Annotated in this window: 54 protein-coding genes and 1 tRNA gene (2 of these 55 only partly in view); 20 read left to right on the forward strand and 35 right to left on the reverse strand. The window is 63.9% G+C overall.

From position 1 onward, the window contains the following. Positions 1-140, forward strand: partial view of a DmpA family aminopeptidase gene (locus tag ACUXV1_RS05930; RefSeq protein WP_446015061.1) — the end only. It extends 982 nt beyond the left edge of the window; only the last 140 of its 1,122 coding nucleotides appear in the window; its start codon lies off the left edge, out of view; it ends in the stop codon at positions 138-140. A 214-nt stretch (positions 141-354) separates the two neighbouring features. Continuing rightward, the gene (locus ACUXV1_RS05935) at positions 355-1,314 is read left to right on the forward strand and encodes a diguanylate cyclase domain-containing protein (RefSeq protein ID WP_446015063.1); all 960 of its coding nucleotides are present in this window, start codon (positions 355-357) and stop codon (positions 1,312-1,314) included. 304 nt (positions 1,315-1,618) lie between these two features. On the opposite strand, the gene ACUXV1_RS05940 is transcribed toward ACUXV1_RS05935, so the two are convergent. The 11 genes from ACUXV1_RS05940 to ACUXV1_RS05990 form a co-directional block, all read right to left on the reverse strand. Beyond that, entirely contained in the window at positions 1,619-1,963 is a 345-nt protein-coding gene (locus ACUXV1_RS05940; protein ID WP_446015064.1) for a hypothetical protein, read from the reverse strand. A gap of 189 nt (positions 1,964-2,152) precedes the next feature. Then, positions 2,153-2,240: transfer RNA gene (locus ACUXV1_RS05945), tRNA-Ser, on the reverse strand. A 114-nt stretch (positions 2,241-2,354) separates the two neighbouring features. Continuing rightward, positions 2,355-4,025, reverse strand: a complete 1,671-nt coding sequence (recN, locus tag ACUXV1_RS05950) for a DNA repair protein RecN (RefSeq protein ID WP_446015066.1) — start codon at positions 4,023-4,025, stop codon at positions 2,355-2,357. Between the two features lie 18 nt (positions 4,026-4,043). Beyond that, the gene (locus ACUXV1_RS05955) at positions 4,044-4,919 is read right to left on the reverse strand and encodes an NAD kinase (RefSeq protein WP_019103054.1); all 876 of its coding nucleotides are present in this window, start codon (positions 4,917-4,919) and stop codon (positions 4,044-4,046) included. A gap of 9 nt (positions 4,920-4,928) precedes the next feature. Further along, entirely contained in the window at positions 4,929-5,597 is a 669-nt protein-coding gene (locus ACUXV1_RS05960) for a response regulator transcription factor (RefSeq protein WP_043641750.1), read from the reverse strand. A 21-nt stretch (positions 5,598-5,618) separates the two neighbouring features. Continuing rightward, positions 5,619-7,895 carry an ATP-binding protein gene (locus tag ACUXV1_RS05965; RefSeq protein WP_446015067.1) on the reverse strand — a complete coding sequence of 759 codons (2,277 nt, stop codon included), beginning with the start codon at positions 7,893-7,895 and terminating at the stop codon, positions 5,619-5,621. Positions 7,896-8,022: 127 nt separating this feature from the next. Then, positions 8,023-8,547: a peptide-methionine (S)-S-oxide reductase MsrA gene (gene msrA / locus ACUXV1_RS05970; protein WP_043641752.1), complete on the reverse strand. Its 525-nt coding sequence runs from the start codon at positions 8,545-8,547 to the stop codon at positions 8,023-8,025. Continuing rightward, on the reverse strand, positions 8,544-9,497 hold the full coding sequence (locus tag ACUXV1_RS05975; protein WP_446015068.1) for a histone deacetylase family protein: 954 nt from the start codon (positions 9,495-9,497) through the stop codon (positions 8,544-8,546). The genes msrA and ACUXV1_RS05975 overlap by 4 nt, the downstream gene beginning before the upstream one ends. 8 nt (positions 9,498-9,505) lie before the next feature. Continuing rightward, positions 9,506-9,721: a DUF1653 domain-containing protein gene (locus ACUXV1_RS05980; RefSeq protein WP_043593565.1), complete on the reverse strand. Its 216-nt coding sequence runs from the start codon at positions 9,719-9,721 to the stop codon at positions 9,506-9,508. 15 nt (positions 9,722-9,736) lie between these two features. Further along, positions 9,737-10,681, reverse strand: a complete 945-nt coding sequence (locus ACUXV1_RS05985) for a nucleoside hydrolase (RefSeq protein WP_203391556.1) — start codon at positions 10,679-10,681, stop codon at positions 9,737-9,739. Between the two features lie 61 nt (positions 10,682-10,742). Then, entirely contained in the window at positions 10,743-11,213 is a 471-nt protein-coding gene (locus ACUXV1_RS05990; RefSeq protein ID WP_446015070.1) for a GNAT family N-acetyltransferase, read from the reverse strand. Between the two features lie 58 nt (positions 11,214-11,271). Here ACUXV1_RS05990 and ACUXV1_RS05995 point away from each other — a divergent pair, with 58 nt between their 5' ends. Together ACUXV1_RS05995 and ACUXV1_RS06000 are read left to right on the forward strand one after the other, a co-directional pair. Continuing rightward, entirely contained in the window at positions 11,272-12,219 is a 948-nt protein-coding gene (locus ACUXV1_RS05995) for a tRNA dihydrouridine synthase (protein WP_446015071.1), read from the forward strand. Between the two features lie 270 nt (positions 12,220-12,489). After that, positions 12,490-14,025 carry a mechanosensitive ion channel family protein gene (locus ACUXV1_RS06000; RefSeq protein ID WP_043641760.1) on the forward strand — a complete coding sequence of 512 codons (1,536 nt, stop codon included), beginning with the start codon at positions 12,490-12,492 and terminating at the stop codon, positions 14,023-14,025. A gap of 229 nt (positions 14,026-14,254) precedes the next feature. Here ACUXV1_RS06000 and mmsB read toward each other — a convergent pair whose 3' ends face one another. From mmsB to ACUXV1_RS06030, 6 genes are all read right to left on the reverse strand, one after another. Then, positions 14,255-15,145, reverse strand: a complete 891-nt coding sequence (mmsB, locus tag ACUXV1_RS06005; RefSeq protein ID WP_194426450.1) for a 3-hydroxyisobutyrate dehydrogenase — start codon at positions 15,143-15,145, stop codon at positions 14,255-14,257. An 18-nt stretch (positions 15,146-15,163) separates the two neighbouring features. After that, on the reverse strand, positions 15,164-16,282 hold the full coding sequence (locus ACUXV1_RS06010; RefSeq protein WP_446015073.1) for an enoyl-CoA hydratase/isomerase family protein: 1,119 nt from the start codon (positions 16,280-16,282) through the stop codon (positions 15,164-15,166). A gap of 24 nt (positions 16,283-16,306) precedes the next feature. Beyond that, entirely contained in the window at positions 16,307-17,089 is a 783-nt protein-coding gene (locus ACUXV1_RS06015; RefSeq protein WP_019101371.1) for an enoyl-CoA hydratase, read from the reverse strand. 108 nt (positions 17,090-17,197) lie between these two features. Beyond that, positions 17,198-18,358 carry an acyl-CoA dehydrogenase family protein gene (locus ACUXV1_RS06020; protein WP_019101372.1) on the reverse strand — a complete coding sequence of 387 codons (1,161 nt, stop codon included), beginning with the start codon at positions 18,356-18,358 and terminating at the stop codon, positions 17,198-17,200. Between the two features lie 13 nt (positions 18,359-18,371). Continuing rightward, the gene (locus ACUXV1_RS06025; protein WP_446015074.1) at positions 18,372-19,874 is read right to left on the reverse strand and encodes a CoA-acylating methylmalonate-semialdehyde dehydrogenase; all 1,503 of its coding nucleotides are present in this window, start codon (positions 19,872-19,874) and stop codon (positions 18,372-18,374) included. A 51-nt stretch (positions 19,875-19,925) separates the two neighbouring features. Beyond that, entirely contained in the window at positions 19,926-20,774 is an 849-nt protein-coding gene (locus ACUXV1_RS06030) for a 3-hydroxybutyryl-CoA dehydrogenase (RefSeq protein ID WP_446015075.1), read from the reverse strand. Between the two features lie 137 nt (positions 20,775-20,911). Here ACUXV1_RS06030 and ACUXV1_RS06035 point away from each other — a divergent pair, with 137 nt between their 5' ends. Continuing rightward, positions 20,912-21,313, forward strand: a complete 402-nt coding sequence (locus tag ACUXV1_RS06035; RefSeq protein ID WP_114152795.1) for a MerR family transcriptional regulator — start codon at positions 20,912-20,914, stop codon at positions 21,311-21,313. A gap of 10 nt (positions 21,314-21,323) precedes the next feature. After that, positions 21,324-22,508: an acetyl-CoA C-acyltransferase gene (locus tag ACUXV1_RS06040; protein ID WP_446015076.1), complete on the forward strand. Its 1,185-nt coding sequence runs from the start codon at positions 21,324-21,326 to the stop codon at positions 22,506-22,508. A 236-nt stretch (positions 22,509-22,744) separates the two neighbouring features. Here the strand turns inward: ACUXV1_RS06040 and ACUXV1_RS06045 are convergent, their stop codons facing one another. After that, entirely contained in the window at positions 22,745-23,974 is a 1,230-nt protein-coding gene (locus tag ACUXV1_RS06045) for an amidohydrolase family protein (RefSeq protein WP_446015077.1), read from the reverse strand. A gap of 152 nt (positions 23,975-24,126) precedes the next feature. On the opposite strand from ACUXV1_RS06045, the gene ACUXV1_RS06050 reads away from it, so the two are divergent. Continuing rightward, positions 24,127-25,662 carry a thioredoxin family protein gene (locus tag ACUXV1_RS06050; protein WP_446015079.1) on the forward strand — a complete coding sequence of 512 codons (1,536 nt, stop codon included), beginning with the start codon at positions 24,127-24,129 and terminating at the stop codon, positions 25,660-25,662. A gap of 1 nt (position 25,663) precedes the next feature. Here ACUXV1_RS06050 and ACUXV1_RS06055 read toward each other — a convergent pair whose 3' ends face one another. After that, entirely contained in the window at positions 25,664-26,848 is a 1,185-nt protein-coding gene (locus ACUXV1_RS06055) for a GGDEF domain-containing protein (RefSeq protein WP_114152792.1), read from the reverse strand. Between the two features lie 167 nt (positions 26,849-27,015). On the opposite strand from ACUXV1_RS06055, the gene arfB reads away from it, so the two are divergent. The 4 genes from arfB to ACUXV1_RS06075 all read left to right on the forward strand — a co-directional run bounded on the left by arfB (position 27,016) and on the right by ACUXV1_RS06075 (position 30,019). Further along, positions 27,016-27,423 carry an alternative ribosome rescue aminoacyl-tRNA hydrolase ArfB gene (arfB, locus tag ACUXV1_RS06060; RefSeq protein ID WP_446015080.1) on the forward strand — a complete coding sequence of 136 codons (408 nt, stop codon included), beginning with the start codon at positions 27,016-27,018 and terminating at the stop codon, positions 27,421-27,423. Between the two features lie 83 nt (positions 27,424-27,506). Beyond that, entirely contained in the window at positions 27,507-29,129 is a 1,623-nt protein-coding gene (locus tag ACUXV1_RS06065; protein ID WP_114152791.1) for a methyl-accepting chemotaxis protein, read from the forward strand. A 75-nt stretch (positions 29,130-29,204) separates the two neighbouring features. Beyond that, on the forward strand, positions 29,205-29,411 hold the full coding sequence (locus tag ACUXV1_RS06070; RefSeq protein WP_019101381.1) for a hypothetical protein: 207 nt from the start codon (positions 29,205-29,207) through the stop codon (positions 29,409-29,411). Continuing rightward, the gene (locus tag ACUXV1_RS06075) at positions 29,408-30,019 is read left to right on the forward strand and encodes a 3'-5' exonuclease (protein ID WP_081554707.1); all 612 of its coding nucleotides are present in this window, start codon (positions 29,408-29,410) and stop codon (positions 30,017-30,019) included. The genes ACUXV1_RS06070 and ACUXV1_RS06075 overlap by 4 nt, the downstream gene beginning before the upstream one ends. Positions 30,020-30,087: 68 nt before the next feature. Here ACUXV1_RS06075 and ACUXV1_RS06080 read toward each other — a convergent pair whose 3' ends face one another. Next, positions 30,088-31,020, reverse strand: a complete 933-nt coding sequence (locus tag ACUXV1_RS06080; protein ID WP_446015081.1) for a LysR family transcriptional regulator — start codon at positions 31,018-31,020, stop codon at positions 30,088-30,090. Between the two features lie 230 nt (positions 31,021-31,250). Between ACUXV1_RS06080 and ACUXV1_RS06085 the strand changes: the two genes are divergently transcribed. Then, positions 31,251-32,060 carry a phytanoyl-CoA dioxygenase family protein gene (locus ACUXV1_RS06085; protein WP_081554708.1) on the forward strand — a complete coding sequence of 270 codons (810 nt, stop codon included), beginning with the start codon at positions 31,251-31,253 and terminating at the stop codon, positions 32,058-32,060. On the opposite strand, the gene ACUXV1_RS06090 is transcribed toward ACUXV1_RS06085, so the two are convergent. The 5 genes from ACUXV1_RS06090 to rpe form a co-directional block, all read right to left on the reverse strand. Next, entirely contained in the window at positions 32,057-32,401 is a 345-nt protein-coding gene (locus tag ACUXV1_RS06090) for a GNAT family N-acetyltransferase (RefSeq protein ID WP_446015082.1), read from the reverse strand. The genes ACUXV1_RS06085 and ACUXV1_RS06090 overlap by 4 nt on opposite strands. Before the next feature lie 189 nt (positions 32,402-32,590). Then, entirely contained in the window at positions 32,591-34,054 is a 1,464-nt protein-coding gene (trpE, locus tag ACUXV1_RS06095) for an anthranilate synthase component I (RefSeq protein WP_043641798.1), read from the reverse strand. 138 nt (positions 34,055-34,192) lie between these two features. Continuing rightward, on the reverse strand, positions 34,193-34,861 hold the full coding sequence (locus tag ACUXV1_RS06100; RefSeq protein WP_337881866.1) for a phosphoglycolate phosphatase: 669 nt from the start codon (positions 34,859-34,861) through the stop codon (positions 34,193-34,195). Between the two features lie 79 nt (positions 34,862-34,940). After that, positions 34,941-35,696, reverse strand: coding sequence for an SDR family oxidoreductase (locus ACUXV1_RS06105; RefSeq protein WP_446015083.1), 756 nt, complete (start codon positions 35,694-35,696; stop codon positions 34,941-34,943). 29 nt (positions 35,697-35,725) lie between these two features. Further along, positions 35,726-36,406 carry a ribulose-phosphate 3-epimerase gene (gene rpe / locus ACUXV1_RS06110; protein ID WP_043641803.1) on the reverse strand — a complete coding sequence of 227 codons (681 nt, stop codon included), beginning with the start codon at positions 36,404-36,406 and terminating at the stop codon, positions 35,726-35,728. A gap of 107 nt (positions 36,407-36,513) precedes the next feature. Here rpe and apaG point away from each other — a divergent pair, with 107 nt between their 5' ends. Both apaG and ACUXV1_RS06120 read left to right on the forward strand, forming a co-directional pair. Then, entirely contained in the window at positions 36,514-36,894 is a 381-nt protein-coding gene (gene apaG / locus ACUXV1_RS06115; protein ID WP_019101389.1) for a Co2+/Mg2+ efflux protein ApaG, read from the forward strand. 337 nt (positions 36,895-37,231) lie between these two features. Next, a complete protein-coding gene (locus tag ACUXV1_RS06120) occupies positions 37,232-39,025 on the forward strand; it encodes an ABCB family ABC transporter ATP-binding protein/permease (RefSeq protein ID WP_114152784.1) in 1,794 nt (597 codons plus the stop codon). A gap of 49 nt (positions 39,026-39,074) precedes the next feature. Here ACUXV1_RS06120 and ACUXV1_RS06125 read toward each other — a convergent pair whose 3' ends face one another. From ACUXV1_RS06125 to ACUXV1_RS06145, 5 genes are all read right to left on the reverse strand, one after another. Continuing rightward, entirely contained in the window at positions 39,075-39,470 is a 396-nt protein-coding gene (locus ACUXV1_RS06125; RefSeq protein WP_203391542.1) for a hypothetical protein, read from the reverse strand. 70 nt (positions 39,471-39,540) lie between these two features. After that, positions 39,541-40,266, reverse strand: coding sequence for a metallophosphoesterase (locus tag ACUXV1_RS06130; protein WP_446015084.1), 726 nt, complete (start codon positions 40,264-40,266; stop codon positions 39,541-39,543). Between the two features lie 130 nt (positions 40,267-40,396). Further along, on the reverse strand, positions 40,397-41,062 hold the full coding sequence (locus ACUXV1_RS06135; RefSeq protein WP_337881870.1) for an HD domain-containing protein: 666 nt from the start codon (positions 41,060-41,062) through the stop codon (positions 40,397-40,399). Between the two features lie 188 nt (positions 41,063-41,250). After that, positions 41,251-42,177 carry a pseudouridine-5'-phosphate glycosidase gene (locus tag ACUXV1_RS06140; protein WP_203391539.1) on the reverse strand — a complete coding sequence of 309 codons (927 nt, stop codon included), beginning with the start codon at positions 42,175-42,177 and terminating at the stop codon, positions 41,251-41,253. Between the two features lie 25 nt (positions 42,178-42,202). Then, positions 42,203-43,285, reverse strand: a complete 1,083-nt coding sequence (locus ACUXV1_RS06145) for a PfkB family carbohydrate kinase (RefSeq protein ID WP_194426437.1) — start codon at positions 43,283-43,285, stop codon at positions 42,203-42,205. 417 nt (positions 43,286-43,702) lie between these two features. On the opposite strand from ACUXV1_RS06145, the gene ACUXV1_RS06150 reads away from it, so the two are divergent. Next, the gene (locus ACUXV1_RS06150; protein ID WP_043641810.1) at positions 43,703-43,891 is read left to right on the forward strand and encodes a putative motility protein; all 189 of its coding nucleotides are present in this window, start codon (positions 43,703-43,705) and stop codon (positions 43,889-43,891) included. Between the two features lie 60 nt (positions 43,892-43,951). Here ACUXV1_RS06150 and ACUXV1_RS06155 read toward each other — a convergent pair whose 3' ends face one another. The 5 genes from ACUXV1_RS06155 to trxB all read right to left on the reverse strand — a co-directional run bounded on the left by ACUXV1_RS06155 (position 43,952) and on the right by trxB (position 48,375). Continuing rightward, positions 43,952-44,779, reverse strand: a complete 828-nt coding sequence (locus ACUXV1_RS06155) for an alpha/beta hydrolase (RefSeq protein ID WP_232060563.1) — start codon at positions 44,777-44,779, stop codon at positions 43,952-43,954. Continuing rightward, on the reverse strand, positions 44,779-46,182 hold the full coding sequence (locus tag ACUXV1_RS06160; RefSeq protein WP_043593601.1) for a PhoH family protein: 1,404 nt from the start codon (positions 46,180-46,182) through the stop codon (positions 44,779-44,781). The genes ACUXV1_RS06155 and ACUXV1_RS06160 overlap by 1 nt, the downstream gene beginning before the upstream one ends. A 57-nt stretch (positions 46,183-46,239) precedes the next feature. Beyond that, positions 46,240-46,692: a peroxiredoxin gene (locus tag ACUXV1_RS06165; protein ID WP_019101399.1), complete on the reverse strand. Its 453-nt coding sequence runs from the start codon at positions 46,690-46,692 to the stop codon at positions 46,240-46,242. Between the two features lie 98 nt (positions 46,693-46,790). Further along, positions 46,791-47,414 carry a Smr/MutS family protein gene (locus ACUXV1_RS06170; RefSeq protein ID WP_446015086.1) on the reverse strand — a complete coding sequence of 208 codons (624 nt, stop codon included), beginning with the start codon at positions 47,412-47,414 and terminating at the stop codon, positions 46,791-46,793. Positions 47,415-47,418: 4 nt separating this feature from the next. Next, positions 47,419-48,375 (reverse strand): thioredoxin-disulfide reductase, encoded by a 957-nt coding sequence (gene trxB, locus ACUXV1_RS06175; RefSeq protein ID WP_446015087.1) that lies wholly within the window; start codon positions 48,373-48,375, stop codon positions 47,419-47,421. A 579-nt stretch (positions 48,376-48,954) separates the two neighbouring features. On the opposite strand from trxB, the gene tig reads away from it, so the two are divergent. From tig to ACUXV1_RS06200, 5 genes are all read left to right on the forward strand, one after another. Then, positions 48,955-50,262, forward strand: coding sequence for a trigger factor (gene tig, locus ACUXV1_RS06180; protein ID WP_019101402.1), 1,308 nt, complete (start codon positions 48,955-48,957; stop codon positions 50,260-50,262). 18 nt (positions 50,263-50,280) lie between these two features. Beyond that, positions 50,281-50,913: an ATP-dependent Clp endopeptidase proteolytic subunit ClpP gene (gene clpP / locus ACUXV1_RS06185; protein ID WP_019101403.1), complete on the forward strand. Its 633-nt coding sequence runs from the start codon at positions 50,281-50,283 to the stop codon at positions 50,911-50,913. A gap of 19 nt (positions 50,914-50,932) precedes the next feature. After that, positions 50,933-52,207: an ATP-dependent Clp protease ATP-binding subunit ClpX gene (clpX, locus tag ACUXV1_RS06190; RefSeq protein ID WP_019101404.1), complete on the forward strand. Its 1,275-nt coding sequence runs from the start codon at positions 50,933-50,935 to the stop codon at positions 52,205-52,207. A 143-nt stretch (positions 52,208-52,350) separates the two neighbouring features. After that, the gene (gene lon, locus ACUXV1_RS06195; RefSeq protein WP_043641823.1) at positions 52,351-54,768 is read left to right on the forward strand and encodes an endopeptidase La; all 2,418 of its coding nucleotides are present in this window, start codon (positions 52,351-52,353) and stop codon (positions 54,766-54,768) included. A 174-nt stretch (positions 54,769-54,942) separates the two neighbouring features. Beyond that, on the forward strand, positions 54,943-55,002 hold the 5' end (the start) of the coding sequence (locus ACUXV1_RS06200; protein WP_019101406.1) for an HU family DNA-binding protein. It continues 210 nt past the right edge of the window; 60 of the gene's 270 nt are visible here — the first part of the coding sequence; it begins with the start codon at positions 54,943-54,945; its stop codon lies beyond the right edge, outside the window.

A 55,002-nucleotide genomic window follows, 5' to 3' on the forward strand; every position in this document is an offset into this window, starting at 1 on the left:
CGGAAGCGGTGGAAGAGGCCATCGTCAACGCCTTGCTGGCGGCGGGAGATCTGACGGGCAACCACGGTCACGCGGCGCATGGACTTAAGGCCGAGCGCTTGCTGAGCGCGCTGACGGAAAGCGGCTGGCGTCCGCGTTAAGACCCGCTAACCAAACCCCTGATCCTGCGTTGCGCCTCCTTGTCGTACTACTTGTACTGCCTGCGTCGGCGCGCCTTGGCTCAGGTTCTCTGCGAGGTTTTGTTAGCGGCTCTAAGCCGCAGGTCCGTCAGGCTCCGGCATTGGGTTTGCGCCATGTTATGCTATTATCATTGTGTGGCCGCCCCGGCGGCGAATCGACGTGCAGGAGGCGGGCATGAAGACACCGGACATTCCGGCGGACGAGCCGCAGCGTTTGGCGACCCTACGCGCATTGGGCGTGCTGGACACGGCGGCGGAGGAGCGTTTCGACCGGCTAACCCGCATGGCCAAGCGCTTGTTCCGGGTGCCTATCGCCTTGGTCAGCCTAGTGGACGAAAACCGCCAGTGGCTCAAGTCCTGCGTCGGCATGTCGACGGTGGAAACAGAGCGCGATATTTCCTTTTGCGGCCACGCCATTCTGGGCGATGACATCTTCTACATCCCGGACGCCTTGGCGGACGAACGTTTCGCCGACAATCCGCTGGTGACGGGCGCGCCGCATATCCGTTTCTACGCCGGTTGTCCGCTGCATGCCGCCAACGGCGCCAAGGTGGGTACTCTGTGTGTGATCGATGTCCACCCGCGGGAGTTCGATCACGACGACGCACAGGCGCTGCACGATCTGGCGCGCATGGTGGAGGCGGAACTGATTGCCTTCCAGGCCGCCACTACGGATGAACTGACAGGCCTTTCCAACCGGCGAGGTTTCCGGCTGCTGGCGCAGTACAGCCTCAATTTCTGCGCGCGGCAAAACCTGCCGGTCAGCCTGGCTTTTATGGACCTGGACAAGTTCAAGGCGATCAACGATTGCTTCGGTCACGCCGCCGGCGACCAGGCGCTGGCGGCCTTCGCTGAGCTGATGCGCGGCTCTTTTCGATCCGCGGACCTGCTGGCGCGGCTAGGCGGAGACGAGTTCGTGGTGTTGCTGTCCGATGTCGGGCAGGAGCGGGCGCAGGCGGCGATGGCCAAATTCGCACGCCATCTGGACGCTTACAACGCCAGCTCCGGGCAGCCATATCCGCTGGCGTTTTCCGTCGGCATCGTGGAGCTGGACGCGGAGCGCCATTTCTCCATCGAGGCCTTACTGGCGGAGGGCGATGAACTGATGTATTCGATCAAAGCCGCTAAAAGGTAGCCGCAACCAAGTTTTTCGTGGCTGTCCGTGTGGTTTTTGCGCCGGAACTTTCTCTTTTCATGCCCCTTTGGTCTGAAAACAGACTGCGCATTGCATGCGTTCCGAATAATATTCAAGAGTCCGTTCAAAGCCTCGCTCTTGCTCGCACGAGCGTAAACACGTTTTCAGAGTGGGCGCGCCGCCTGGAGCGCCGTCCCGACCTCTATGAGTACCGAGCGCACATATCTGGCGGGCAGCATAGGCCGGCACGTGCTGCACTGCTTCACCGCCGAAGCGGCGCGGGCGGCGCACTGATCGCGGCCGCTCAGTCCCGCTCCAGCCAGGCTTTGGCCGCGGCCAGATCGCGCGCCACCCAGTCGGCGTCGGCTTCGAATTGCGCGTCGTCGACGCCCGGCTGGCGGAACAGGGTCAACAGCAGCTCGCAACCCTCGTCCCGCGCCAGCAGGCGCAAGGGGACGTAGACTTCCGCCTGCCCGGGCGGCGACACCCAGTGATCGAGCACGCCGTAGTCGTTGGCCGGTGAAAAGCGCAAGGGCATCACGCCGTGAGGCGTGTCCGCCAGCCAGCCGTCGCCGTCGCGGCGCAGCGCGCCGGCCAGCAATTGCCCGAGGCGCTGCGCCGGGAGATATTCCGCCAGCCATCGCGTCAAACGCCGTTGGTCGTCGCGCTGTCTCCACAAGCTTTGTGGAGCTTGCTGGAGGCGATGTACAGCGTTGAATGCGCGAGAGAGGGGTTGCAGTTGTGGATTGCTTAGCGGTGGGATGGTTTAGTCAAGTAGACTGCCTGGAGACAAGGCGAAAAAGACAAAAGCCCGGACATATGTCCGGGCTTTTGATATTGGCGGAGGCTGTGGGATTCGAACCCACGGACGGTCGCCCGTCGGCAGTTTTCAAGACTGCTGGTTTAAACCACTCACCCAAACCTCCAGCGTCTGGTCATTACCGATACGAGTAGAGTGCAAGATCACGGCATGAGCCCGACCTGCCGCACTTCCCGATTCGGTAAGAGGGCGCAATTCTAGCGGGTCTTAGCCGCTTTGACTAGAGGGCCGGCGCATTTGACGCCAGCATTTCCGCCGCGTGCTCGCGCGTGGTCTGGGTCAGCTCCACGCCGCCCAGCATGCGGGCGATTTCCAGCACCCGCTGTTCGCTGTCCAGCGGTTCGATGTGGCTCTTGACCCGGCCTTTGTGCTCGCTCTTGCTGACCTGCCAGTGGTGGCTGCCGCAGGAGGCCACTTGCGGCAGGTGGGTGATGCACAGCACTTGGTAGCGCTGGCCCAGCTGGCGCAGCATGTGGCCGATGACTTCTGCGACGCGGCCGCCGATGCCGACGTCCACTTCGTCGAAGATCAACGTGGGCACGCTGGCCACTTGGCTGATCACCACTTGCATGGCCAGGCTGATGCGGGACAGTTCGCCGCCGGAGGCCACTTTGGCCAGCGGGCGCAGGCTGGTGCCGGCGTTGGCCGCCACCAGGTATTCGATGGATTCCAGGCCGTGGGCGCTGGGCTCGGACAGGGGCGCCAGCTCGATGGCGAAGCGCGCGCCGCTCATCGCCAGGTGCTGCATTTCCGAGCCGATGCGCGCGGACAGCTCGCTGGCGGCCTGGCGGCGTTTACCGGACAGCGCTTCGGCCTGCGTGCGGTAGCGCGCCAAGGTGGAGGTTTCCGCCAGGGACAGCGCTTCGATGTCGGCGGAGGCTTCCAGTGCTTGCAGCTGTTGCTGCCAGTCGTCCAGTTTTTCCTGCAGGTCTTGCGGCTGAACCCGGTATTTGCGCGCGATGCTCATCAGCGCGTCGAGCCGGCTTTCCACTTCGGCCAGCTGGCCGGGGTTTTCGTCGATGTCGCTGGCGTAGTCGCGCAGGCTGTAGACCACTTCGCGCAGTTCGGCGTCCACGGAGTCCAACAGCGACAGGGTGTCCGCCAGCCGCGGGTCCAGGTTGGCCAGCTTGCTGAGCCGGGTTTGCACCTGGGACAGCATGGTCAGGCAGCTGTTGTCCATCTCGGACAGGGTGTCCACCGCCAGCTGTGCGCTTTGCGCCAGTTCGGCGGCGTTGGCCAGCCGGGAGTGGCTTTGGTTCAACGCGCTCCATTCGTCCGGCTGTAGATTGAGTTCGCTCAGTTCGTTGATCTGCCAGTTCAGCCTTTCGCGCTCGACTTCGGATTCGCGCGACAGCCGTTCGGCATCGGCGCGGGCGCGGCGGGCGGCTTGCCAGTCCTGCCAGGCTTTGTGCACGTCGCGGGCCAGCGCGGTGGAGCCGGCGTAGGCATCCAGCAGCTGGCGCTGGGCGTCAGCTTTCATCAGCGACTGGTGGGCGTGCTGGCCGTGGATGTCGACCAAAAATTCGCCCAGCTGCTTGAGCTGGCTGAGGGTGGCGGCCTGGCCGTTGACGAAGCTGCGCGAGCGGCCGGATTTATCCAGCAGCCGGCGCAGCAGGAGCACGTCGTCGTCGCCGTTGAGGCCGTTTTCTTCCAGCCATGCGTCGATTTCCGGGCGGCCGCGGGTGTCGAATTCGGCGGTGATCTCGGCGCGTTCGGCGCCTTCGCGCACTTGGGCGCCTTCTGCGCGGTCGCCCAGCAGCAGGCTCAAGGCGTCCAGCAGTATGGACTTGCCGGCGCCGGTTTCGCCGGTGAGCACGGTGAAGCCGGCTTGGAAGTTCAGCGAGATGCTGTCGACGATGACGAAGTCTTTAACAGTCAGCGATAGGAGCATGGGTGTTCGCGTCAGGTGTCAGAGCAGGCGCTCGCCCCAGTGGAGCTTGTGGCGCAGCATGTCGTAGTAGTTGTAACCCACCGGATGCAGGATGCGCAGCGGGTTGCGGTAGCGGCGGATCAGCACGCGGTCCATTTCCATCAGGTCGCAATGGGATTGGCCGTCGAAGTGCACGCGCGCGTCCAGGCCGCGGGTGAGCATGAATTCCACTTCGCAGGAGTCATTGACCGCGATGGGGCGGTTGCTCAGCGATTGCGGGCAGATGGGCACCAAGGCGATGGCCTGCAGCGTGGGGTGCAGGATGGGGCCGCCGGAGGCCAGCGAGTAGGCGGTGGAGCCGGTGGGGGTGGAGACGATGAGGCCGTCCGAGCGCTGGCTGTAGACGAACTGGTTATCGATGAAGACTTCGAATTCTATCATCGAGCCCATCGCGCCGCGGCTGAACACCACGTCGTTGAACGCCAGCGCGTTGGCCACCTCGGCGTCTTCGCGTATCACCGCGGCTTGCAGCAGGATGCGGTCTTCCGGCACAAAATCGCCGCGCAGGATGGCGTCCACCGAGTCCAGCATCTCGTGCAGCGGGATGTCGGTCATGAAGCCCAGCCGCCCCTGGTTGATGCCGATCAGCGGCACCCGGTAGGGGGCCAGCAGGCGGGCGATGGACAGCATGGTGCCGTCGCCGCCCAGCACAATGACGATGTCGGCCAGCTTGCCCATGTCGTTGCGGTCTATCAGCGCGTGCGGGCCGGCTTCTTGTTGGGTGGCGCTGTCTTTGTCGATCAGCACGGTGGCGCCGGAGGCGGACAGGTGGTCGGCCAGCCGGCGCAGGGATTCGACGATGGCGGGCTTGCTGTGCCGCGCCACCAGGCAGACGTGTTTGAACAGTCGTTCCATGGCGTTGTTTCAGTAAGGGGTGGGCGTATCGTTCAAAAAACTGTCGTCGTTGGGTTTCTTGCCGGTGGCTTCCAGCGCTTTCAGGTAGAAGCGCACCAGGTCCGCCAGAGAGTCTACACCGAGTTTGTTGAACAGGTTGGCCCTATGTACTTCTATGGTGCGCGGAGATAGGTCCAGCACCCGGGCGATTTCCTTGCTGGACATGCCGTCCGCCACCAGTTCCAGCACTTCGCGCTCGCGGCCGCTGATGCGGGCGAGCAGGCCCATCACTTCCTGGGTTTCTTCTTCCTTGCGGTGTTGCAGGATGCTGAGGCGTATGCCCTTGCGCAGGCTTTCGATCAGCCGCGCTTGGTCTATCGGTTTGGTCAGAAAGTCGATGGCGCCGGTTTGGAAGGCGCGGCGGCATTGTTCGATGTCGCCGTGGCCGGTGATGAAAACGATGGGCAAGGTCACGTTTTTATTGATCAGTTGCTCCTGCAGCGCCAGGCCGTTGATTTGCGGCATGCGGATGTCCAGCACCAGGCAGGCGATGTCGTTGCCGCCGTAGTGGGCGAGAAATTCCATCGCGTTGGGGAAGGTGACGGTGCGCATGCCTTGCGCGGCGATGAGCATGGCCAGCGAATCCAGTACGGCCGGATCGTCGTCGACGATGTAGACGGTTGGCGTGGTGTTTTGCATTGTGTTTTTGACTCCTGCCGGTTACCCCGTTGACGGCGGCGCGTCCCTTTGCGGCAGTTCAATGATGAATTCCGCGCCGCCGGTTGATTTGTTGCGTGCGCTCAGCTTGCCGCCAAACGCTTCTATGGCGGTCTGGCAGATGGCCAGGCCCAATCCCATGCCGCTGGCTTTGGTGCTGAAGAAGGGCGCGAAGATGCGATCCAGCAATTCCGGCGCGATGCCGGCGCCGTTGTCGCCTATGCTGAGCCGGATCCAGCGGCCGTTCAGGCTAGTGGCGATGCTGAGCCGCCCCCAGGGGGCGACGGTTTCCATGGCGTCCAGCGCGTTGCGCATCAGGTTCAGCACCACTTGTTCCAGTTGTATGTTGTCAGCGTAGACCAAGGGCAGATCATGGCAAATATTCTGCTCAATATGAATATCGTGGGTTTTTAGTTCGTATTCCAGCAGGTTGAGCGCATTGTCCACCACCTGGTTCAGATCGATGGGGGTGAATTGCTGGGTTTTTTTGATCACGAATTCGCGCAGGCGCTGGATGATTTGACCGGCGCGGCTGGCTTGGGTGACGGAGGAATCCAGCGCGCGGCGCAGCATGGCCATGTCCGGCTCTTCGTCTTCCAGCAGGCTGAGGCCGGCCTGGCAGTAGCTCATGATGGCGGACAGCGGTTGGTTGATCTCGTGTGCGATGCCGGAGGCCATCTCGCCCATGGTGTTGATGCGGGCGACGCGGGCCAGCTCCATTTCGTGCTGGCGCAGGCGGGTTTCGCTGGCTTCCAGCGCGGCCAGCATGCGGCGGCGGATCGGCGCGGTATCGCGGAAGGTCAGCACCGCGCCCATCAGCCGGCCGTCGCGGCCGGGCAGCGGGGAAACCGAGCCTTCGATCAGCAGTTTTTCGCCGTCGCTGCGCATCAGATAGCAGTTTTGCGCCAGCAGCACGGTTTCGCGGCGCTGGATGGCCTTGTGCACCGGATCCTCCTCTACTTGGCGCGCAAACTCGTAGTTGAGCCTCACCACTTGATGCAGCTTGCGTTGCGCGGCGTCCCGGGCTTTGAGGCCAAGCAGGGTTTCCGCCGCCGGGTTGAGGTAGCGGATGCTCAGGTCGATGTCGATGCTGATCACAGCGTCGCTGATGCCGCTGAGCGCCACCATCGCGTATTCGCGCTCGCGGTGGAGCTTGTCTTGCGCCTGTTCCTGCGCCTGGCGGTTTTGCGCCCGCAGCGCCAGGATGACCAGCAACAGGTAGGCCGGCACCATGGAGAAGACGGCGCTGAGCAGGAGTTCCAGCGGAGCGGTGCGGTCGAAACTGAGCTGGCGGCGCACCGTCAGTTCATAGGGCAGGTAGGGCGTGTCCAGGCTCTTGCGGATTTCCAGGGCCGGCAGCAGCCATTGCGCCAGCCAGCCGGGCTGGTCCTGTTGCTGATGGCGGTAGATGAGCGGGTCGTAGCCGCTGGGCGCGCTGTCCTTGCGCTGTAAGGCCACGCTGTAGCGCGTCGCCATATTGGGGGTCAGGCTGACCAGCTTGTCCAGCGCCAGCACCTGCACCACCATGCCCGCGGTCTGCTCGCTGCGCACCAGCGGCACTGGCGAGGGGGCTTCGGTATTGTAGATGGCGGAGAAGAAAGCCAGGGCCTGCTTGCCGTTGTTGAGGCGCAGCACCGGGGATACCGCCTCGCCCTGACCCATCGCGCGGTGGACGGTGGGCGCCAGCACGGTGTCGGCCAGCAGGTCCAGGCCCATTTCGCGCCAATCGTCGGAGGCCAGGCCGGGCTCGGCCATGCTAAGCGGCAGGTAGCGTGGCCGTTTAGCCGCCAGCCGCCAGGCTTGTTGCTGGTCCCAGGCGTTGTCCTGCTGGTGCTGGTAGTCGCGGATGCGGTAGGGCTGGCCTTGCAGCTGGCTGCGCATGCGTTCGAATTCGCGGCGGTAAGCGTGGCTGACCAGCGGCTGGTAGCCGATGAAGTAGAGCTGAGGCTGTTCGCGCGCCAGAGACTCCACCAATAGGCGGATGCGCGCTTCACGCAGGCTGTTTTCCTGATCGACGATGTCGACCACGCTTTGTTGCAGCATCTCGCTTTCCTGCAGGCGGGTCTGCAGGCCGGAGAGAATCAGGCTGTGCACCTGTTGGTGTTCTTGATGCTGCTGATTGAGGTCCAGCGCCACCGATTGGCCCAGCAACAGGGCGAAGGTGAGCAGCCACAACACGGCGCAGGCCAGGCGTCCGCGGGGGGAGGCGGTGCGCAACAGGTCCAGGTGACGGGTGAAGGTGGTGCGGAATGCAGTGATGATGCTGTGCTTGTCTGCCATGGGGAGGTTGGGTTCGTCCGGCGCGCAGCCAATCTGGGCATCGCCGCTACTGTGCCGGATTATAGCGGCGATGCCCGGGGCGCGCGAACCAAGCCGGGAGCTGGGTTCGCCCCTGGCAGGGTGTGGCTTATTTCTTCAAGTAAACAGAAAAATGTTGCTGAAACTTGGCCAATTTTGGCGCTACAACCATCTGGCAATAGGGCTCGTGGCCATGTTGATCAAAGTATTGCTGGTGATAGTCTTCCGCCGGATAAAAAGGCGCCGCGGCCTCCAGCCGGGTGACGATGGGCGCCGGGTAGTCGCCGGCCAGGTCCGCCAGCTTTCGTTCCGCCGCCTGACGCTGTTCTTCGTCGTGGTAAAACAGCACCGACGCGTATTGCGGGCCGACGTCGTTGCCCTGGCGGTTGAGGGTGGTGGGGTCGTGCAACGCGAAGAAGGCGCGCAGCAGGGTGTCGTAATCGATCTGGGCCGGGTCGTAGCGGATCTGCACCGCTTCCACGTGGCCGCTGCGGCCGCCGCAGACTTCCTTGTAACTGGGGTTGGCGCCGGGGCCGCCGGTATAGCCGGAAATGGCGCTGTGGACGCCGGCCAAGCGGTTGTAGGCGCTTTCGATGCACCAGAAGCAGCCGCCTGCGAAGGTTGCGGTTTTCATGTTTGGCTCCATTGACGGGTGGGATGAGTATGAGTCGTGTCGGGGCGAGGGATCTGTCCCTCGGCGCCGAAAATTTGCCAAGCCAGGTGCACGGTTTCGGTCTGGATCGCCACGGTGTCCTCAATTGGCACCGCGTAGCCGCCGCCCATGACGACGGCGACAGCGGCCTTGGCCTGGCGACAGGCTTCCAGCACCATGCGGTCTCGTGCGGCCAGGCCGTCGAAGCTTAGCGCCAGCTTGCCCAGGCGGTCGCCGGCGTAGGGGTCGGCGCCGGCCAGGTAGAACACCAGGTCTGGGTCCGTGGCGAACAGGCGCGGCAGTTGCTCGGCCAGAATGGCGAGATAGGCTTCGTCGCTGGCGCCGTCCGGCAGTTCTATGTCCAGGTTGCTGGCTTCGCGGCGGAAGGGAAAGTTGCCGGCGCCGTGCATGGAGAAGGTGAAGATGCGGTCGTCGCCGCGCGTGATGGCGGCGGTGCCGTCGCCCTGGTGCACGTCCAGGTCTATTACCAGCGCACGTCGGGCCAGGCCTTCGTCCAGCATCAGCCGCGCGGCCACGGCGATGTCGTTGAACACGCAAAATCCGCTGCCCATCGCGCGGCCGGCGTGGTGGGTGCCGCCGGCCAGGTTGACGCCGCAGCCGCGCGCCAGCGCCCAGCGGGCGGCGGCAATGGTGGCGCCCACCGAGCGACGGCTGCGTTCCAGCAGTTGCGGGCTCCAGGGCAAGCCGATCTCGCGCTGCTCGGCGGCGCTGAGCGCGCCGTTGAACACCTTGTCCAGATAGGCGTCGTCGTGGGCCTGCGCCAACTCGTAGCGGCTGGCCGCCGGCGCGGCGTCCATTGCTTCGGCGGCGAACCTCGCCACCGCCTGCGCCAGCAGCGCGTATTTTTGCGCGGGGAAGCGATGGCCGGGCGGTAGCGGCAGCGGAAATTGATCGGTGCGGAAAATGCGCATCGCGGCGCTCAGAAGGCTTTGACCAAGGCGAAACGCGGCAGGGTCTGGCCCTCGTGAGCGACGCTTTCCTCGAACATGCCGGCCGGGCGCGCCCACAGGCCGAACTCGCCGTAAAGCGCGCGGTACATCACCAGCAGTTCACCGGTTTCGGAGTGGGTGGCGGTACCCAATACTTCGTAGAGCGGTCCTTTGTAATGGCGATAAATGCCGGGAGCGATTTTCATGGGGCCTCCTTGGGTTTACGGCAGATGGGCGAGGGCCTCGGCCATCAGTTGGAACAGGCCGTCGGCGTCCACCTCGGTCAGGTAGAGCGCGTTGGGCTCGCGGCCGGATTCTCCGTGCCAGTCCACCACGGTGGCTCCGGTGGTGTAGTGGCCGGCCAGTTCCACTACCACGTTGACGGTGCGGCCGCGGAACAGATCGGGGCGCAGCAAGTAGGCGATCACGCAGGGGTCGTGCACCGGCGCGCCGTCCTGACCCAGCTTTTGCACGTCGTAGCGCTCCAGAGACGTCAGCAGCGAGGCCGCCAGTGGCCCGCAGCGGTTGGGGAGGTCGCGCAGCAGCGCCACGCGCGCCGGAGTGGTGGTTGCCTGGTGGGTGACATCCAGCGGCAACATGACGATGGGCGCGCCGCTGCGCAACACAATGTCCGCCGCGTGCGGATCGGTATGAATGTTGAACTCCGCCGCTGGGGTCATATTGCCGCCGGCGAAATAGCCGCCGCCCATGAGTACGATGCGGCCAATGCGCGCGGCGATGTCCGGCGCCCGGCGCAGGGCCAGCGCGATATTGCTCAATGGCCCCACCGGGCAAAGGGTGACGCTGCCCGGAGGTTCGCGGCGCAGCGTGTCGATGATGAAGTCCACCGCATGCTCTGAGCGCACCGGCATCACGGGTTCGTGCAACGGCGCGCCGTCCAGGCCGCTGGCGCCATGCACATGTTCGGCGCCCTGGTAGGGCTGGACCAGCGGCCGGTCTGCGCCGGCGTAGACGGGCACATCGCCGCGTCCGGCCCATTCGCAGACGATGCGGGCGTTGCGGGTGGTCAGTTCCACGCCGACGTTGCCGGCCACCGTGGTCAGCCCCAAGAGCTCGATGTCAGCGCGCGCGCCCAGCAGGAACAGGATGGCGACCGCATCGTCCAGGCCGGGGTCCGTATCGAAAATGACGCGGTGCTGTTTCATGTCGGCTCCAATGGGCAATGTCATCAAGGGGGCGAAGGATGCCGCAGCGCTTGGCGGCGCGTCAAGGCGCGGCCGGCGCTGACGACGAGGGCTCGCTCCATTCATAGACTCTGAATTCGGTATCCAGTTTAAACCCTGATCGTTCATACAGCCGCTGCGCGTTCAGGTTGTCGTGCGCGGTTTGCAGCGTGACGCCGCCGCCCAGCGCGGCGACATGGCGCTGGCAATGTTCCAGCAATAATTGGCCGACGCCGCCTCCGCGAGAGGCCGGCGATATGAACAAGTCGTGCAGCAACCAGTGTGGACGCAAGCCTAGCGAGGAGAAACCAGGATAGAGCAGGGCGAAGCCTTGGACGCCGGCCGCGTCTTCGGCCAGGAAAACCACCGCTTCGCCCTTGCGCAGCCGCTGTTCCAGAAAGGCGGCGCAGGCCTCCGCCGGCTGCGTTGTCCGATAAAAATCGAGATAGGCCAGAAATAAGGGCAGCCATGAGCCGACGGACTCCGCGTCGGCCTGGCGAATAGCGATTTGCATTGAATGCCTTTCCCCGCTTTGCGGTACAATATTCGCCTTTTTTCCGGCGATGTTTGCAATGAAATTGGTTCTTGCCCCGATGGAGGGCCTGGTGGACGAGGCGATGCGCGATGTGCTGACCCGGGTGGGCGGCATTGATCTGTGCGTGACCGAGTTTGTCCGCGTCACCTCGGCGCTTTTGCCCACCCGCACCTTCATGCGGCTGGCGCCGGAGCTGGCGCGCGGCGGCAAGACCCGCGCCGGCGTTACGGTACGAGTGCAATTGCTGGGTTCGGACCCGGTTTGCCTGGCCGAGAACGCGGCCAAGGCCGCCGGCCTGGGCGCGCCGGGCATAGATCTGAATTTCGGCTGTCCGGCTCCCACTGTCAACCGCCATCGCGGCGGCGCCGTTTTGCTTAACGACCCTGAACTGCTGTTCCAGATCGTGCAAGCGGTGCGCGCGGCGGTGCCAGCCGAAATACCGGTTACCGCCAAGATGCGGCTGGGCTATGAAGACAAGAGCCGGGCGCTGGAGTGCGCGCGGGCGTTGGAGGCCGGCGGCGCGCAGGAACTGGCGGTGCATGGCCGCACCAAGGTGGAGGGCTACCGCCCGCCGGCGCACTGGGACTGGATCGCCCGCATCCGCGAGAGCGTGGCGGTGCCCGTGGTGGCCAACGGCGAAGTGTGGACGCTGGACGATTACCGCGCCATCCGCGAGCAAAGCGGCTGCGACACGGTGATGATAGGGCGGGGCTTGGTGGCCTGCCCGGACCTGGCTTTGCGTATCAAGCGCCAGGACGGCGCCGAGCCCATGCCCTGGAACGAGATGCAGCCCTGGGTGCTGGACTTGTTCCTGCAGTGCCGCGTCCAGTCCGAGGATGGACGCTACCCGGTGGCGCGCACCAAGCAATGGCTGGGGCAACTGAAGCGAACCTGGCCGGAGGCCGGCGCCTTGTTTGAGCGCATCCGCAGGCTGACCACGCCGGACGAAGTGGAGCCTGTACTACGAGACATGCTTGCTAAGTAAATGTACTCATATCTAAATGCTATGGGAATGTGTAGCATTCAATTGCGCGCTGCACTGGTATAGCAGGGCGCTGTGATTCCGGCGGCTCCCCAGCTCCGGCGATTACACTTCCCCGATACCTTGCAGCCCTCCCTATACGGGAGGGATTTTTTTTATCCGCCGCGATGGACTATCAATGAAAAGCGGCCGGTCTGTTGTTTCCTCTTTGTTCCCAGCCGCAGCGGCGCCGCCATCGGCGGTTTCCCATCAAGACTTCATCGCGGAGGCGGCATGGATACGGCCCCGACGGTTAGCTGGCTGGAAAAGCTGATCCCTCAGGCGTGGCACGACAGCTTGACGCTGTTTGTGGCGTTGACCGCCGCCTGCGCCGCCTTGCTCTATCTGCTGCGGCCGGAAACCCGCAAATCGACGCTGCGCTCCTTGTTGGCCGCCGCCCTCGCCTTGGTGGCGATCAATCTGGGGCCTCAGGACGGCCAGGCGGTGGCGGAGTGGATCAAGCAGGTGGCCGTCATCGTGCTGGGACTGGCCTTGATCCGGCTATGGGCGATGATGTTGATGCGGCTGTTCCTGCCCTTGCTCCGCCTGCATCCGCCGCGCATTCTGGAGGACATCCTGCTGGTGCTGGGCTGCGTGGGCTGGGGGTTGGCGCTGCTGCGTCTGGCTGGCCTGGATCTGAGCCACATCGTCACCACTTCGGCGGTGATCACCGGCGTGCTGGCGTTCTCCATGCAGGATACGCTGGGCAATATTCTGGCCGGCCTGTCGCTGCAACTGGACAATTCGGTGGAGGTGGGGGATTGGATCAAGTCCGGCGAGCTGTCCGGGCGGGTGGTGGAAATCAACTGGCGCGCCACCTTGGTGGAAACCCGCAACTGGGAAACCGTGGTGATTCCCAACAGCCAGCTGATGAAGGGGCAGTTCGCCATCCTGGGCAAGCACCAGGGCGCGCCGTTGCAATGGCGGCGCTGGGTGTGGTTCAACATTAACTGGGATACCTTGCCCAATCAGATCATCACCGTGGTGGAACGCTCCTTGCGTGAGGCCCAGTTGCCCGGCGTGGCCTTGTCGCCGGAGCCCAACTGCATTCTGATGGGCTTCGAGAACGGCTATAGCAAGTACGCAGTGCGTTACTGGCTGACCGATCTCGCCGCCGACGATCTGACTGATTCCGTGGTGCGCACCCATATCGACGCCGCCTTGCGCCGCCATAATCTGAAAATGTCCTCGCCGCACTACAATGTGCTGACCATCAAGGACAATGAAAAGTACATGGAAGCGCGTATGAAGAAGCATCTGGAAGAACGGGTGCAGGCGTTGCGCAAGGTGGAGCTTCTGTCCAGCCTCAACGACGAGGAGCTGGTGGTGCTGGCCGATCAACTCAAGTTCACCCCCTTCGTCACCGGCGACATCATCATGCACCAGGGCGCGGTCGCGCACTGGCTCTACATCATGCTCAACGGCGAGGTGGAAGTGTGGGTGAATCTGCCGGACGGCAGCCGAAAGCTGGTGGACGTGCTGGAGGGCGGCAACTTCTTCGGCGAAATGGGCTTGATGACCGGAGAGGCGCGCAGCGGCACCGTGATCGCGCGTTCCAATGTGGAGTGCCTGCGGCTGGATAAAGAAGCCTTTCAGGCGATTCTGAGCTCGCGCAAGGAATTGGCGGAGGCGATTTCGTCGATTCTGGCGGAGCGGCTGGCGGAGCGCACTCGCAAGCTGCCGCAGGATTGGCAAGAGGGCAACGGCTTGCCGCAACGGGCGGAACTGGTGGACAAGATCAGACGCTTCTTTGGCTTGGCCAAGCACTGACCCATTACGGCCTTGGGCCAAGTTTTCCAGAACCTGTTTACGATCTGCTGCGCATTGTGCAGCGCTATCCAGTGAGTACGTCTTCGAAATGCTCATGTACCCCGTGTGCATTCCGCTTTCTCAGCCGTTTTCGCCTTGCCTCGCTCTAGCTCGCGAGATCGTAAACAGGTTCTCAGGACATTAAGCGTGGTCCACGGCGGCCACCAGCTTAGGGGCCGCGCGGTCTAACTCAATCCAGCGGGTGGAAGTGCTTGAGGATGCTGGAGAAATCCAGTTTGCCGAAGCCGGCTTGCGCGTGCTCCTCGTACAGATTGCGCGCCAAGGAGCCCAGCGGATTGGCCGCGTGGCTGTGTAGCGCGGTTTCCTCGGCCAGTCCCAGGTCTTTCAGCATCAGTTCGGTCATGAAGCCGCCGCTGTAGCCTCTGCTGGCCGGTGCGTTCTCCATCACGCCGGGCCAGGGGTTGTATAGCTCGGTGGCCCAATTGCGGCCGGAGCTCTGGCTGATGATATCGGACAACACTTTGGGGTCCAGCCCGTTTTTCACGCCCAGCGCCAGCGCCTCGGCGGTGCCGGCCATCAGGATTCCCAAGAGCATATTGTTGCAGATCTTGGCGGTTTGGCCGGCGCCGGCGGCGCCGGCGTGGAAGATGTTCTTGCCCATGGCTTGCAGCAAGGGCCGCGCCCGTTCCAGCTCGGCGGCGGCGCCGCCGACGATGAAGGTGAGCGTGCCGGCCGCGGCGCCGGCGGTGCCGCCGGACACCGGCGCGTCCAGCATTTTGAGGCCGGCGGCGTCGGCCGCGGCGGCCACTTTGCGCGCGGTGGCGGCGTCTATGGTGCTGCAGTCCACCACCAGGGTGCCGGCCGGCAGTTGCGAGAACAGGCCGGACTCGCCCAGGTACAAGCCTTCCACGTGGCGGCCGGCCGGGAGCATGGAAATCACCGCGTCGGCGCCGCGAACGGCGTCGGCGGCGGAGGAGGCCGAGCGCGCGCCGGCGGCGGCCAACTTGGCCAGCGCGTCGGCGGACAGGTCGAACACGTTCAGCTTATAACCGTGTTTCAGCAGATTGGCGGCCATCGGTCCGCCCATATTGCCCAGGCCAATGAAGGCGATGGTTTGCATATTCTGTCTCCTCTATTGTTATTGGAGCGCGGCCAGCGGGTGTTCGGCCGCCGTCCACGGCGAATCGAAATGGCTGTCCACCCAGCTTGGCGGGATGTCGGCCAGCTCGCGGTAGTGCCATTGAGGCGCCCGGTCCTTGTCCACCAGCAGCGCGCGCACGCCTTCGCGGAAGTCCGGCTTGGCGCAGAAGTTGACCGACAGCGCCAGTTCCATGCGCAGGACCTCGGCCAAGGACAGGTGTTTGGCGCGCTGGAAGATTTCCCAACACACCGCAGCGGAGCTGGGGCAGCCGTGGGCAAAGCTCTTGGCGGCCGCGGCCAGCCACGGGTCTTCGAAGGCGGTGTCGTGCAGCGCGGCGGCCACCGCGTCCAGGCTGCCGCGGTTCATCAGTTGGTGAACCGCCAGCAGGTTGCGGCCGGCGTTGGCTTCCGGCAACGCCACGCCGCGTTCCATCTCGTTAAGCAAGGCGCTGACCAGGCCGTGGTGGCGTTCCGCCGGTTGTTCCCAGGCCAGTTCGCGCAGCGCCGTCAGCAAGGCCGGCTGGCCGTCGGCAGGCAGCACGTGGTCGGCCAGATTGCACAGCAGCGCGTCGCCGGCGTTCAGCGGCGCGCCGGTCAGGCCGAGGAACAGGCCGAGCTTGGCCGGCATCCGTTGCAGGAACCAGCTGCCGGCCACGTCCGGGTATAGGCCGATGGTGATTTCCGGCATGGCGATGCGGGTGGCCGGGGTGGCCACGCGGTGGCTGGCGCCGGCCATCAGGCCCAGGCCGCCGCCCATCACGATGCCGCCGCCCCAGACGATCAGCGGCTTGCGGTAGCGGTGGATGTGATAATCGAGCCGATATTCCTCGCTGAAGAAGGCGACGGCGTGCGGGTTGGGATAGACGTCGCCGTCTTCCAGCAGCGCGGCGCGCAGAGAGCGCACGTCGCCGCCGGCGCAGAAGGCCTTGTCGCCGGCGCCGCGCAACAGCACGGCCACCACGGCGTCGTCGTTCTCCCAGGCGTTCAAGCGTGCGTCCAGCAGCCGTATCATCTCCAGCGTCAGCGCGTTCAGCGATTTTTCCGCGTTCAGCGTGGCGATGGCGATGCGCTGGCCGCCGCGGACCGGCAGTTCTTCAAACAGTACCAGGTGGGACATGGCGGATTCGTCCTTGGGTGAAGGTCAGGCGTTCTTCCACTGAGGCGCGCGTTTTTCCAGGAAGGCGCGGGTGCCTTCGCCCTGATCCTGCGTGTCGAACAGCTTGATGAAGCCTTCGCGTTCGTGGATCAGATTGTGAGCCGGCGGCTGCAGCCGCGCGCGTTGCACCAGCTGCTTGCACACCGCCACCGACGATGGCGATTGGCGGTCGACTTTTGCCGCCAGCGTGAGCGCGGCGTCCAGCGCCTGGCCTTTGGCCACCACTTCTTCCACCAGGCCGATGCGCTCGGCGGTGCGCGCGTCGATGCGCTCGCCGCACAGAATCATGCGTTTGGCCCAGCCTTCGCCCACCAGCCAGGGCAGGTTCTGGGTGCCGCCGGCGCAGGGCAGCAGGCCGACCCCGGCTTCAGGGAGCGCCATTTGCGCCTGCTCCTCGGCGATGCGGATGTCGCAGGCCAGCGCGCACTCCAGGCCGCCGCCCATCGCATAACCGTTGACGGCGGCGATGCTGACGCCGCGGAAGGCGGACAGCGCCTCGAAGGCCTCGCCGAATAGCATGGTCATTTCCGTGGCCACCTTTTTGTCGCCGTCCGCGAACAGATTGAGATCGGCGCCGGCGGAGAAGAATTTTTCGCCCTGGCCGGTGATCACCAGCGCGTAGATGTCGCGGTCGGCGTTCAGGTCCGCCACCAGTCGTTTCAGCGCGCTCAGGCTATCTCGGTTCCAGGTGTTGGCCGGCGGATTGTCTATGGTGACCACGACGGTGTGGCCGCGTTTTTCCACGTTCAGGTGGGCGTAGTTGTTCATGGCGTTTGCCTTTATGGATTCGGTTTTGATTGAGCGAGGCCGGGAAAATCCAGCGAAGCGGCTGAGGCAAGGCGGCGCAAGGCCGCATCTTGGATTTTCCGGCTTCGATCAGCGCAGTGTTTCCAGCGCGCCGTCTTGCAATAGTTTGCGCGCCACGATCATCCGCATCACTTCATTGGTGCCTTCCAGGATCTGGTGCACGCGCAGATCGCGCACGTGGCGTTCCAGCGGGAAGTCCTTCAGATAGCCGTAGCCGCCGAACAGTTGCAGCGCGTTGTTGGCCACATTGAAACTCAAATCGGTGGCCAGCCGCTTTGCCATGGCGCAATAAGCGCTGGCGTCCGGGCTGGCCTGGTCCAGTTTCCATGCCGCCAGCCGCACCATCTGCCGCGCGGCCACCAGTTCGGTCAGCATGTCCGCCAGCCGGAACTGCACGCTTTGCAGCTCGGCCAGCGGCTGGCCGAATTGCTGGCGCTCCTGCACATAGCGCTGGGCGGCGGCCAGCGCGGCTTGAGCGGTGCCCACCGCGCAGGTGGCGATGTTGATGCGGCCGCCGTCCAGTCCCTTCATCGCGAAAGCGAAGCCTTGGCCTTCCTCGCCCAGCCGGTTGGATGCGGGGATTTCCACATTGTCGAAGGTGATGGCGCGGGTGGGCTGGCTGTTCCAGCCCATTTTTTTCTCTTTCTTGCCGTATTGCACCCCGGCCGCGTCCGCCGGCACCACGAAGGCGGACACGCCTTTGGGTCCGGGGCCGCCGGTGCGCGCCATCACCACCAGCACCTGGGTGCTGCCGGCGCCGGAGATGAACATCTTGGAGCCGTTGAGCACGTAATGGTCGCCCTTGCGCTCGGCGCGGGTCTTCAGCGAGGCGGCGTCGGAGCCGGCGCCGGGCTCGGTCAGACAGTAGCTGCCCAGCAGTTCGCCGCTGACCATGCGCGGCACCCAGCGCTGAGCCAGCTCCGGGCTGCCGAAGCTGGCTATCATCCAGGCCACCATATTGTGGATGGTCAGATAGGCGGCGGTGGAAGTGCAGCCGGCGGCCAGCTCTTCAAAGATGATGGCGGAGTCCAGCCGCGGCAGGCCCAGACCGCCGTAGGCTTCGGGGGTGTACAGGCCGAGAAAGCCCATCTCGCCGCTGCGGCGGATCACCTCCAGCGGAAAGATTTCCTCTTCGTCCCATTCGGCGGCGCGCGGCGCGAGTTCGCTGGCGGCGAAGTCGCGGGCGCTGTCCTGAAAAGCGATCTGTTCTTCAGTCAGTGCGAAATCCATGGCGGGCTCCCGGTCAGCGCAGCGAAATGGTGGTGTTGACCTTGCCGCCGCTGGCGGCGTCGTCGAACCAGCGGCTGGTGACGGTTTTGGTCTGGGTGTAGAACAGCACAACTTGCTTGCCGTAAGGGCCGAGGTCGCCCAGCTTGGAGCCGCGCGAACCGGTGAAGCTGAACAGCGGCACCGGAACGGGGATGGGCACGTTGATGCCCACCTGGCCGACGTCGATCTCCTCCTGGAATTTGCGCGCCGCCGCGCCGCTCTGAGTGAACACCGCGGTGCCGTTGCCGTTGGGGTTGGCGTTGACGATGGCGATGGCGTCGTCCAGCGAGTCCGCCGCCATCAGGCACAGCACCGGGCCGAAGATTTCCTGGTGGTAGATGCTCATTTCCGGTTTGACGCCGGAGAAGATGGTGGGGCCGACGAAGTTGCCGCGCTCGTAGCCGGCCACCTGGATGTCGCGGCCGTCCAGCTCCAGACGCGCGCCTTCTTCCACGCCGCGGGCGATCAGGCCGGCCACGCGCTCGCGGGCGGCGCAGGAGATCAGCGGGCCCAGGTCTGGGTTGTCCTTGCCGGCGCCCACGCTCAGGCCGCGCGCCTTGGCCACCAGTTCCGGAATCCACTGTTGGGCCTCGCCTACCAGCACCGCCACCGACAGCGCCATGCAGCGCTGGCCGGCGGCGCCGAAAGCGGCCCCGGCCAACTGGTTCAGCGCCTGTTCCTTATTGGCGTCCGGCAACACGATGGCGTGGTTCTTGGCGCCCATCATGCATTGGGTGCGCTTGCCGTTGAGGCTGGCGCGATGGTGCACATGGGTACCCACCTTGGTGGAGCCGACGAAGGACACCGCCTTGATGTCGCGGTGGTCGCACAGGGCGTTGACCACATGTTCGCCGCCGTGCACCACATTGAGCACGCCGGGCGGGATGCCGGCTTCCAGCGCCAGCTCCACCAGGCGCATGGTCACCATAGGGTCTTGTTCCGAGGGTTTGAGCACAAAGGTGTTGCCGGTGGCGATGGCCATCGGGAACATCCACAACGGAATCATCGCCGGGAAGTTGAACGGGGTGATGCCTGCGCAGACGCCCAGCGGTTGCCGCATGGTGTAGGTGTCCACGCCGCCGGCGACGTTCTCCGCGTATTCGCCCAGTTGCAGATTGCCGATGGCGGACGCGTGCTCCACCACTTCCAGGCCGCGGAAGATGTCGCCCTCGGCGTCGGCCAGGGTCTTGCCTTGCTCGGCGGTCAGCAGCGCTGCCAGTTCCTTCATGTGCTCGCGGATCAACTGTTGATACTTCAGGAAAATGCGCGCGCGCGCGCCGATGGCGGTTTTCTTCCAACTGGCGAAGGCCGTCTTGGCGGCGCTGACGGCGGCGTCGACTTCGTCCTGGGTGGCCATCGGCACCCGCGCCAGTACCTCCTGGGTGGCCGGGTTGACGACGTTCCGCCATTCGGCGCTGCGGGATTCGACGAATTCGCCGCCTATCAGCAATTTGATGGTGGGGACTGCCTGGGTCATGTTGCTGCCTCCGTCTAATCTTGATGAAAGCCCGTTGCCGACGGCGCCGGCTCAGGCGTAGCTGTAAAAACCCTTGCCGCTCTTGCGGCCGAGGTGACCGGCCTGCACCAACTGGGCCAGCAGCGGGCAGGCGCGGTATTTGCTGTCGCGGAATTCGGTGTAGAGGATGTCCATGATGGACAAGCAGGTATCCAGGCCGATCAGGTCCGCCAAGGCCAGCGGGCCGATGGGGTGGTTCATGCCCAGCTTCATCACAGTATCGATGTCCTCGGCGCTGGCCAGGTTTTCGTATAGCGTGAAAGCGGCCTCGTTGATCATTGGCATCAGCACCCGGTTGGAGACGAAGCCGGCGGCGTCCTTGACCGTGACCGGGGTTTTGCCCAAGGCCTGGCTCAATTCATAGACCAGCCGGTAAGCGGCGTCGCCGGTTTGCAGCGCGCGGATGATCTCCACCAACTGCATCACGGGCACCGGGTTCATGAAGTGCATGCCCACCACGCGCTCCGGCCGGCTGACCCAACTGGCGATGCGGGTTAGCGAAATCGAAGAGGTGTTGGACGCCAGCACCGCGTCCGGGCGCACCACGGCGGCCAGCTCGCGGAAGATGCTTTCCTTGACGGCGGCGTTTTCGGTGGCGGCTTCCACCACCAGATCGCGGTCGGCCAGGTCGGCAAGGCGGGTCGTGGTCTGGATGCGGGCGAGAATGGCGGGGACATCGGCTTCGGCCAACTGGCCTTTCTTCACCAGCCGCGACAGGCTGGAGGCGACGGCGGCCAGGCCCTTGTCCAGGGCGGCCTGGCTGACGTCGGCCAGACGCACTTCGTAACCATGGGCGGCGAAGACCTGGGCGATGCCGTTGCCCATGGTGCCGGCGCCCACCACTGCGATTTTGGCTTGCATGTTGTTTCCTCGACTATTTGCTCTATGCTGTATTCAAGATAGCTTGACGTTTACGTTAACGTCAATCAACAATGACAAGCGCAACGGCGAATGTTGCGCGAATGGTCCGGCGGCGCCGGGGAGGGCGGGAGAGGGAGATGGCGGAGCAGACTTACAGCATTACCGAGTTGGCGCAGGAGTTCGACGTGACCACGCGCGCCATCCGCTTTTACGAAGATCAGCAACTGCTGGAACCGCTGCGGGCGGGGCAGCGCCGCATCTACAGCCGGCGCGACCGGGTGCGGCTGATGCTGATCCTGCGCGGCAAGCGCATCGGCCTGTCCCTGCAGGAAATCCGCGAGCTCTTCGCGCTGTACGACGCGGCCAGCGACGACGCGCCTCAGCTGCACGAATTCATCCGCATCCTGCAGCGCAAGGAACAGCAGTTGCTGGAGCAGATGGAAGACATCAAGGTGGTATTGAGCGAAATTTCCCAATTACGGCATCAGTGCGAGAAAACGCTGGACAGGCGCGGCACGGATGCCCGGCAATCGACATGAGGAGTAAGCAATGCAACAGCAAGACATCGTGATCGTGGGCATGGCGCGCACCGCCATGGGCGGCTTCCAGGGCGCTTTGGCGGCCAAGACGGCGGCGGAGCTGGGCGCGGCGGCGATCCAGGCCGCGGTGGAGCGCGCGGGCGTGCCTGCGGCGGACATCGACGAAGCCATCGTCGGTTGCGTGTTGCCGGCCGGCCAGGGCCAGGCGCCGGCGCGCCAGGCGGCGCTGGGCGCCGGCCTGCCGCTGGCGGTGAACTGCACCACGGTCAACAAAATGTGCGGTTCCGGCATGAAGGCGGCCATGCTGGCCCATGATCTGCTGCGCGCAGGCAGCGCGCGGGTGATGGTGGCCGGCGGCATGGAGAGCATGAGCAACGCGCCCTATCTGATGACCAAGGCGCGGGCCGGCTTGCGGCTGGGCCATGGCGAGATCAAGGACCACATGTTCCTGGACGGCTTGGAGGACGCTTACGACAAGGGCAAGTTGATGGGGGTGTTCGCCGAATGGTGCGCCGAGAAGTACGGCTTCAGCCGCGAGGCCCAGGACGCTTTCGCCATCGCCTCGCTGAATCGTGCTCAGGCGGCGATCCGCGACGGCCTGTTCCGCGATGAAATCACCCCGGTGACAGTGAGCGGCCGCGGGGGAGAGCAGGTGGTGGATACCGACGAGCAGCCCTTGAAGGCCAACGTCGACAAGATCCCGACGCTGAAGCCGGCGTTCAAGAAGGACGGCACGGTGACGCCGGCCAACGCCAGCTCCATTTCCGACGGCGCCGCCGCACTGGTGTTGATGACGGCGGAGGAGGCGGCGCGCCGCGGCTTGCGGCCGCTGGCTCGCATCGTGGGTCACGCCACCCACGCTCAGGAACCAGGCTGGTTCACCACCGCGCCGGTGGAAGCGATCCGCAAGCTGCTGGCCCAGGCGGGCTGGAGCGCCGGCGATGTGGATCTCTACGAGATCAACGAAGCCTTTGCCGTAGTGACGATGGCGGCGATGCACGACTTGGGCCTGCCGCACGACAAGGTCAACGTGTATGGCGGTGCCTGCGCGCTGGGCCATCCCATCGGCGCCTCCGGCGCGCGCATCATCATCACCCTGCTGTCGGCGTTGCGCCAGCGCGGCGGCAAGCGCGGCGTGGCCAGTTTGTGCATAGGCGGCGGCGAGGCCACCGCGATGGCGCTGGAGTTGCTGTAAGAGCCTGTTCACGATCTTTTCGAGAGGGGTCATGACCCAAGGCTGAATCCGCCGTCAAATCGCTCAAACAGGGTAGCCGCTTAAGACCTCGGGCCTGCCACCCGACGGCAGGCTTGAAGGGGCCTGGGGCGCGTCGGATACGTGGCTTCCTGTGTATCAAGCCGTGTTTCAAAGCACGGACGAAGGGTCGTACACAGGTTCTAACCGCTTTTTCAGGCGGCAAAGCTAGGCCGGGCCTAGCCCTCGCCCCACCAGCCCGGCAGACCGCCGCGCAGCACCCCGCGCACCGGTTTGCGGCGGGCGATCAGCTCGGCGGAGCAACAGGCGTCCACCAGCGTCAGGTTGGCGGCGTCGCCGACCTGCGGCCATACGCGGCGGCCGGCGTCGTCCAGCGGCGACAGTCCGCGGGTGATATGGCGCAACGCGCGGCTCAGCGCGTATTCGTCGTTCCATCCGTGGCGTTCGCCCAAGCGGCTGGCGCGCTCGACGATGCTGCCGCTGTTGTACGGCGTCCAGTGGTCGTTGATGTTGTCGTTGCCCAGGCTTAGCGGAATGCTGTGCGCGGCCAGGGCTTGCGGCGGCGGCATGGGCACATCGATGGGCGCGGCCGACACGATGGCGATGCCGCTGGTGGCCAGCGCCGCGCACACCTGATCCAGCCGGCTCGGCTCCAGTTCTCCCAGGCAGTAGGCGTGGCTGACGCTGACTCGGCCGGCCAGGCCGGCGGATTCGCTCAGCCGCGCCAGGCGTTCCAGCGTGTAGGCACCCAGTTCGCCGCGATCATGCAGATGCAAGTCCACCGGCGCGCCGTGTTTGACCGCCAGCTCCAGCGTGGCGTTGAGCGAGCGTTCGATGTCGCCGTCCACGCTGGCCGGGTCCACTCCGCCGACCACGTCGAAGCCGGAGGCCAGCGCTTGGTCCATCAGTTTGATCGTGTCGCCGGCCAGCAGGCCGTGTTGCGGAAAGGCCACCAGTTCGTAATCCAGCCAATGCCGGCGGCTGTCCAGCGCCAGGCGAACTTGCTCCATGGTGGCGAGGCCGGCCACCGGGTCCACATTGCAGTGCACGCGGGCGAAGGCGACGCCGCTGGCTGCAATCAGGTCCAGCAGTGCTTCGGCGCGGCGCCGGGTGTCCGGCAGGAAATCGAGCAGAAAGCCCTGTTCCTCGCGGATGCGCTCAGCCACGCTGATGAAGGGGGTCGCGGCGCGCCAGGGGCCGCCGTAATGACCTTTGTCCAGGTGGATGTGCATGTCGGCGAAGGCCGGCAGCGCCAGCCAGCCGCATGCGTCGCGTCGCGGCCGGCCGTCGTCGGGAGGGGAGTCGAAGCGCATTTCGGCGATGCGGCCGTCGGCGATCAGCAGATGGGCGCGGCGGGCGGCGGTGGAGACGACTTGGCCGGCGGCGTCGCGTTCGAAGCCGTTTTCCAGCAATAGAGGGCCAAGCCAGTAAGCGGGGGGAGTAGTCATGCGTGGTGTCCTTGCGGCGAAAGGGGCGGTGTCGCGCAGTGGAAACGCGACATTGGATTTTTTATCGCTAAGCACAGAAGCGATCGCACTTTATTACGTTCGAATAATTGCGTTAGCATGGTTCGACAACCCAACCATAAGAGAATTCTGCGATGAAGCTTACCTTGATCTCGCTGGCCTTTGTCGCCGCCAGCCTGGCGCTGCCGGCAGAAGCCGCTTCCGCCCCTGCGGACGGCCACGCGCTGCCGCCCGGCATTGCCTGGCTGCAGGGCGACGTTCCGGCCGCTTTTGCCAAGGCCAAATCGGAAAACAAGCCGTTGTTCCTGTACTGGGGCGCGGTATGGTGCCCGCCATGCAACCAGGTCAAGGCCACCATTTTCAACCGCCAGGATTTCATCGCCCGCACTCGCCAGTTCGTGCCGGTTTACCTGGACGGCGACAGCCCGGACGCGCAAAAACTGGGCAGCGAGTTCAAAGTACGCGGCTATCCAACCATGATTCTGTTTCGGCCGGACGGCGCGGAGATCACCCGCCTGCCGGGCGAGGTGGACCCGGAGCGTTATCTGCGCACGCTGGAACTGGGCCTGGCGGCGGCGCGGCCGGTGAAAGTCTTGCTGCAGTCTGCCCTGGCCGGCGATGCGTTGGCGGATGGGGACTGGCAATTGCTGGCGGACTATTCCTGGGACACGGATCAGGCGCAGATCGTGCCGGAGAAACAAGTGGCGGCGACTTTGGCGCGGCTGGCGGACAAGGTTCCGGCCCAGCCGACGGCCACTGCCTTGCGGTTGAAGTTGAAAGCGCTGGCCGCCGCGGCCGGCGAGGAGACGCCGGTGACGGACCGCGCGCAAGGGCAGGCAGTCGCGCGCGCAGCCTTGGCCCAGCCGCGCGTCAACGCCGACATCTTGATCAACAGCGCCGCCGACATCGTCAAGGCCTTGAGCGCGGAGGGGCCTGAGCGCTTGGCGCTGGCGGCGCAATGGGACGCCGCTTTGGACAAACTGGCCGTGGACGCGGGCTTGTCCACCGCGGACCGCCTGGGCGCCTTGTCGTCGCGGTTGGCGTTGGCTCGCTTGAACCAGCCCAAGGGCGAATTGCCGCGCGCCTTGCGCGAGGAGGTCAAACAGCGAGTGGCGGCGGCGGACAAAGCCACCGGAAATCCCTACGAACGCCAAGCGGTCATCACCGCAGGCGCAGATCTGTTGACGCAAGCGGGCTGGCTGGACGAATCCGACGCGCTGCTCAAGGCGGAGCTGGGCCGTTCGCACGCGCCTTATTACCATATGCTGATCCTGGCTTTCAACGCTAAGCAGCGAGGCGACAAGGCCGCGGCGCTGGACTGGTATCGCCAGGCCTACGAAGCCGCCAACGGCCCGGCTACGCGTCTGCAATGGGGCGTCAGCTATTTGAGCGGGGCGATTGAGTTGGCGCCGGGGGATGAAAAACGAATAGAGAGCACCGCCAGCGCAATCTTCAAGGAAGCGGGCAGCACGCCCAGCGCCTTCTACGAACGCAACCGGCGCTCGCTGGAAAAAGCCGTAAACCGGCTCAAGGCCTGGGGCCGGCAGCAACAGCAGGCGGCGACGCTGGCGCGCTTGGCCGGACAGCTGGACGAGGTGTGCGGCAAGCTGCCGGCCGGCGATCCGCAAAAGCCGGTGTGCGAGGGTTTGGCGCAGTCCGCCCGGTCTTGAATCAAGCCGCGGCGGCCGGCAGCGCAGACAGCATCACTTTGTCGCGGCCGTGGTGCTTGGCTTGGTACAGCATGGCGTCGGCCTCGCAGAACAGGCTTTCCAGCGAAGCGTGGCTGCTGTTCAGACAGGCCACGCCCAAGCTGGCGGTGAAGCGCAGCTGCGCGCCGGCGTCCGGCAGCGGCAGTTCAATGCGGGCGATGGCGGCGCGCAGCCGCTCCGCCACCTGGCCCGCCTGCTCTCTGCCGGTATCCGGCAGCAGAATGCAGAACTCCTCGCCGCCGTGGCGGCCGATCAGATCCGTTTGACGCGCTTGGCGTCGCAGGCAGTCGGCCAGCGCGGTCAGCGCCTGGTCGCCGGCCAGGTGACCGTGACGGTCGTTGATGCTTTTGAAATGGTCTAGATCCAGCACGATCAAGGACAGAGCCCGCCGCTCGCGCTGGGCCAGACGGAAGGCGGCCACCGCCTCTTCATCGAAGCTGCGCCGGTTCAGCAAGCGGGTCAGGCTGTCGCTGCGTGATTGCTGCAACAACTGATCCATCGCCCGCTCGTACACCAGATAGAGCTGGCATACCACCACGCCGTAGCCGGACCACTGTGTCATCAGCAGCAGCAGGTTCTGACGCTGGCCGGCGACTTCGATGTCCGGCTGTATGGCGGATAGCGCCAGCGCCAGTCGCGCCAGCTCCAGCAGCAGGGTCAGCATCGCCAGCGCCGAGGCCAGCGATTTGCCGGCGCGGGGAGAATCCTGTTCCGCCTGCCACAGCCGCCAGGCGATCAAGCCCCATAGCAGACAGGCGCCCAGCGAAAAGATGGCGTGGCGGGCCAGTGCCGAATGTGCGAGGCCTTCGTGGATGAACAGCAGCAGGGGAATGAAGACCAGGGCCAGGCCCAAGGGCAGGCTGTAGTGGCTGGAGTGCTTGTAAAAACGCTCAATGCTGATCAGAACGTGCAGCGCCGCCAACTGGATCAGCAGCTTGGCGCTGATGGAAATCAAGGCTGGGTCCAGATCCAGCGGCGCAAGGTAGAGCAGGCCGGCCGCCGCGTCCAGCAACCCGCCGATGGCGAGCGCCAGCACCGCGGGTTGGCGCTGGCTGCGCTGCCAGAACAGGAAAGTGACCAGGGAGATGACCAGGCTGTAGCCGGCGGTGCAAGCCAGTGTAGTCCGAGGGTCGAGAAAAAGTGACATCGTGTTCTATGGGCAAAGAGCGTCCGGCAGGGTATCGGCCAGGCAAGCCGACGACAATAGCAGTCTATTGATATTCATACAATTTCACTCTGAAATAAAACGCCGCCCCATGCCAAGGGATGCGGCGCGTGCGCTACAATTATTTCTTTTGATTGTTGGTTTGCATCATGGACAAGCCGCGGTATCCGATCAGCGAGCGCGAAGTGGAATTCAGCGCGATGCGCGCGCAAGGCGCGGGCGGGCAAAACGTCAACAAAGTGTCGTCGGCGGTGCATCTGCGCTTCGACGTGCGGGCCTCCTCCCTGCCGGAATGGCTGCGGGAGCGGCTGCTGGCCTTGCCGGATCAGCGCCTGAACAAAGAGGGCGTGGTGGTGATCAAGGCCCAGCAGCACCGCACCCAGGAATTGAACCGCGCGGACGCGCTTCAGCGCCTGCAAGCCTGGGTCGACGCCGCCAGCCACACTCCCAAGGCGCGCCGCGCCACCAAACCCACTTACGGCTCCAAGCAGCGCCGGCTGGCCGGCAAGACGCGGCGCGGCGAGGTCAAGTCCCTGCGCGGCAAGGTGGATCTGTAGCCGGCCGCAACGGCTTCGGCGGAATCTTGGGAATGTATTAGTGTTAATGCTATAGACATGAGCGCTAAGGCAAGGGGACCGCTATGCAAGGCTTGACGATTCGGGTGCAGCTGCAGCTGCTGGCTTTCGGCGTAGTGGTATCCTGCCTGCTGATCGGCGCGGTTGGCTACCAAAGTACAGTGCACTTGGTGCGCAGTATCAATGAATTGCTGGACAGCCAGGGCGAGGTGCGGCGACAGATGGATGCCGACATGATGCACGACGCGGTGCACGGCGATGTTCTGGCGCTGATGTTGGCGCAGAAAAATGGCGATCGCGCCGCGCTGGCCGAAATCCGCAAGGACGTGGACGAGCACAGCAAGCGCTTTCTCGGTGCGATGAAGGAAAACCAGGACAAGATCAGTGATCCCGAGGCCCGTTCCTTGCTGCAGCAAATTCTGCCGGTGGTGGAACGCTATACCGGAGCGGCCGCCGCCATCGTAGCCGCTGGCTTTGACCAGCCGGAGCAGGCCGCGGCCAAGCTGAAGGACTTCCAGCAGGATTTCGCGCTGCTGGAGGACAAGATGGAAAAACTGGCTGACGCCATCGACAGCGGTTCGCGCCGGCAGAATGACAGCACGGTGGCGCAGGTGGGCGTGGCCGCCGTGATAATCATTGTGGCGGCGCTGGCCGCGGCTTTGCTGATGGCCCTGCTGTGCTGGTGGGTGGCGCGATCGGTGCTGCCGCCTATCGAGCGTTTCAAGGATGCGGCTCAACGTATCGAACGCAGCGGCGATTTGTCCATCCGCGCTCATGTGGGGCGGCGTAATGAGCTGGGTGCCGCCATTGGAGAATTCAATACCCTGATGGACACCCTACAGGGCATTGTGGGCAAAGTGGGCCAGACCTCAGGCGCGCTTGGGGAGTCGGTCGACGAGATCGCCCAACTCACCCAAAGCGTGGAACAGGCCAGCCGGTTGCAAACCGATTCGGCGCAGTCCATGGCCGGCGCCATTCAGCAACTAGCCGACCATCTGGCCAGCGTGGCCGAGCATGCCGACAGCACTTTGCGCATCGCCGGCGAAGTGGGGCAATGCTCAAGCGAAGGCAGCAAGGCGGTGCAGCAGACCGTGGGCAATATTGGCAACCTGGCCGAAACCATTCATCACAGCGCTAACAGTGTGCAATTGCTGGAGGGCGACATCCGCAAGATAGGGGGCATGGTGGACGCAATCCGCGGTATTGCCGATCAGACCAACCTTTTGGCCTTGAACGCGGCTATCGAAGCCGCGCGCGCAGGCGAATCCGGCCGCGGCTTCGCCGTGGTGGCGGACGAGGTGCGCGCGCTGGCGGAGCGCACCGCACAGGCGACGGCGGACATCGTCAACGTCATTTCCCAGTTGCAGGCCACCTCGGAGCAAGTGGTCAGCAGCATGGAAAACGGTGTGGGCCAGGTGGAGCAGGGCGTGGAACTGGTGAAGCAGCTGGGCGGCATGGTGGATCAGATCGGCAGCCAGGCCGGCGTAGCGGAGGAGCGCATCCGCAATATCTCCCGGCTGCTGGATAACCAGAAGGCGGCCGGGGCGCAGATCCTGGCCAACGTCGACGAAGTAACCCAGCACGCCGGCATTACCAGCCGTTCGGTGGGACAAGTGCAAGACGAATTGGTGCAACTGCGCGGCCATTTCGGCGAGCTGAGCGAATCCATCCGCCATATGCGGGTGTGAGCGGTTTGGCCGCTGCCGCCTGCGCGGGTAGAATGCGCAGTTTTCGGCACGCGGAAGCGATGTGAGGATACGGCCATGGCCAAGAAGCAAAAACAAGACGAGTTGGACGAGGAAACCCGCGCGCTGCTGGAATGGTGCGCCGAGGTGGAGACTCACCTGGTGGCGGCCGGCGCCACCGTGGCGGAGGCGCAGGAGCATATCGAGGAACAGGCGGAGTGGTACACCGATCAGTACTACGATGGCCTGAGCCCGGAAGAGGCGGCGCGGGCGGCGCTGAAATGAGTAGACGCATCGCCGTCATCGACTTCGAAACCAACGGCGCGTCTCCGGGGCGCGATTGCCGCGCCACCGAAATCGGCGTGGCGCTGCTGGAGGACGGCCGCATCGTCGGCCGCTATCAAAGCCTGATCAACGCCGGCGTGTGGATTCCGCCGATGATCGAGCGCCTGACAGGCATCAGCAACGCGATGTTGCGCGACGCGCCGCCGCCGGCGGTAGCGATGGCCGAAGCGGCGCGCTTCGTCGGCGACACGCCGCTGGCCGCTCACAACGCCAGTTTCGACCGCAAGTTTTGGGATTACGAGCTGTCCCAACTGGGTCTGGCGCGCAAGCAGGACTTCGCCTGCACCCTGTTGTTGTCGCGCCGGGTGCTGCCGCAGGCGCCGGACCACAAGCTGGGCACTTTGGCGCGCTGGCTGAGCTTGCCGGACACCGGCCGCGCCCACCGCGCGCTGGCCGACGCGGAAATGGCCGCGCAACTGTTGTGCCATTTGCAGGGCGAGCTCAGCCGCCGCTACGGCGCGCGGCTGGCCGATCACAGCCAATTGTGCGGCATGCAGAAGGTCAGCGCGGCCAAGATAAGTCAGTACTTGCAGGCCCAGGCTGGCTGAGAACCTGTTTTTGATCTGCCGCGCTTCGCGGTCACGCGACAGAGTGAACCCCGCCTTTAAATGTCTTGTCATGTATCGTTGCCGGCCGCGCCGACCCCAAAAGCGGGCCTGGCCGAGAACCAGTCCAGCGCGCGTTCACGCAGCGCGGCAATGGCCGGCGTCTCCGCCCGCTCGCGCAGGCAGGCCAGCACAATGCGTTGCTCCGGCAGCGGTTCGGCGATGGGCCGCAGCGTCAGCGGCCGGCCGTCGTAACTGTGGTCTCCGCTGGGCCGGGTGTAAGCGATGGCCACGCCCAGACCGTGGGCCACCATGCCGCGCTGTAGTTCAAAACTGCGGACCGATTCCAGCCGCGCCGGTCGCAACCCGTGCATGCGCAGCAAGTCCAGAAAGTGCGGGCCGCTGTGCGCCTGTTCGGTCAGCAGCAGCGGCCATTCGCACAGCTCCTTCAACATCACCTTTTCGGTTTGCGCCAGCGGGTGGTCAACCGCCAGCAGCGCGTGGGGCGCCAGCGTGCGCAGTTCGGTCAAGGCCAGCGTGGGCGGCAGCGCCAGATCATAGCTGATGGCGGCGTCCAGCCCGCCCTGAAGCAGCTGTGGACCGATCAGGTCGAACCCGCATTCACGCACCTCCACGCGTAGAGAGGGGTGACGTTCGCGCAGCGCGCGCAACACAGGCGGCAAGCAGTAGGGCGCCAAGTCCTCGAAGCAGCCTAGCGCCAACTCCCCGGCCAGCGCGTCCGCGCCATTGGCCAGCCCCTCCAGCGCTATTGCGGCTTCCACGGTCCGTCGCGCCTGCGCCAAGGCCTGTCTGCCAAACGGCGTCGTCGCCATTCCGGCGCCGCGGGTGCGGATGAATAGCGCTTGTCCCAGGATGTTTTCCAGCTCGCCAACGGCGGCGGACACGGCAGGTTGAGACACGTTCAGCCTCTCGGCCGCCGCGCTGATGCCGCCGTGGCGGGCCACGGCCAGCGCGTAGCGCAATTGGCGCAGGGTCAACTTCATCGCTTTTTCCGAGGAGGATAATCAAAACATATTATTTTATTTTGGCATGGGTTTGCGGCGATAGTGAGGACAAGCGCCCGCAGCGGCGGTGCCCACACGCATTAGAGCCTGTTCAACGTTTCGCGAGCGAGGGCGAGACAAGGCGGGAGCGAGCGAAAATGAGCTTGTACTCGCCGTGCAACGCTTCACGAGGCGCGACAGACTTTGAACCCTGGAAAGAGGAGAACGCCATGCTTGCCTGTCCCGAGATTTCCGCCGCCGACATCGCCGCCTTCCAGCGCGACGGCGCGGTTTGCCTGCGCGGCCTGTTCCGCGATTGGGTCGATGTCATCGCCGCCGGCATCGAGCGCAATTTGCGCGCTCCGGGGCCGTACGCCGGCAATGTGGTGGCCGCCGGCGAGCCGGGCTCCTTCTTTGAGGACTATTGCAACTGGCGGCGGGTTCCTGAATTCCAGGCGGTGGTCACGGAATCCCCGGCCGCGGCCGGCGCCGCCGCGCTGATGCGTTCGGCCACCGCGCAATTCTTCCATGAACATGTGCTGGTCAAAGAGCCGGGCACGCACAAACCCACGCCTTGGCATCAGGACATCCCGTATTACTTTGTCGACGGCGAGCAGACTGTCAGTTTCTGGATTCCGGTGGACCCGGTGAGCGAGGCGACGTTGCGCTTGATCGCCGGTTCGCACCGCTGGCAGGAGTGGGTGCGGCCGCTGCGCTGGAAAGATGAATCCAGTTTTTATCAAGGCGACGCGCGCCGATATCGAGACGCGCCGGACCCGGATCGCGAGCCGGGCATGGAGGTGCTGGAATGGGCTTTGGAACCCGGCGACGCGGTGCTGTTCGACTTCCGCACTGTGCACGGCGCGCGGGGCAATCCCGGCGGCGGTAGGCGGCGAGCCTTGTCATTGCGCTGGCTGGGCGACGATGCGCGCTACGTCGAGCGTCCCGGTCGCACCTCGCCGCCTTATCCGGATCATGGCATGCAGCCGGGCCAGCGGCTGCGCGAGGATTGGTTTCCGGTGTTGTGGCCGGCGGCCTAGGCCGGGCTGGCGCTCCAGCGCATCAGGAATTCGCCGTCGGCGTGTTGGATGTCGACAAATCCCAGGCGCAGGTAGAGCCGCCGCGCCGGGTTGCGCTCCAGCACGCGGAGTTCCAAAGCGGCTCCGGCGTGTTCAGCCTCGCGCTGCAAGCCGCGTAGTAATTGTGAGCCCAGGCCGTGGCCTTGCCGGTCCGGCAGTAGTTGCAGCTGGATCAACTGCCAGGCGGCAGGGTGGCGCGCGACTTTGAGCAGGCCTATGTCCCGCTCGCCCTCCATGATGATTTTGGCATGTTGGAGGCCGTAGTGGATGCGACTCAGGTGCGCGTCTTCATCGCTGGGCATGTTCGCCGCTTGCAGGTGCGGACCCATGCTGGCGCGGCGCAGAGCTAGGAGGAAGGCGAGGTCCGCGAGCTGGGCAGGGCGTAAAGTGGTGGGCTGGCTCAGAGTTTCGCTCCTGAAGTCGGCAGGACGTGGGTGGTGGAGCATTGCTTCGCGCCGGCTAAAACGGCCCGCCTTGGCGGGCCGTTTGGCTCAGGCGTCCAGCCCCTGCTGGGCCAACGCCGCGGCGCGCAGCACCGCGCGCGCCTTGTTCTGGGTTTCCTGCCACTCCATTTCCGGCGAGGAATCGGCGACGATGCCGGCGCCGGCTTGCACGTAGAGCATGCGGTTCTTCAACACCGCGGTGCGGATGGCGATGCACAGGTCCATGTCGCCGTTGAAGCCGAGATAGCCGACCGCGCCGCCGTAGATGCCGCGCTTGCTGGGTTCGAACTGATCGATGATTTCCATCGCCCGCACCTTGGGCGCGCCGGACAGGGTTCCCGCCGGAAAAGTGGCCTTGAGCACATCGATGTTCGACACTTCCGGACCAACCTTGCCTTCCACGCTGGACACGATGTGCATCACATGGGAATAGCGTTCGATAGCCATATTGTCGGTGACGCGCACGCTGCCGGTGGCGGCGACGCGGCCCACGTCGTTGCGGCCCAGGTCCATCAGCATCACATGCTCGGCGATTTCCTTGGGGTCGGCCAGAAGCTCCGCGGCCAGCGCCTCGTCCTGCTCGCGGGTCTGACCGCGCGGGCGAGTGCCGGCGATAGGACGCACGGTGACGGTGTCTTGCTCGCGGCGGACCAGGATTTCCGGCGAGGCGCCCACCACGTGGAAGTCGTCGAAATGATAAAGAAACATATAGGGCGATGGGTTCAGGCTGCGCAGCGCGCGGTAGAGGCTGAGCGGGGACTCCGCGAACGGCATCTGCATGCGCTGCGACAAAACCACCTGCATGATGTCGCCGTCCTGAATGTAGCGCTTGCAGGCGGACACCGCGTCCTTGAAGGCCTGTTCGCCGTATTCGGACGCCGATTGCGTGCTTTGGCCGGGCAAGGACAAGGGCGCTTCCAGCGGCGCGCGCAGGCGGGCGCGCAGTTGCGCCAGCCGCGCTTCGGCTTTGAGCAGAGCGTTGGGCACTTCCGGGTCGGCGTAGACGATCAGATAAAGCTTGCCGGACAGGTTGTCCACCACCGCCAACTCCTCTGACACCATCAGCAGCATGTCCGGCGTGCCTATGGTATCGGGCTTGCTGGTCTCCGCCAGGCGTTTTTCAATATGGCGGATGGTGTCGTAGCCGAAATAGCCCACCAGGCCGCCGGTGAAGCGCGGCAGGCCGGGTTGAGGCGGGGTGTGGAAGCGTTGTTGGAAGGCTTCAATGAAGGCCAGCGGGTCGCCGTTGTGGCGCTCGATGACCTTGTCGCCGTATTCCACCTGTACCTGCTGGCCGCTGACCCGCAGCCGGGTGGTGGACGGCAGGCCGATGAAGGAATAGCGGCCGAAGCGTTCGCCGCCGACGACGGATTCCAACAGATAGGAATAGGGTTGGTTGGCCAGCTTCAGATAGACCGACATCGGGGTGTCGAGGTCGGCGAACAACTCCAGACTGACCGGGATGCGGTTGTAGCCGGCGGCGGCCAGGCGGTTGAATTCTTCATGGGTCATGGCGGGTCCTGCGCTTTTGTGGTCGTGGTGAGGTCGAATGCGGCTTGTTAAACAGGCATTGAGCGACGCCATCGGCATCCACGCCGGTATCCTTGCTTTTTCATGAAGACGTCATCCATAAAAGAAATTATCAGCTGATCAGCTATTCTTCATCAAATCGTATAGTTCGGCAATATTAGCCACTATCAAGTCGGCGCCCAGGCTCGCCGCGTCGGCGTAGCCGTAGCTGACGGCGATGGCGGCGCAGCCGCCGTTGCGAGCGGCCAGCACATCGTTGGCGGAGTCGCCCACCATCGCCATCTGCTCCGGTGCGATGCCCAGTACCTGGCAGACATGTTGCAGCGGCAGCGCCGACGGTTTCTTTTCCGCCAGGGTGTCGCCGCCGATGACCAGACTGAAGTGGTCGCGCAGGCCAAGCTGCTCCAGCAGCGGCAGCGCTAGCCGCTCGGATTTGTTGGTCACCACCGCCAGCGGCAGTTGCAGCGCGCGCAGCAGGCCCAGGCCCTCGCTAACGCCGGGGTAGACGGTGGTGCGGTCGCTCAGGTGTTCGCGGTAGTACTGGATGAAGAAAACATAGCCGCGCTCCCACAGCGCGGCATCGGCCTGGCCGTCGCGTTCATTGGTCAGCGCGCGGTGGACCAGGCTGGCGATGCCGTCGCCGACATGTTCTTGAATGCGCAGGGCCGGCAGCGGCGGCAGGTCCAGGTGCTCACGCATGGCGTTGGCGGCGGCGGCCAGATCGGGGATGGAATCTACCAGGGTGCCGTCCAGATCGAAGGCGACGGCTTTGATGTGTTTCAGGTTCATATGCGTTTCAGTGCGGCGGCCTTGGCCGCTGTTTGGTGCTTGCCGCGCGCGTTTGCGCGCGGCAGATCGAGAGTAGGCTTTAGCCCAGGTTGCGGATATCCACCACGGCTTGCAGGCCAAAGGCCGGCGACAGCAGGTGGTCGACGATGCGGCGCGCGGCGGCGGCCGGGGTGCTCAGTTCGCCGTCCGCTTTCAGCGCGTCGAAACGCGCTTTTTGCGGAAACTGTTTGGCGTCGCTGCCGCGGATGCTGGCCTGCATGTCGGTGTCCACCACGCCGGGGTAGAGCGAGACGATTTGCGCGGCATTGTCCTGGCCGGCCTGCTCCGCGGCCACGCTGCGGCTGAAGTGGTCCAGCCCGGCCTTGGTGGTGCAATACACGCTCCAGCCCGGATAGGGCTTGGCGGCGGCGCCGGAGGAAATGTTGAGGATGCGGCGGCGAGCTTTAAGGTTGGCGCTGGCGCGCAGCAGCGCGTCGGTGGCCAGCATCGGCGCCGCCAGATTGATCGCCAAGGCGCGTACCAAGTCCTCGGCCGGGTAATGGCCGGCTTGGGCAATGGGGGTGACCACGCCGGCGTTGTTGATCAGGTTGAGGCTGGCGCAATCGGCCGGTTTCAGTTGTTCCACCGCGGCGGCGATGGCCGGGGCCACCGCGGCGGCGTCGGAGAGATCGACGTCTAGGGCGATCAGGCGTTCCGGATAGCGGCGCGCCAGCGGGGCCAGCGCGTCCACGGCGCCGCGCGCCAGGCCGGCCACGCGGTAGCCGTCGGCAAGCAGGGCTTCGGTCAACGCCAAGCCTAGGCCGCGGGAGGCGCCGGTCACGATGAAGGCATGCATATTCTGTGCTCCTGGGAAGGGGGCCGGTTTCAGCTAAGCTGGGCCAGCTCGGCGCGCATCGCGTCGATCACGGTTTTATAGTTGTCCTGGCCGTAGATGGCGGAGCCGGCGACGAAGGTGTCGGCGCCGGCCTCGGCCACCGCGCGGATATTGTCGGCCTTGATGCCGCCGTCCACTTCCAGCCAGATTTCGCCGCCGTGCTTGGCGGTGTATTCATCAATGCGGCGGCGCGCCTCGCGCACCTTGTCCAGCGCGTGCGGGATGAATTTCTGCCCGCCGAAGCCCGGGTTCACCGACATGATCAGCACCATGTCTATCTTATCCATCACGTGATCCAAATAGGACAGCGAGGTGGCCGGGTTGAACACCAGGCCCGCTTTGCAGCCCGCGTCCTTGATCAGGCCCAGCGTGCGGTCCACGTGCTCGGAGGCTTCCGGGTGGAAGGTGATGATGTCCGCGCCGGCTTTGGCGAAGGCGGCGGCCAGGCTGTCCACCGGCTTCACCATCAGATGGACGTCGATGGGCGCGGCGCTGTGCGGGCGGATGGCTTCGCACACCATAGGCCCTATGGTCAGGTTGGGCACGTAGTGGTTGTCCATCACATCGAAATGGATGATGTCTGCGCCGGCGGCGATGACATCGCGAACCTCTTGACCAAGACAGGAAAAATCGGCGGAAAGAATGCTGGGAGCGATACGGAAAGTGCGCATAGGGCGTTGCTTTGGGCAAGGATGAACACGGGATGGACACATTCTACCGCGCCAAAAGCGTCCCGGCGGGATAAAATGAAGCACAAACAACAAAAGGAGCGCTGAACATGGCGGAAAAAACCTACCGTGTCGAAGTGGAAGCCGAACCGCATTACATCGAAGAACAGTCCAATATGGCCAACGACATCTATGTGTTCGGCTATCGCATCCGCATCACCAACACCGGCAGCGAACCGGCGCAACTGGTCAGCCGCCACTGGATCATCGCAGACGCCAACGAGCAGGTGCAGGAAGTGCGGGGCATGGGCGTGGTGGGCGAGCAGCCGCGCATCGAGCCGGGGCAGTCTTTCGACTATTCCAGCGCCACCCATCTGAAAACGCCCTACGGCTCAATGAAGGGCAGCTATCAGTTCCTGGCCGACGACGGCAAGCGTTTCGAGGCCGAAATCCCCGAGATGAACCTGGTGGCGCCGCGCGTGCTGCATTGATGGCCCGTTCAATGTCCGCTGCGCGTTGGCGACGCGGCGTTGAAGCCGGAGCCGGCATGCTCATGCGTCGCTTGACCATGCCGTTTCCGTCAGCCTCAACGCTTTGCTTCGCTCCATCTCGCTAGACTTTGAACCGGCGCCGGGGCTTCACAAAGCCGGCGGCGTTATTTTTCCCTTGGCCAGGTCCACCAGACGATGAAGGTGGCCAATCCGCCGGCAATCGCCGCTTCCAGCAATAATATCCACATGTCCGCGCCCCCTGGCGAGCGTTGATGATGTTTGCAAAACAACTCAACTCTCACTTTGGAACAGCTTGACCCAACAGGCAATCCCGAATATGCGCTTTACCCATTCCGGCCCGGCTCCTAGCCGCCGAAACGATGTCGCCACCCTCAAAACGCTTTTGCCCTATTTGTGGGTGTTCAAGTGGCGGGTGCTGCTGGCGCTATCCTGTATGGTGCTGGCCAAGGTGGCCGCGGTCAGCGTGCCCTTGTATCTGAAAGACATCGTTGATCAACTTTCGGTGCCGGCCACCCTCTTGGCGTTGCCGGTGTTGGCGCTGACCGGCTATGGCTGCGCCCGCTTGTTGTCCAGCGTGCTGGGGGAACTGCGCGACGCGGTGTTCGCTAGGGTGATACAGGGCGCGGTGCGCAGCGTGGCTGGCGGCGTGTTTCAGCATCTGCTGCGGCTGTCGTTGCGGTTTCACCTGGAGCGCCAGACCGGCGGCATGAGCCGCGACATCGAACGCGGCACCAAGGGCATAGGCTTTCTGCTCAATTTCACCGTGTTCAACATCCTGCCCACGCTGCTGGAAATCGGCATGGTCACCGCTATTCTTCTACACCGTTACGCCTGGCCGTTCGCGTTGGTGACTTTCGGCACCATCGCCGTCTACATTGCTTTCACCCTGGTGGTGACAGAGTGGCGCACCGTTTACCGTCGCAGCATGAACGATCTGGATTCCAAGGCCAACGCCAAGGCAATCGACGCGCTGCTAAATTACGAGACGGTGAAATACTTCAACAACGAAGGCTATGAGGCGGAGCGCTACGACAAGAATCTGGCGGCCTGGGAGGCTTCCGCGATCAAGAACCAGGTATCTCTGTCCATGCTCAACGCCGGCCAGGGCCTGATCATCGCCAGCGGCGTCACTTTGATCATGGTGTTGTCCGCGCGCGAGGTCGTGGCCGGGAGGATGACGGTGGGGGACGTGGTGCTGGTGGCCACTTTTATTACCCAGTTGTACGCGCCCTTGAACTTCCTGGGTTTTGTCTATCGCGAGATCAAGCATTCTCTGGCCGACATCGAGCGCATGTTCGCGCTGCTGAGCGCCAACGAGGAGGTGGCGGACGCGCCAGGGGCTGAGGTCTTGGCCGCGCGGGCGGCCGGGGTGCGCTTCGAGCAGGTGGGTTTCGCTTATGAAAGCAAGCGCCGGATTCTAAGCGAAGTCAGTTTCGATATTCCGGCCGGCAAGACGCTGGCTGTGGTCGGCGCCAGCGGCGCCGGCAAATCCACGCTGTCGCGCTTGCTGTTCCGCTATTACGACGTTGGACAGGGGCGGATTCTGGTCAACGGCCGCGACATTCGCGAACTGACTCAGGACAGCCTGCGCGCCCATATCGGCATCGTGCCGCAGGATACCGTGCTGTTCAACGACACGGTGTATTACAACATCGCTTACGGCCGGCCGGGAGCCAGCCGCGAGGAGGTGATAGAGGCGGCCAAATCCGCGCATATCCATGACTTTGTCAGCGGTCTGCCGGATGGTTACGACACGATGGTGGGCGAGCGAGGGCTAAAGCTGTCCGGCGGGGAAAAGCAAAGGGTGGCGATTGCGCGCACTATTCTGAAGAACCCGCCCATTCTGATTTTCGACGAGGCCACCAGTGCGCTGGACTCCAGGACCGAGAAGGCGATCCAGCGCGAGCTGGCGGAGATCTCCGCCAACCGCACCACTTTGATCATCGCCCACCGGTTATCCACCATTGTCGACGCCGACCAGATCCTGGTGATGGAGGCCGGGCGTGTGTTGGAGCAGGGCGCGCACCGGGAACTGTTGGAGCGCGGCGGCCGCTACGCTGAGATGTGGCGCTTGCAGCAGACCGAGCAGCCGGCGGCAGACGAGGCCTGAGAATCTGTTCAGAGTCTGCCGCGTGCCGGTGGTGGGGTCTTGAACAGGCTCAGGGCTGGCGGCGGCCGGCAGCCTTCAATTCGCTCATCGCCGCCAAAACGCCGTCGGCCAGCGTCAGCATGCGCTGGCAGTCGGCCGCTTGCGGCAGGGGAGAAAAGTCCAGCTTTGGCGCCAAGACTTGCAAGGCGCGGCGGGCGCTGGCGGCGACATCGGCGGCCAGATTGAAGTCGCCGGGCGACAGCACCCGGCCATTGCGGATTTTCTTGTAGTACACGGCCGCCATCTGCGCGTATTGGGCCGAGGTTTGCTGTGCGGCCAAGCTGGGCTCCAAAGCCTCCAGCAAGCTCATGATTTCGCGACAGGCCTGTTCCGCGGCGTTCCAGCGCTTGTCCTGTTGCTGGCGTTGCTGCGCCTGGGGCTTGGTCGCGGCTTTCTTGCTGGCCATCTTGAACTCCTGGGATAAAAGACAGAGCGCCGCATTCTAGCCATCCCGGCCGCGGCGCGCCACCGTCGCGCTATTCGTGCAGGTGGAAACCTAGCAGAGCGTCGTCTTCACTGGGCAGAGACAGTTCGACGAAGTCGTTCAGGCAGAACAGAGTCAGTTTGCCGCCGTAGACGGCGCCGGTATCCAGGTTCAGCACATTGTCAAAGCGGGTGGCGCTGGTTTGCGGGGTATGGCCCACCAGCAGCAGGTCCACCCCGCGCACGACGCCGCCGCGGCCGTGGCGCGCGCGTTCTCGAGACCATAGCGTGACGTTGCGGCTGGTCTCCGGCAGGGTGCCGTTCTCCAGGCCGGAAGTCAGCGCTTCCCAGTCGTTGTCCGGGCAGTCGGCGTGCAGCACGCCGATCTTGCCGCCGTCCGCATCGGTAACTTCAATGGCGTATGGCAGGCGCTGAAAAGCAGTCAGGCAGGCTTGCCGCAGAGGGGCCGGCAGCGTCAGCAACCAGGAGCCTCCGTTGTTCACATGGCGGACTTCGGCTTGCTTGTCCCCCAGCAGCGAGTCAATCGCCAGTTGCTCGTGATTGCCGCGCACCGCATAGAACCAGGGTTGCGCCAGCCACTCCAGCACCGCTGCGCTGTCGGCGCCGCGATCTATCATGTCGCCAACCGACAGCAGGCGATCGCATTCGGGATTGAAGGCGGCCATTTTCAGCAAGCGCGACAGTTGGCGGAAGCATCCGTGAATGTCACCAACCGCCCAGTCTCGGCCATGGGTATTGCTTTGCAGCTTCAGAATCATGCTTGAACTCGGGGGTGGGGTGCGTTTATTTTGCGCCATGCCCATGGTTTTGTCATTGAGTTGATAGTTTCAAAGCTAGAATTGTTTTGATTTGACTATCAATGACTTACCGAGTTCGGCGCCGTCTGGGCTAGCCGGTTAGCCATTCCTGGCAAAATTGCCGGCGGAAGTCGCGCAACCATTGCAGCCGCAGTTCCGCCATTTTTCTGCCGGCTTCTGTTTGCATCATGGCCGGCAATTTGGCGAGTTTGACCTCGATGTGATCCAGCGCCCAGCGGCGGTCGTCCAGTTCGCGGGCCTCGCCCAGCGGGTCCAGAGGGTGGGCCAGCGCGGAGTCCATGCGCCCGGCGGTATAGAACAGCCGCGCCAAGCCGACGGCGCCCAGCGCGTCCATGCGGTCGGCGTCCTGCACGATGCGGGCCTCCAGGCTTTGCGGCGGTATGGCGGCGCTGAAACTGTGCGCCTCGATGGCGTGGGCGACGCCGTCCAGCCGGTCCGCCGGAAAATCGCTGGCGGCCAGCAGCGCGCGGGCGCGCGCGGCGGCCTGGCGCGAGGCCAGGTGGCGCTCTGGGTGGTTCTTCGGCAAGTTGACCAGATCGTGCAGATAGCAGGCGGCCAGCACGGTCAGCGCGTCAGCGTCGGGGTGGGCGTCCAGCAACTGTCGGGCGCAGGCCCAGACACGGTGAAAATGGTTCAGGTCGTGGGCGCCGTCGTCGTCGCCCGGCTGTTGTTGCAGCAGGTCGATCAGGCGGGCGCGCCAGACGTCGATAGTCGCATTGGGGAGGATGGCGTTCATGGCGACGGCAAGGATTGGGGCAGGGGATTACAGCCCCAATCCGCGTTGCCGTCAAGCTGGCCATTTAGAGCGGCTAACAAAAATCAGTTTTACGGCTGAGGCAAGGCGCGCCGACGCAGGCGGTACTTGAGTACGGCAAGTCGGCGCAACGCAGCATCAGGGGTTTGTTAGCCGCTCTTGGCAGGTGCTTAGCCTGCGTTCATCTCGCAGTAGCGCGCGGCGATAGCGGAGGCCAGGCGGGCGTTGTTCAGCACCAACTGGATGTTGGCGGCCAGGCTGTTGCCGCCGGTCAGCTCGCAGACGCGGGCCAGCAGGAAGGGGGTGGACTCCTTGCCGGCTACCCCTTGCTCCTCGGCTTCGCGCAAGGCCTGCTCGATGGCGGCGTCTATCTTGTCGCGCGGCATCGCGTACTGCTCCGGAATCGGGTTGGCCACCACCATGCCGCCGCGCAGCTCCAGGCTCCACTTGGCCTGCATTGCGGCGGCGATGTCGGCGGCTTCGTCCAGACGGTGATCCAGTTTGAAGGCGCTGTCGCGGGTGAAGAAGGCCGGGAGGTGGTCGCAGCGGTGGCCGATGACCGGCACGCCGTGGGTTTCCAGGTATTCCAGCGTCAGGCCCAGGTCCAGAATGGACTTGGCGCCGGCGCAGACCACGGCTACCGGGGTTTGCGCCAGTTCCTGCAGGTCGGCGGAAACATCGAAGCTGCGTTCGGCGCCGCGGTGCACGCCGCCGATGCCGCCGGTTGCGAACACGCGGATGCCGGCCATCGCGGCGATGATCATGGTGGAGGCTACCGTGGTGGCGCCGCTGCGCTTGCCGGCGACGATGAAGGGCAGGTCGCGGCGGCTGACCTTGGCGATGTTGCGGCCGCCCTTGCCCAGGTATTCGATCTCATCCGCGCTCAGACCCGCTTTCAAGCGGCCGTCGATGATGGCGATAGTGGCCGGCACCGCGCCGTGGGCGCGGATTTCCGCTTCCACTTGCAGCGCGGTTTCCACGTTCTGCGGATAGGGCATGCCGTGGGAAATGATGGTGGATTCCAGAGCCACTACCGGGCGGTTGGCGGCCAGTGCCGCGGCTACTTCGGGGTGGATATCGAGATGGGCTTTGTGCATTGCGTGCTCCTTGTTGATGACGAGATCAGGCGTTCAGATAGGCATCCACTGCCGCGCGCGACAGAGAAGGGTTGTTGGTGGCGGCGCAGGACAGTGTCAGCGCGGCGCAGCCGCGGGCAAAGCGCACGCTGTCCGCCAGCGACAATTCATTGAGCCAGCCCCAGACCAGGCCGGCCATCAGCGCGTCGCCGGAGCCGGTGGTGTTGACGATGGCGCAGTCCGGCGCGTCCAGCCAGCCGTCGCCGGCTTCGCCGCTGTAATAGATGCCGGCGCCGGCCATGCTCAGCACCACGCGGCGCACGCCTTGGCCATGGAACCAGCGCGCCGCATCCGGCGCGTGTTCCGCCCGCTCCAGCGGCAGGCCGGACAGGGCGGCGGCTTCCAGGCGATTGGGTTTGAGCGTATGTATGCGGGACAGCCAGGGTCGAATGCGTTCCGCCTTGAACGCGGATACCGGGTCGACAAATAGCGGCTTCTCGCCGCTTTCGGCTATCAGCCAGGCGAGCGCGTCTGCGCTCAGATTGGTGTCCGCCACCACCGCGCCCGCATGGCGCACCAGATCGCGTTGCGCTTGCAGGCGTTCCGGTGTCAGCCGGTTGAGGATGTCCATATCGTTGATGGCCAGCGCCATGTCGCCGTCGGCCTGCTGGATGGACAGATAGGTGGAAGTGGCCGCGTCCGGCAGCGTCAGACAGCCGCGGACGTCGACGCCGGCGCGCTGGGTGGCTTCTAACAGCGAGCGGCCGTGGATATCGTCGCCCACCACCGAAACTAGCCGGCAGTCGGCGCCCAAGCGCGCCAGATTTTCCGCTACGTTGCGAGCCACGCCGCCGGGCGAACAGCGTACCTGGCCGGGGTTGGAGTCGCCGTGGCGCAGCGCGGCGGCGGCGCTGCCGACAATGTCCATATTGGCGCCGCCGACGGCGGCGACATAGCGCTGCTCGGCCAGGATGTAACCCTTGCCGCGGATGTGACCCTTCTGCGCCAGATTCATGATATGCCCAGCCACCGCCGAGCGGCTGATGCCCAGCTGATCCGCCAGCTCCTGCTGCGGAATCAGCGGATCGCGGCGCAGCAGGGCGAGGATTTGTTGTTCCCGCTCTGTCATCAAACATTTGTCCGTTTTGCAAACATTTGTCCGATGTTACTGCTTTGGCATGTCGCGGGTCAAGGGCGGCGCATTTCCCATGGAGATAGTCGCGGGCCGATGAGGCGGTGATCACGCCGGCCGCGTTGAGGCAGCATGGCGACCGGCTGTTCTTCATTCACTTGCATGAGCGGCGAGTCATCGCGGAACGCCAGTGAAACGCTTGGATGGATGAGCGGGAAATCGATCAGGTATAGGCTGTGCAAGCGCATGGACGGGGGAGAATGAGGGTAGCGATGGTTGTGCGCGGAAATGGCGAGGCGTGCTCGGCGCTGTAGTGTATTGGATACAAAAGACTAAATTCTGCGATGACAGCCTGAGGCAATGCGTCTAGACTATAGCCATGCGCATTGTGCGTGTTTCAAAGGGAGGCAAAGTATGGATGGATTGAGTCAGATCAGCGGGCAAGGCGTATCCAACAGCCTCCAGATCTACGCATTGAAAAAAGCCATGTCGGCGTCGGCGCAGTCGGCTTTGAGTCTGGTGCAGGGCGCGTCCGATAATATGGCGCAGGCCCAGGCCAGCAATCCCGCCCATCTGGGGCAGAACATCGATACCCGCGCCTGATCCGGCGCGGGAACTGAAAAAGCGGCCTTGGCCGCTTTTTTTATTACGGATTGTGGGCGTTCAAGCGCTGAGCGCCTGATCCCAATCCTCGGGGAATTGGCGTTCCAGCCAGTTCGCCAGCCATTCGGCCACGCTCTCCCAGCGGGTGTCCAGCATCATCATGTGACCAAGATGGGGCAGAATGTCCGCCGCCACGTCCAGGCGGCGCGCGGTGGCCACCACGTCCTCAGGCCCCACCAGCCGGTCTTCCGCCGCGCCCAGCACCAGCGCCGGCAGCCTCGTCAGCGGCCGGTTGGTCAGCGGGTTGACCAGGGTCATGTCCATTAATGCGCGCTGACTTTCCTGTTGGCAACGGCTGATCAGCAGCTCCACGGCCGATTCGGGCGCGTCCGGCGATAGCAGCATGTCTTTCAGTTCGATGAACTCCGGGTCGTACAGGCCGTGCTGGTACATATTGAGCTTGAGAAACAGGGCGGGCGCCTGCGTCAGCAGCCTCAGGCTGGAAGAGGCCAAGCCGGTGGGCGGCACCGAGGCCAGCAAGGCCGCGCCCGGAAGCTTGTGGCGGCTCAGATATTGCTGCACCACATAGCCGCCCATGGAGTGGCCCACCATCACCGGCGCGGCCGGCAACTGTTTGAGCGCGAAGTCCAGATTGCGCACATAGTCGTCGATGCCGATGGCGGCTAGGTAGTCCCGGCCCTCGCTGCCGCCGTGGCCTTCCAGGCTTAGCGCCCAGCAATCGTAACCTTGCCGGGCGAACCAGGGCATGAAGTTTTCCCGCCAGCACCAGGCGCCGCAGAAGGCGCCGTGAATGAACAACAACGGCGGCGCATGGCGCGCCGCCGTTGTGGCCGGGGCTTGATGGAGCAGCTCCAGGCGGGGGTGCATCACAGTACTTCTGCTGCGTGGTCGGCCAGCCGCGAGCGCTCGCCGCGTTGCAGTGTGATATGGCCGGAATGGCCCCAGCCCTTGAAGCGGTCCACCACATAAGTCAGGCCGGAGCTGCCCTCGGTCAGGTAGGGGGTGTCGATCTGAGAGATATTGCCCAGGCAGACCACCTTGGTGCCGGGGCCGGCGCGGGTGATCAGCGTCTTCATTTGCTTGGGCGTCAGGTTCTGAGCCTCGTCTATGATCAGGTATTTGTTGAGGAAGGTGCGGCCGCGCATGAAGTTCAGCGATTTGACCTTGATGCGGGAGCGAATCAGATCGCGCGTCGCGGCGCGGCCCCAGTCGCCGCCGTCGTCATCGCTCTTGTTGAGCACGTCCAGATTGTCCTCCAGCGCGCCCATCCACGGCGCCATTTTTTCCTCTTCGGTGCCCGGCAGGAAGCCGATGTCCTCGCCCACCGGCACGGTGACCCGGGTCATGATGATTTCGGAGTACAGCTTCTGTTCCAGTGTCATCGCCAGGCCGGCGGCCAGCGTCAGCAGCGTCTTGCCGGTGCCGGCCTGACCCAGCAGCGTGATGAAGTCCACCTCAGGATCCATCAGCAGATTGAGGGCGAAGTTCTGCTCGCGATTGCGCGCGGTGATGCCCCAGACATTGTTTTTGTGGTGGCTGTAGTCCTTCAGCGTCTGCAGCACTGCGGTCTTGCCTTCCACCTGAGTCACTCGCGCCTGCAGCGGCTGGGCGCCTTCCTGCCACAGCATCTGGTTGACGTAGAGATTCTGGCCGTCCGGGCCTTTGACCTGGTAGTAGCTGCGGCCTTGTTCCTGCCAGGATTTCATGTCCTTGCCGTTGCGCTCCCAGAAGCTCTCGTCAATCTCCCGGGTGCCGGTGTACAGCAGGTCGGTGTCTTCCAGTACCTTGTCGTTGAAATAGTCTTCCGCGTCCAGGCCCAGAGCGCGGGCCTTGATGCGCATATTGATGTCTTTGGATACCAGGATCACCGAGCGGCCCTGCTGCAGTTCCTTCAGCGCCATCACGATGCCGAGGATCTGATTGTCGGCCTTGCCCACCGGCAGCGACGGCGGCAGCACGCTGTGTATCGCCTGAGTCTGCAGGATCAGCTTGCCGGTGGCGGCGTCGCGGCTGGCGTTCTTCAGCGGAATGCCGGATTCGATTTTGGCTTCGGCGCCGCTGACGATCTCATCGAGGAAACGGCTGGCTTGGCGCGCATTGCGCGCCACTTCGGACATGCCCTTCTTGTGGGTGTCCAATTCTTCCAGCGTGATGATGGGGATGAACACATCGTGTTCTTCGAAACGATACAAGCAGGTGGGGTCGTGCAGCAGCACGTTGGTGTCGAGAACAAACAGCTTGCTGGCGCTGATTTTTTTGCGGCTGGCCATAATGATCCCCTGGTTTTATCGCGGGGCGGTCCGGTGGCCGGTCGCCCCGACGCGGTTTTAGAGCGTCTTAACGAAGTCCAGCACCGCCGCGGCGTGGCCGGGCACTTTGACGCCGCGCCATTCGCGCGCGATGTCGCCGTTCCCGTCAATCACGAAGGTGCTACGTTCAATGCCTCTGACTTGTTTGCCATACATATTCTTCATCTTGATGACGCCAAACAAATTGCAGACGGTCTCCTCTGTGTCGGACAGCAGTTCAAACGGCAGCTCCAGCTTGGCCTTGAAATTTTCATGGGATTTCAGACTGTCGCGGGAAATGCCGACGATGGCGGCCCCGGCGGCGGCGAATTCGGCATGGAGGTCGCGGAAGTCCATGCTTTCATTGGTGCAACCGGGAGTGTTGTCTTTGGGGTAGAAGTAGATCACCAGCGGCTTGGGGCTGGAGGACAACTGAAACGTGACGCCGGCGGTGCCGGGCAGGGTGAAGTCGGGGCAAGCAGTGCCGGACATGCAGTAACTCCTGTGGTGGAACTGGGTGGTGCGTCCGCCTTGTTTTGAGATTAGCGGATTCCCGCCCGGTTAGACAATGGGAATGGGTAACGAAATTTTCACGGCGTGTGTTCGCGCCGCAGCAGCACCAGAAGCGCGCCGGCGCCGCCCATGGTTTCGCCGGCCTCGCAGAAGGCCAGCACGTCGGGGTGGTGCTTGAGCCAGGAGCGCACCATGCGTTTGAGCACTGGCTGGCCGTTGGAGCCGAAGCCCTTGCCGTGTATCACCCGCACACAGGGGCCGTGTCGGCGCGCCTGGTGCAGGAACAATGCCAGCGCGTCCTGTGCCTGATAGCGGTCGCAGCCGTGCAAGTCGAGCTGACGCGTCACCGGCCAGAAACCGGCGCGCAGCTTCTTCAGCGTGGCCGAAGGCATGCCGGGTCGGGCGAAATGGGCGTCGACCTCGGCGGGTTCGAACCAGCCCACCATGTGCTGCAGCAAGGCCTGCTGCACTGCTTCCGACGCTTGGCCGTGCTGATGGCGGCGGCGCGGATGCGGGCTGGGATTGGGGCGGGGGCTGGCGTGACGGCCATCCGGCTTCATGGGCTTGACGTCGCGAAACAGCTGGCGGAAATCCGGCTCCGGTTCGGCCTGAGGCGCGGCGGAAACGGAAACGCCAGCGGGCGCGCGGGAGTCGCGCACCTGCTGGCGCAGGCCTTGCAAGGCTTTCTTGAAGGCTTTCAAGCGTTTACTTCAGGCTGTCCAGATAGCGTTCCGCGTCCAGGGCGGCCTGGCAGCCGGAGGCCGCGCTGGTCACCGCTTGGCGGTAGATATGGTCCTGCACGTCGCCGGCGGCGAATACGCCCGCCACGCTGGTGGCGGTGGCGTTGCCTTCGCGGCCGCTCTTGGTGATCAGGTAGCCGGTGGCGTCCATTTCCAGCTGGTCTTTGAAGATTTCAGTGTTGGGTTGGTGGCCGATGGCGACAAACAGGCCCATCACCTTGATTTCTTCAGTGGCGCCGTCCTGCATCGATTTCAGGCGCAGGCCGGTGACGCCGGAGTCGTCGCCCAGCACTTCGTCCAGAGTGGCGTTCAGCTTCAGGCTGATCTTGCCTTCCTTGACGCGGTCCATCAGTTTGTCGATCAGGATTTTCTCTGCGCGGAAGGTGTCGCGGCGGTGGATCAGGGTGACGTGCTTGGCGATATTGGCCAGGTACAGAGCCTCTTCCACGGCGGTGTTGCCGCCGCCGATCACCGCCACGTCCTGGTTGCGGTAGAAGAAACCGTCGCAGGTGGCGCAGGCGGACACGCCCTTGCCCTTGAAGGCTTCTTCTGACGCCAGGCCCAGGTATTTGGCCGAAGCGCCGGTGGAGATGATCAGCGCGTCGCAAGTGTATTCGCCGGCATCGCCCACCAAACGGATCGGTTTTTCGTGCAGATGCGTGGTGTGGATGTGGTCGAACAGGATTTCGGTGCCGAAGCGCTCGGCGTGTTGCTGAAAGCGCTGCATCAATTCCGGGCCCATCACGCCGGCGGCGTCCGCGGGCCAGTTGTCCACATCGGTGGTGGTCATCAGCTGGCCGCCTTGCGCCAGGCCGGTGATCAGCACCGGCTTCAGGTTGGCGCGCGCCGCGTAAACAGCGGCGGTGTAGCCGGCGGGGCCGGAGCCAAGAATCAGCAGGGGGCTGTGGCGAGTCGTGGTCATGATGTTTTCCTGTGTGAGAAGCGGTAAGAGAGCCGATGGCGACGGTCCGGGGCGGAGTGCTTGGAGCCGAGAACGCGCCGTTCAGTTCTGAAGTATGGAGCCAAGCCGGCGGAATCCAAGCTCCTGACGCCCGCCGACGTCGGCCGCGCCTGCGCGGCGGCGACCGTTTCGGCTGACAATATACAAGAGCGGCGGGGCAAGGTTAAGGGCCGGCGTGATTGGAATATTCAACATTGCTGATTGAAATCCTTTATCGCCCGTCCAGGCCGTCCTATTGGCCGGGCTTGGTCCAGGTCAAAATCATTTGCGCATTCACGCGTTGATTCAAAAGCTTGCCGTTTCTCGGGCCGTCCTCATGCCGGAATTCGTGGCGGGGCTGGGCCCGCCTGGCCCGCCGCGGCCGCGTGGCGGCTACTTGCCAGCGCCGGCCGCGTGCTATACTGTCCGCTTTCGCGTTGGGTGCGTGGTGTAACTCCACGCAGCGCCAGTCTAAGGTGAGGCAATGTCCTTCGAGTCTGCCGATCCGTGGCGTCGTACCGTCCCAGATGACTAAACCTGTCACACACTTAAGGATTTAACATGCAAGTACAGCTGGAAACATTGAGCAATCTTGAGCGCCGCATGAATATCGCCCTGCCGATGGCGGCTATCGACACGCAAGTGGCCGAGCGCCTGAAGCGCGTGGCCCGCAACGCCAAGATTCAAGGTTTCCGCCCGGGCAAGGCTCCGCTGAAGATCGTGGAAATGAACTACGGCGCCCAGGTGCGTGAAGAAGTGATGGGTGAGCAGGTTCAACAGGGTTTCTACTCCGCCGTGAGCGAGCAGAAGCTGCGTGTCGCAGGTTACCCGCGTTTCGAGCCGGTAGCCGCTGGCGACGACAAGGAAAACTTCAAGTTCGCAGCCACTTTCGAGGTTTACCCGGAGGTGAAGCTGGGTGAACTGGCCGGCAAGGAAGTGGAAAAGCCGCTGACTCCGGTGACTGACGCCGAAATCGAGAAAACCATCGATATCCTGCGCAAACAGCGCACTCGCTACAACCGCGTTGAGCGCGAAGCCGCCACCGGCGACCGCGTGATCATCGACTTCAAGGGCGCCATCGACGGCGTGGCCTTCGAAGGCGGTTCCTCCGAGAACTTCCCGTTCGTGCTGGGTCAGGGCCAGATGCTGGCCGAGTTTGAAGCGGGCGTTGCCGGCATGAAGGAAGGCGACATCAAGAGCGTGGAAGTGAGCTTCCCCGAGGACTACCACGGCAAGGACGTGGCCGGCAAAACCGCCGTGTTCGAAATCCTGCTGAAGAATGTGGCCGAAGCCGTGCTGCCGGAAGTGAACGAAGAGTTCGCCAAGCAGCTGGGCATTGCCGACGGCGACGTAGAGAAAATGCGCGCTGAAATCCGCAAGAACGTGGAGCGCGAAGTGAAGCGCCGCCTGCAGGCCCGCACCAAGGAAAACGTGATGCAGGTGCTCTTGGACTCCACCGAGATCGAACTGCCGAAAGCCCTGGTCAGCCTGGAAATCGGCCGTCTGGTCGAGCAAGCCCGTCGCGACATGCAGCAACGCGGCATGAACGTCAAGGACATGCCGTTCCCGCCGGAGCTGTTCGCTCAACAAGCCGAGCGCCGCGTGGCTCTGGGCCTGATCCTGTCTGAAGTCGTGGAATCCAACAAGCTGGAAGCCAAGCCGGAGCAGGTCAAGGCCATGATCACCGAGTTTGCCGACAGCTACGAAGATCCGGCTGAAGTGCTGACCTGGTACTACGCCAGCCCGGACCGCCTGGAAGGCCCGACTTCCATGGTGCTGGAAGACAATGTGGTTGAATTTGTGCTGTCCAAGGCCAATGTTGTAGAGAAAGAACTGTCCTTCGACGCCCTGATGGGCAACAACGCCTGATAACAGCTGGAGTGGCCGATGAAATCGATGATGGAACCTCAAGGTCTGGGCCTGGTGCCCATGGTGGTGGAACAAAGCGGCCGCGGCGAGCGCGCGTATGATATCTACTCGCGTCTGCTGAAGGAGCGCATCGTTTTCCTGGTGGGCCCCGTCACGGATGAGTCGGCCAACCTGGTTGTGGCGCAGATGTTGTTCCTTGAATCGGAAAATCCGGACAAGGATATTCACTTCTACATCAACTCGCCGGGTGGGTCGATTACCGCGGGCATGTCCATTTACGACACGATGAACTTCATCAAGCCGGATGTTTCCACCTTGTGTATCGGCCAGGCCGCCAGCATGGGCGCCTTCCTGCTCGCCGCCGGCGCGCCGGGCAAGCGCTTCGCGCTGGCCAACAGCCGGGTGATGATTCACCAGCCGCTGCTGTACGGCGGCGGTCTGTCCGGCCAGGTCACCGATATCGAGATCCACGCTCGCGAACTGGTCAAGGTCAAGGCCAAGATGAACGAGCTGTTGGCCAAGCACAGCGGTCAACCGCTGGAGCGGGTGATGGCCGACACCGAGCGCGACAACTTCATGTCCGCCGACGAGGCACAGGCCTACGGCTTGATCGACAAAGTGCTGACGTCCCACAAGGACGTGAAAGCTTAAGGAGTGATGGAATCCGCCAATGGCTGACAAGAACAGCAATGAAAAGCTTCTCTACTGCTCTTTCTGCGGCAAGAGCCAGCATGAAGTCCAGCGCCTGATCGCCGGGCCGCAGGTCTTCATCTGCAACGAATGCGTCGAGTTGTGCAACGACATCATTCGCGAGGAGCTGGAGAAGGGCGTCGGCGATGCCGCGTCCGCCCCCGAAGACAGTCCGCTGCCCACGCCTCAGGAAATCCGCGCGGATCTCGACCAGTACATCATTGGTCAGGATTTCGCCAAGAAAACCCTGTCGGTGGCGGTGTACAACCACTACAAGCGCCTGAGCAGCCCGGCAAGCAAGAACGACGTCGAGCTGGCCAAGAGCAATATCTTGCTGATCGGCCCGACCGGCTCCGGCAAGACCTTGCTCGCCCAGTCGCTGGCCCGTCTGCTGGACGTGCCCTTCGTCATCGCCGACGCCACCACGCTCACCGAAGCGGGTTACGTGGGCGAGGATGTCGAGCACATCATCCAGAAACTGCTGCAAAAATGCGATTACGACGTGGACAAGGCCCAGCGCGGCATTGTCTACATCGACGAGATCGACAAGATCTCGCGCAAGTCGGAAAACCCGTCCATCACCCGCGACGTATCGGGCGAGGGCGTGCAGCAGGCGCTGCTGAAGCTGATTGAGGGCACCGTTGCCTCGATTCCGCCGCAGGGCGGCCGCAAGCATCCGAATCAGGAATTCATTCAGGTGGACACCACCAACATCCTGTTCATTTGCGGCGGCGCTTTCGACGGCCTGGAGAAGATTATTCGCCAGCGCTCGGAGAAGGGCGGCATTGGTTTCGGAGCCGACATCAGCTCCAAGGACGATGGCAAGAGCTTGTCCGTGTTGTTCCAGGAGGTGGAGCCTCAGGATCTGATCCGTTTCGGTCTTATTCCTGAACTGATCGGCCGGCTGCCGGTGGCGGCAACGCTGGAGGAGCTGGACGAGGAAGCGCTGGTCACCATCCTGACCCAGCCGAAGAACGCGCTGATCAAGCAGTATCAGAAGCTGTTCTCGATGGAGTCGGTGGAGCTGGAGGTTCGTCCGTCCGCCTTGCGCGTGATCGCCAAGCAGGCGCTGATCCGCAAGACCGGCGCGCGCGGCTTGCGCTCCATTTTGGAACGGGCGTTGCTCGACACCATGTACGAGCTGCCGTCCATGGCCGATGTGGAAAAAGTGGTGGTGGATGAAAAGGTTATCGACAAGGGCGACAAGCCGTTGTTCATCTATCGCGACAAGGACGACAAGGCGCAATCGGCCTGATTGTTCGCCGCGAATCCGGAGACCGCCCAAACCGGGCGGTTTTTTATTTGTAGAGCCGGAAATCTGATTTAGTATGGGGGTGTTGAATTTTACTGTCTGCCCCCCATCTCCCAAGCATTGTTTCACAAGCAAGGTTAGGTGATATGCCGCAACCCGCAGAACTCAAAGAAGAATCCACGCTGCCATTGCTGCCATTGCGCGATGTGGTGGTCTTCCCCCATATGGTCATCCCGCTGTTCGTCGGCCGCGCCAAGTCCATTCGAGCACTGGAGCTGGCGATGGACGAGGGCAAGCAAATCCTCTTGGTGGCTCAGCGTTCCGCCTCCAAGGACGAACCATCCGCCGACGATCTGTACCCAGTCGGCACCATCGCTTCGGTGTTGCAGATGCTCAAGCTGCCGGACGGCACCGTCAAGGTGCTGGTCGAAGGCCGTCAGCGCGCGATGATCGAATCCGTAGGCGAGGAAAACGAGTGCTTTGTCGGCGCCTTCAAGCCGCTGAGCCCGGAAGCCGAGGAATCGACCGAGACCGAGGCAATGCGCCGCGCGCTGCTTGCCCAGTTTGAGCAGTATGTCAAACTGAACAAGAAAATTCCGCCGGAGGTCTTGAACTCGCTGGCCGGCATTGACCGCGCCGGCCGCATGGCCGACACCATCATCGCCCACCTGCCGCTGAAGCTGGAGCAGAAGCAGGAAGTGCTGGAGATGTTCGATGTGCAGCAGCGCCTCGAACACCTGATGTCTCAGCTGGAAGGCGAGATCGACATCCTCCAGGTGGAAAAGCGCATCCGCGGCCGCGTCAAGCGGCAGATGGAAAAGAGCCAGCGCGAGTACTACCTGAACGAGCAAGTGAAGGCGATTCAGAAAGAGCTCGGCGAAATGGACGAGGTCAGCGACCTCGACGAGCTGGAAAACAAGATCAAAGCCGCAGGCATGAGCAAGGAAGGCCGCGAGAAGGCGATGTCCGAGCTCAAAAAGCTGCGCATGATGTCGCCGATGTCGGCCGAAGCCACCGTGGTGCGCAATTACATCGACACCCTGCTCGAACTGCCGTGGAAGAAGAAAACCAAGATCAGCAAGGACGTGGCCAAGGCCGAGGAAGTGCTGGACGAGGATCACTTCGGTCTGGAAAAGGTCAAGGAACGCATCCTGGAGTATCTGGCGGTGCAACAGCGCGTCGACAAGCTCAAGGCGCCCATCCTGTGCCTGGTGGGGCCGCCGGGCGTGGGCAAGACCTCGCTGGGTCAGTCCCTGGCGCGCGCCACCAACCGCAAGTTCGTGCGCATGGCGCTGGGCGGGGTGCGCGACGAGTCCGAGATCCGCGGCCATCGCCGCACCTATATCGGCTCCATGCCGGGCAAGGTGCTGCAGAACATGAGCAAGGTGGCGGTGAAAAACCCGTTGTTCCTGCTGGACGAAGTGGACAAGATGGGCGCGGATTTCCGCGGCGATCCGTCGTCGGCGCTGTTGGAGGTGCTGGACCCGGAGCAGAACCATTCCTTCATCGATCACTACGCCGAAGTCGAATTCGACTTGTCCGACGTGATGTTCGTGGCCACTGCCAACTCGCTGAACATTCCGCCGGCGCTGCTGGACCGGATGGAGATCATCCGCCTGGCCGGCTACACCGAGGACGAGAAGGTCAATATCGCCACCAAATACCTGCTGCCCAAGCAAATGAAGGCCAACGGCGTGCAGGAGGGCGAACTGGCGGTGCAGGAGTCCGCGCTGCGCGACATCGTGCGCTACTACACCCGTGAGGCCGGCGTGCGCAGTCTGGACCGCGAGATCGCCAAGATCTGCCGCAAGGTGGTGACCAGCGCCTCGCTGAAGGCGGGCAAGGCGGCCAAGGTGACGGTCAGCGGCCGCAATCTGGACAAATACCTGGGCGTGCGTCGCTTCGACTACGGCATTGCCGAGGACGAGAATCGCATCGGCCAGGTTACCGGGCTGGCCTGGACCGAGGTGGGCGGCGAACTGTTGACCATCGAGGCGGTGTCGCTGCCGGGCAAGGGCAACATCATCCGTACCGGCCAACTGGGCGAGGTGATGCAGGAGTCCATCACGGCGGCGATGAGCGTGGTGCGCAGCCGCGCGCGTTCGCTGGGCATCAAGCCGGACTTCTACGAGAAGAGCGATATGCACATCCACGTGCCGGAAGGCGCGACGCCCAAAGACGGGCCAAGCGCCGGCATTGCGATGACCACGGCCCTGGTGTCCATCCTGACAGGCATTCCGGTGCGCGCCGACGTGGCGATGACCGGCGAGATCACGCTGCGAGGCGAGGTGTTGCCCATCGGCGGCCTGAAGGAGAAGCTGCTGGCCGCTCACCGCGGCGGGATCAAGCATGTGTTGATCCCCAAAGGCAATGAAAAAGATTTGGTTGAAATTCCCGCCAATATCAAGCATAAAATCGAAATCCATGCCGTTAAGTGGATAGACGAGGTCTTGACCTTGGCGTTGGAGCGGCAGCCGGAGCCTTTGCCGGAGGAGGACAAGCCGGCGGAGGAGTTGCGAGCGACGCAGGAAGCGGCGCAAGGCGTGTCCGTGATGAAGCATTAAGAATCATGGCCTTAGCCGAACGTTGAATAACTTGTGTACAAGCGGCTTTCCAGCGTGTTTGCGAAATGGCAAAATGCCCGTCAAAGCCGCTTGACACAAGGATTTCGCCCTTGCTATAAAGCAAGCGGTTTTTATCCGAATTACGTAGACCGAGAACGACGAAAGGGGACTTACGTGAACAAGTCTGAACTGATTGACGCTATTGCCGCTGAGGCCGATATCTCCAAAGCCGCC

It is taken from the genome of Chromobacterium sp. W521 (assembly GCF_052805975.1).

What these genes read in the sequence shown, in the direction of transcription:
- apaG (WP_019101389.1), top strand. Translation starts at nt 36,514, where the DNA reads ATGGCGGAAAAAACCTACCGTGTCGAAGTGGAAGCCGAACCGCATTAC.
- ACUXV1_RS06130 (WP_446015084.1), bottom strand. Translation starts at nt 40,266, where the DNA reads ATGATTCTGAAGCTGCAAAGCAATACCCATGGCCGAGACTGGGCGGTT.
- ACUXV1_RS05955 (WP_019103054.1), bottom strand. Translation starts at nt 4,919, where the DNA reads ATGGAACGACTGTTCAAACACGTCTGCCTGGTGGCGCGGCACAGCAAG.
- ACUXV1_RS06020 (WP_019101372.1), bottom strand. Translation starts at nt 18,358, where the DNA reads ATGGATTTCGCACTGACTGAAGAACAGATCGCTTTTCAGGACAGCGCC.
- ACUXV1_RS06050 (WP_446015079.1), top strand. Translation starts at nt 24,127, where the DNA reads ATGAAGCTTACCTTGATCTCGCTGGCCTTTGTCGCCGCCAGCCTGGCG.
- ACUXV1_RS06140 (WP_203391539.1), bottom strand. Translation starts at nt 42,177, where the DNA reads ATGCACAAAGCCCATCTCGATATCCACCCCGAAGTAGCCGCGGCACTG.
- ACUXV1_RS06045 (WP_446015077.1), bottom strand. Translation starts at nt 23,974, where the DNA reads ATGACTACTCCCCCCGCTTACTGGCTTGGCCCTCTATTGCTGGAAAAC.
- arfB (WP_446015080.1), top strand. Translation starts at nt 27,016, where the DNA reads ATGGACAAGCCGCGGTATCCGATCAGCGAGCGCGAAGTGGAATTCAGC.
- ACUXV1_RS06075 (WP_081554707.1), top strand. Translation starts at nt 29,408, where the DNA reads ATGAGTAGACGCATCGCCGTCATCGACTTCGAAACCAACGGCGCGTCT.
- ACUXV1_RS05965 (WP_446015067.1), bottom strand. Translation starts at nt 7,895, where the DNA reads ATGGCAGACAAGCACAGCATCATCACTGCATTCCGCACCACCTTCACC.
- mmsB (WP_194426450.1), bottom strand. Translation starts at nt 15,145, where the DNA reads ATGCAAACCATCGCCTTCATTGGCCTGGGCAATATGGGCGGACCGATG.
- ACUXV1_RS05960 (WP_043641750.1), bottom strand. Translation starts at nt 5,597, where the DNA reads ATGCAAAACACCACGCCAACCGTCTACATCGTCGACGACGATCCGGCC.
- ACUXV1_RS05995 (WP_446015071.1), top strand. Translation starts at nt 11,272, where the DNA reads ATGAAATTGGTTCTTGCCCCGATGGAGGGCCTGGTGGACGAGGCGATG.
- ACUXV1_RS06135 (WP_337881870.1), bottom strand. Translation starts at nt 41,062, where the DNA reads ATGAACGCCATCCTCCCCAATGCGACTATCGACGTCTGGCGCGCCCGC.
- ACUXV1_RS06070 (WP_019101381.1), top strand. Translation starts at nt 29,205, where the DNA reads ATGGCCAAGAAGCAAAAACAAGACGAGTTGGACGAGGAAACCCGCGCG.
- rpe (WP_043641803.1), bottom strand. Translation starts at nt 36,406, where the DNA reads ATGCGCACTTTCCGTATCGCTCCCAGCATTCTTTCCGCCGATTTTTCC.
- ACUXV1_RS06085 (WP_081554708.1), top strand. Translation starts at nt 31,251, where the DNA reads ATGCTTGCCTGTCCCGAGATTTCCGCCGCCGACATCGCCGCCTTCCAG.
- ACUXV1_RS06160 (WP_043593601.1), bottom strand. Translation starts at nt 46,182, where the DNA reads ATGGCCAGCCGCAAAAAAATCAGCGCCAGCAAGCTGTTTGTTCTCGAC.
- ACUXV1_RS05980 (WP_043593565.1), bottom strand. Translation starts at nt 9,721, where the DNA reads ATGAAAATCGCTCCCGGCATTTATCGCCATTACAAAGGACCGCTCTAC.
- ACUXV1_RS06145 (WP_194426437.1), bottom strand. Translation starts at nt 43,285, where the DNA reads ATGACAGAGCGGGAACAACAAATCCTCGCCCTGCTGCGCCGCGATCCG.
- ACUXV1_RS06000 (WP_043641760.1), top strand. Translation starts at nt 12,490, where the DNA reads ATGGATACGGCCCCGACGGTTAGCTGGCTGGAAAAGCTGATCCCTCAG.
- ACUXV1_RS06015 (WP_019101371.1), bottom strand. Translation starts at nt 17,089, where the DNA reads ATGAACAACTACGCCCACCTGAACGTGGAAAAACGCGGCCACACCGTC.
- ACUXV1_RS05985 (WP_203391556.1), bottom strand. Translation starts at nt 10,681, where the DNA reads ATGAAACAGCACCGCGTCATTTTCGATACGGACCCCGGCCTGGACGAT.
- ACUXV1_RS06025 (WP_446015074.1), bottom strand. Translation starts at nt 19,874, where the DNA reads ATGACCCAGGCAGTCCCCACCATCAAATTGCTGATAGGCGGCGAATTC.
- ACUXV1_RS06150 (WP_043641810.1), top strand. Translation starts at nt 43,703, where the DNA reads ATGGATGGATTGAGTCAGATCAGCGGGCAAGGCGTATCCAACAGCCTC.
- lon (WP_043641823.1), top strand. Translation starts at nt 52,351, where the DNA reads ATGCCGCAACCCGCAGAACTCAAAGAAGAATCCACGCTGCCATTGCTG.
- ACUXV1_RS06065 (WP_114152791.1), top strand. Translation starts at nt 27,507, where the DNA reads ATGCAAGGCTTGACGATTCGGGTGCAGCTGCAGCTGCTGGCTTTCGGC.
- ACUXV1_RS06010 (WP_446015073.1), bottom strand. Translation starts at nt 16,282, where the DNA reads ATGTCCCACCTGGTACTGTTTGAAGAACTGCCGGTCCGCGGCGGCCAG.
- ACUXV1_RS05990 (WP_446015070.1), bottom strand. Translation starts at nt 11,213, where the DNA reads ATGCAAATCGCTATTCGCCAGGCCGACGCGGAGTCCGTCGGCTCATGG.
- ACUXV1_RS06080 (WP_446015081.1), bottom strand. Translation starts at nt 31,020, where the DNA reads ATGAAGTTGACCCTGCGCCAATTGCGCTACGCGCTGGCCGTGGCCCGC.
- ACUXV1_RS06040 (WP_446015076.1), top strand. Translation starts at nt 21,324, where the DNA reads ATGCAACAGCAAGACATCGTGATCGTGGGCATGGCGCGCACCGCCATG.
- ACUXV1_RS05935 (WP_446015063.1), top strand. Translation starts at nt 355, where the DNA reads ATGAAGACACCGGACATTCCGGCGGACGAGCCGCAGCGTTTGGCGACC.
- ACUXV1_RS06105 (WP_446015083.1), bottom strand. Translation starts at nt 35,696, where the DNA reads ATGCATGCCTTCATCGTGACCGGCGCCTCCCGCGGCCTAGGCTTGGCG.
- ACUXV1_RS05975 (WP_446015068.1), bottom strand. Translation starts at nt 9,497, where the DNA reads ATGCGCATTTTCCGCACCGATCAATTTCCGCTGCCGCTACCGCCCGGC.
- ACUXV1_RS06165 (WP_019101399.1), bottom strand. Translation starts at nt 46,692, where the DNA reads ATGTCCGGCACTGCTTGCCCCGACTTCACCCTGCCCGGCACCGCCGGC.
- clpP (WP_019101403.1), top strand. Translation starts at nt 50,281, where the DNA reads ATGAAATCGATGATGGAACCTCAAGGTCTGGGCCTGGTGCCCATGGTG.
- ACUXV1_RS06035 (WP_114152795.1), top strand. Translation starts at nt 20,912, where the DNA reads ATGGCGGAGCAGACTTACAGCATTACCGAGTTGGCGCAGGAGTTCGAC.
- clpX (WP_019101404.1), top strand. Translation starts at nt 50,933, where the DNA reads ATGGCTGACAAGAACAGCAATGAAAAGCTTCTCTACTGCTCTTTCTGC.
- trxB (WP_446015087.1), bottom strand. Translation starts at nt 48,375, where the DNA reads ATGACCACGACTCGCCACAGCCCCCTGCTGATTCTTGGCTCCGGCCCC.
- ACUXV1_RS06120 (WP_114152784.1), top strand. Translation starts at nt 37,232, where the DNA reads ATGCGCTTTACCCATTCCGGCCCGGCTCCTAGCCGCCGAAACGATGTC.
- ACUXV1_RS06030 (WP_446015075.1), bottom strand. Translation starts at nt 20,774, where the DNA reads ATGCAAGCCAAAATCGCAGTGGTGGGCGCCGGCACCATGGGCAACGGC.
- ACUXV1_RS06125 (WP_203391542.1), bottom strand. Translation starts at nt 39,470, where the DNA reads ATGGCCAGCAAGAAAGCCGCGACCAAGCCCCAGGCGCAGCAACGCCAG.
- msrA (WP_043641752.1), bottom strand. Translation starts at nt 8,547, where the DNA reads ATGAAAACCGCAACCTTCGCAGGCGGCTGCTTCTGGTGCATCGAAAGC.
- ACUXV1_RS06100 (WP_337881866.1), bottom strand. Translation starts at nt 34,861, where the DNA reads ATGAACCTGAAACACATCAAAGCCGTCGCCTTCGATCTGGACGGCACC.
- ACUXV1_RS06155 (WP_232060563.1), bottom strand. Translation starts at nt 44,779, where the DNA reads ATGCACCCCCGCCTGGAGCTGCTCCATCAAGCCCCGGCCACAACGGCG.
- recN (WP_446015066.1), bottom strand. Translation starts at nt 4,025, where the DNA reads ATGCTCCTATCGCTGACTGTTAAAGACTTCGTCATCGTCGACAGCATC.
- trpE (WP_043641798.1), bottom strand. Translation starts at nt 34,054, where the DNA reads ATGACCCATGAAGAATTCAACCGCCTGGCCGCCGCCGGCTACAACCGC.
- ACUXV1_RS06090 (WP_446015082.1), bottom strand. Translation starts at nt 32,401, where the DNA reads ATGCCCAGCGATGAAGACGCGCACCTGAGTCGCATCCACTACGGCCTC.
- ACUXV1_RS06055 (WP_114152792.1), bottom strand. Translation starts at nt 26,848, where the DNA reads ATGTCACTTTTTCTCGACCCTCGGACTACACTGGCTTGCACCGCCGGC.
- tig (WP_019101402.1), top strand. Translation starts at nt 48,955, where the DNA reads ATGCAAGTACAGCTGGAAACATTGAGCAATCTTGAGCGCCGCATGAAT.